50 protein-coding genes (2 of these 50 running past the window's edge) are annotated in these 57,295 nt (G+C 64.7%); 27 read left to right on the top strand and 23 right to left on the bottom strand.

Features of this window, described 5'->3' with window-relative positions; translation table 11 throughout:
• Positions 1-80, bottom strand: the 5' portion of a protein-coding gene (locus B5X78_RS10475) for a helix-turn-helix domain-containing protein (protein WP_176140822.1). 382 nt of this gene lie to the left of the window's left edge; 80 of the gene's 462 nt are visible here — the first part of the coding sequence; it begins with the start codon at positions 78-80; the stop codon falls past the left edge of the window.
• Between the two features lie 100 nt (positions 81-180).
• On the bottom strand, positions 181-1,800 hold the full coding sequence (locus B5X78_RS10470) for an arylsulfatase (RefSeq protein WP_079724323.1): 1,620 nt from the start codon (positions 1,798-1,800) through the stop codon (positions 181-183).
• Between the two features lie 469 nt (positions 1,801-2,269).
• On the opposite strand from B5X78_RS10470, the gene B5X78_RS10460 reads away from it, so the two are divergent.
• The gene (locus B5X78_RS10460) at positions 2,270-3,322 is read left to right on the top strand and encodes a helix-turn-helix transcriptional regulator (protein WP_079724321.1); all 1,053 of its coding nucleotides are present in this window, start codon (positions 2,270-2,272) and stop codon (positions 3,320-3,322) included.
• Here B5X78_RS10460 and B5X78_RS10455 read toward each other — a convergent pair.
• Positions 3,316-4,680: a glutamate--cysteine ligase gene (locus B5X78_RS10455; protein WP_079724320.1), complete on the bottom strand. Its 1,365-nt coding sequence runs from the start codon at positions 4,678-4,680 to the stop codon at positions 3,316-3,318. The genes B5X78_RS10460 and B5X78_RS10455 overlap by 7 nt on opposite strands.
• A 166-nt stretch (positions 4,681-4,846) precedes the next feature.
• On the opposite strand from B5X78_RS10455, the gene B5X78_RS10450 reads away from it, so the two are divergent.
• Positions 4,847-5,563, top strand: coding sequence for a VIT1/CCC1 transporter family protein (locus tag B5X78_RS10450; protein ID WP_079724319.1), 717 nt, complete (start codon positions 4,847-4,849; stop codon positions 5,561-5,563).
• Here the strand turns inward: B5X78_RS10450 and yihA are convergent.
• Complete coding sequence (gene yihA, locus B5X78_RS10445) at positions 5,547-6,167, bottom strand: ribosome biogenesis GTP-binding protein YihA/YsxC (RefSeq protein ID WP_079724318.1); 621 nt, start codon at positions 6,165-6,167, stop codon at positions 5,547-5,549. The two genes, B5X78_RS10450 and yihA, sit on opposite strands and share 17 nt — an antisense overlap.
• A 151-nt stretch (positions 6,168-6,318) precedes the next feature.
• On the opposite strand from yihA, the gene B5X78_RS10440 reads away from it, so the two are divergent.
• The 4 genes from B5X78_RS10440 to B5X78_RS10425 all read left to right on the top strand — a co-directional run bounded on the left by B5X78_RS10440 (position 6,319) and on the right by B5X78_RS10425 (position 9,542).
• Positions 6,319-7,107 carry a c-type cytochrome gene (locus B5X78_RS10440; protein ID WP_079724317.1) on the top strand — a complete coding sequence of 263 codons (789 nt, stop codon included), beginning with the start codon at positions 6,319-6,321 and terminating at the stop codon, positions 7,105-7,107.
• A gap of 93 nt (positions 7,108-7,200) precedes the next feature.
• A complete protein-coding gene (locus tag B5X78_RS10435; RefSeq protein WP_079724316.1) occupies positions 7,201-7,875 on the top strand; it encodes a thiol:disulfide interchange protein DsbA/DsbL in 675 nt (224 codons plus the stop codon).
• 30 nt (positions 7,876-7,905) lie between these two features.
• Positions 7,906-8,739: a thiol:disulfide interchange protein DsbA/DsbL gene (locus tag B5X78_RS10430; protein ID WP_079724315.1), complete on the top strand. Its 834-nt coding sequence runs from the start codon at positions 7,906-7,908 to the stop codon at positions 8,737-8,739.
• 32 nt (positions 8,740-8,771) lie between these two features.
• Complete coding sequence (locus B5X78_RS10425; protein ID WP_079724314.1) at positions 8,772-9,542, top strand: endonuclease/exonuclease/phosphatase family protein; 771 nt, start codon at positions 8,772-8,774, stop codon at positions 9,540-9,542.
• A gap of 42 nt (positions 9,543-9,584) precedes the next feature.
• Here B5X78_RS10425 and B5X78_RS10420 read toward each other — a convergent pair whose 3' ends face one another.
• Entirely contained in the window at positions 9,585-10,385 is an 801-nt protein-coding gene (locus B5X78_RS10420; RefSeq protein ID WP_229730923.1) for a sulfite exporter TauE/SafE family protein, read from the bottom strand.
• A 157-nt stretch (positions 10,386-10,542) separates the two neighbouring features.
• On the opposite strand from B5X78_RS10420, the gene B5X78_RS10415 reads away from it, so the two are divergent.
• From B5X78_RS10415 to B5X78_RS10405, 3 genes are read left to right on the top strand one after another with little or no spacing between them, the layout of a single operon-like run.
• Positions 10,543-12,549, top strand: coding sequence for a transglycosylase SLT domain-containing protein (locus B5X78_RS10415; protein WP_079724313.1), 2,007 nt, complete (start codon positions 10,543-10,545; stop codon positions 12,547-12,549).
• A 33-nt stretch (positions 12,550-12,582) separates the two neighbouring features.
• Complete coding sequence (locus B5X78_RS10410; RefSeq protein WP_079724312.1) at positions 12,583-13,812, top strand: multifunctional CCA addition/repair protein; 1,230 nt, start codon at positions 12,583-12,585, stop codon at positions 13,810-13,812.
• Positions 13,813-13,858: 46 nt separating this feature from the next.
• Positions 13,859-14,260, top strand: coding sequence for a DUF3224 domain-containing protein (locus tag B5X78_RS10405; protein WP_079724515.1), 402 nt, complete (start codon positions 13,859-13,861; stop codon positions 14,258-14,260).
• Between the two features lie 15 nt (positions 14,261-14,275).
• On the opposite strand, the gene B5X78_RS10400 is transcribed toward B5X78_RS10405, so the two are convergent.
• The 6 genes from B5X78_RS10400 to B5X78_RS10375 all read right to left on the bottom strand — a co-directional run bounded on the left by B5X78_RS10400 (position 14,276) and on the right by B5X78_RS10375 (position 21,271).
• A complete protein-coding gene (locus B5X78_RS10400; RefSeq protein WP_079724514.1) occupies positions 14,276-15,340 on the bottom strand; it encodes a PQQ-dependent sugar dehydrogenase in 1,065 nt (354 codons plus the stop codon).
• A gap of 268 nt (positions 15,341-15,608) precedes the next feature.
• Entirely contained in the window at positions 15,609-16,688 is a 1,080-nt protein-coding gene (locus B5X78_RS10395; RefSeq protein WP_217698659.1) for an acyltransferase family protein, read from the bottom strand.
• Positions 16,685-17,824 (bottom strand): N-acetylglucosamine-6-phosphate deacetylase, encoded by a 1,140-nt coding sequence (gene nagA, locus B5X78_RS10390; protein ID WP_079724311.1) that lies wholly within the window; start codon positions 17,822-17,824, stop codon positions 16,685-16,687. The genes B5X78_RS10395 and nagA overlap by 4 nt, the downstream gene beginning before the upstream one ends.
• A complete protein-coding gene (locus B5X78_RS10385; RefSeq protein WP_079724310.1) occupies positions 17,821-18,885 on the bottom strand; it encodes an SIS domain-containing protein in 1,065 nt (354 codons plus the stop codon). Before B5X78_RS10385 ends, nagA begins: the two co-directional genes overlap by 4 nt.
• Positions 18,882-19,946, bottom strand: coding sequence for a LacI family DNA-binding transcriptional regulator (locus B5X78_RS10380; protein ID WP_079724512.1), 1,065 nt, complete (start codon positions 19,944-19,946; stop codon positions 18,882-18,884). Before B5X78_RS10380 ends, B5X78_RS10385 begins: the two co-directional genes overlap by 4 nt.
• 41 nt (positions 19,947-19,987) lie before the next feature.
• The gene (locus tag B5X78_RS10375) at positions 19,988-21,271 is read right to left on the bottom strand and encodes a sugar MFS transporter (RefSeq protein ID WP_079724309.1); all 1,284 of its coding nucleotides are present in this window, start codon (positions 21,269-21,271) and stop codon (positions 19,988-19,990) included.
• A gap of 443 nt (positions 21,272-21,714) precedes the next feature.
• Here B5X78_RS10375 and B5X78_RS10370 point away from each other — a divergent pair, with 443 nt between their 5' ends.
• The 6 genes from B5X78_RS10370 (at position 21,715) to B5X78_RS10345 (ending at position 34,684) form a co-directional block, all read left to right on the top strand.
• Positions 21,715-22,698, top strand: coding sequence for a glucokinase (locus B5X78_RS10370; protein WP_079724511.1), 984 nt, complete (start codon positions 21,715-21,717; stop codon positions 22,696-22,698).
• Positions 22,699-22,841: 143 nt separating this feature from the next.
• Entirely contained in the window at positions 22,842-25,475 is a 2,634-nt protein-coding gene (locus B5X78_RS10365; protein ID WP_079724308.1) for a TonB-dependent receptor, read from the top strand.
• 114 nt (positions 25,476-25,589) lie between these two features.
• Positions 25,590-27,956, top strand: a complete 2,367-nt coding sequence (locus B5X78_RS10360; protein ID WP_079724307.1) for a beta-N-acetylhexosaminidase — start codon at positions 25,590-25,592, stop codon at positions 27,954-27,956.
• A 317-nt stretch (positions 27,957-28,273) separates the two neighbouring features.
• Positions 28,274-29,314, top strand: a complete 1,041-nt coding sequence (locus B5X78_RS10355) for a glucokinase family protein (protein ID WP_425478705.1) — start codon at positions 28,274-28,276, stop codon at positions 29,312-29,314.
• 87 nt (positions 29,315-29,401) lie between these two features.
• On the top strand, positions 29,402-32,191 hold the full coding sequence (locus B5X78_RS10350; RefSeq protein ID WP_079724306.1) for a TonB-dependent receptor: 2,790 nt from the start codon (positions 29,402-29,404) through the stop codon (positions 32,189-32,191).
• Between the two features lie 171 nt (positions 32,192-32,362).
• On the top strand, positions 32,363-34,684 hold the full coding sequence (locus B5X78_RS10345) for a beta-N-acetylhexosaminidase (RefSeq protein WP_079724305.1): 2,322 nt from the start codon (positions 32,363-32,365) through the stop codon (positions 34,682-34,684).
• A 185-nt stretch (positions 34,685-34,869) separates the two neighbouring features.
• Here the strand turns inward: B5X78_RS10345 and B5X78_RS10340 are convergent, their stop codons facing one another.
• The gene (locus B5X78_RS10340) at positions 34,870-35,262 is read right to left on the bottom strand and encodes a VanZ family protein (protein ID WP_079724304.1); all 393 of its coding nucleotides are present in this window, start codon (positions 35,260-35,262) and stop codon (positions 34,870-34,872) included.
• Positions 35,262-36,446: a class I SAM-dependent methyltransferase gene (locus B5X78_RS10335; RefSeq protein ID WP_079724303.1), complete on the bottom strand. Its 1,185-nt coding sequence runs from the start codon at positions 36,444-36,446 to the stop codon at positions 35,262-35,264. Before B5X78_RS10335 ends, B5X78_RS10340 begins: the two co-directional genes overlap by 1 nt.
• A 121-nt stretch (positions 36,447-36,567) precedes the next feature.
• Here B5X78_RS10335 and B5X78_RS10330 point away from each other — a divergent pair, with 121 nt between their 5' ends.
• Entirely contained in the window at positions 36,568-37,398 is an 831-nt protein-coding gene (locus tag B5X78_RS10330) for a proteasome-type protease (RefSeq protein ID WP_079724509.1), read from the top strand.
• A 216-nt stretch (positions 37,399-37,614) separates the two neighbouring features.
• Here the strand turns inward: B5X78_RS10330 and B5X78_RS10325 are convergent, their stop codons facing one another.
• The 4 genes from B5X78_RS10325 to B5X78_RS10310 form a co-directional block, all read right to left on the bottom strand.
• Positions 37,615-37,926, bottom strand: coding sequence for a type II toxin-antitoxin system RelE/ParE family toxin (locus B5X78_RS10325; protein WP_079724302.1), 312 nt, complete (start codon positions 37,924-37,926; stop codon positions 37,615-37,617).
• Positions 37,927-37,932: 6 nt separating this feature from the next.
• Positions 37,933-38,202, bottom strand: coding sequence for a ribbon-helix-helix domain-containing protein (locus B5X78_RS10320; RefSeq protein WP_079724301.1), 270 nt, complete (start codon positions 38,200-38,202; stop codon positions 37,933-37,935).
• Positions 38,203-38,265: 63 nt separating this feature from the next.
• Positions 38,266-39,204, bottom strand: coding sequence for an alpha-E domain-containing protein (locus B5X78_RS10315; protein ID WP_079724300.1), 939 nt, complete (start codon positions 39,202-39,204; stop codon positions 38,266-38,268).
• Positions 39,204-40,652: a circularly permuted type 2 ATP-grasp protein gene (locus tag B5X78_RS10310; protein WP_079724508.1), complete on the bottom strand. Its 1,449-nt coding sequence runs from the start codon at positions 40,650-40,652 to the stop codon at positions 39,204-39,206. The genes B5X78_RS10315 and B5X78_RS10310 overlap by 1 nt, the downstream gene beginning before the upstream one ends.
• A gap of 125 nt (positions 40,653-40,777) precedes the next feature.
• Here B5X78_RS10310 and B5X78_RS10305 point away from each other — a divergent pair, with 125 nt between their 5' ends.
• On the top strand, positions 40,778-41,518 hold the full coding sequence (locus tag B5X78_RS10305) for a pteridine reductase (protein WP_079724299.1): 741 nt from the start codon (positions 40,778-40,780) through the stop codon (positions 41,516-41,518).
• Here B5X78_RS10305 and B5X78_RS10300 read toward each other — a convergent pair.
• From B5X78_RS10300 to tsaD, 3 genes are read right to left on the bottom strand one after another with little or no spacing between them, the layout of a single operon-like run.
• Entirely contained in the window at positions 41,515-41,919 is a 405-nt protein-coding gene (locus B5X78_RS10300) for a 2-amino-4-hydroxy-6-hydroxymethyldihydropteridine diphosphokinase (protein WP_079724298.1), read from the bottom strand. The two genes, B5X78_RS10305 and B5X78_RS10300, sit on opposite strands and share 4 nt — an antisense overlap.
• Positions 41,916-42,269, bottom strand: coding sequence for a dihydroneopterin aldolase (folB, locus tag B5X78_RS10295; protein WP_079724297.1), 354 nt, complete (start codon positions 42,267-42,269; stop codon positions 41,916-41,918). Before folB ends, B5X78_RS10300 begins: the two co-directional genes overlap by 4 nt.
• Positions 42,270-42,314: 45 nt before the next feature.
• Positions 42,315-43,367: a tRNA (adenosine(37)-N6)-threonylcarbamoyltransferase complex transferase subunit TsaD gene (tsaD, locus tag B5X78_RS10290; protein WP_079724296.1), complete on the bottom strand. Its 1,053-nt coding sequence runs from the start codon at positions 43,365-43,367 to the stop codon at positions 42,315-42,317.
• An 88-nt stretch (positions 43,368-43,455) separates the two neighbouring features.
• Between tsaD and rpsU the strand changes: the two genes are divergently transcribed.
• The 9 genes from rpsU to B5X78_RS10240 all read left to right on the top strand — a co-directional run bounded on the left by rpsU (position 43,456) and on the right by B5X78_RS10240 (position 54,240).
• Positions 43,456-43,671 (top strand): 30S ribosomal protein S21, encoded by a 216-nt coding sequence (gene rpsU / locus B5X78_RS10285; RefSeq protein WP_002808376.1) that lies wholly within the window; start codon positions 43,456-43,458, stop codon positions 43,669-43,671.
• A 134-nt stretch (positions 43,672-43,805) separates the two neighbouring features.
• Positions 43,806-44,252, top strand: a complete 447-nt coding sequence (locus B5X78_RS10280) for a GatB/YqeY domain-containing protein (protein ID WP_079724295.1) — start codon at positions 43,806-43,808, stop codon at positions 44,250-44,252.
• A gap of 7 nt (positions 44,253-44,259) precedes the next feature.
• Complete coding sequence (locus B5X78_RS10275) at positions 44,260-44,760, top strand: GNAT family N-acetyltransferase (RefSeq protein ID WP_079724294.1); 501 nt, start codon at positions 44,260-44,262, stop codon at positions 44,758-44,760.
• Positions 44,761-44,856: 96 nt separating this feature from the next.
• Positions 44,857-45,750: a YihY/virulence factor BrkB family protein gene (locus B5X78_RS10270; protein ID WP_079724293.1), complete on the top strand. Its 894-nt coding sequence runs from the start codon at positions 44,857-44,859 to the stop codon at positions 45,748-45,750.
• Between the two features lie 33 nt (positions 45,751-45,783).
• Positions 45,784-47,520, top strand: a complete 1,737-nt coding sequence (dnaG, locus tag B5X78_RS10265; RefSeq protein ID WP_079724292.1) for a DNA primase — start codon at positions 45,784-45,786, stop codon at positions 47,518-47,520.
• Positions 47,521-47,531: 11 nt separating this feature from the next.
• Entirely contained in the window at positions 47,532-48,017 is a 486-nt protein-coding gene (locus B5X78_RS10260) for a protein tyrosine phosphatase family protein (protein ID WP_079724291.1), read from the top strand.
• A 697-nt stretch (positions 48,018-48,714) separates the two neighbouring features.
• Entirely contained in the window at positions 48,715-50,826 is a 2,112-nt protein-coding gene (locus B5X78_RS10250; RefSeq protein WP_079724289.1) for a peptidase domain-containing ABC transporter, read from the top strand.
• Positions 50,827-50,954: 128 nt separating this feature from the next.
• Positions 50,955-52,082, top strand: coding sequence for an HlyD family secretion protein (locus B5X78_RS10245; protein ID WP_229730919.1), 1,128 nt, complete (start codon positions 50,955-50,957; stop codon positions 52,080-52,082).
• Positions 52,083-52,251: 169 nt separating this feature from the next.
• Entirely contained in the window at positions 52,252-54,240 is a 1,989-nt protein-coding gene (locus B5X78_RS10240) for an alpha/beta hydrolase family protein (RefSeq protein WP_217698658.1), read from the top strand.
• A 182-nt stretch (positions 54,241-54,422) separates the two neighbouring features.
• On the opposite strand, the gene B5X78_RS18445 is transcribed toward B5X78_RS10240, so the two are convergent.
• Both B5X78_RS18445 and B5X78_RS10235 read right to left on the bottom strand, forming a co-directional pair.
• Complete coding sequence (locus tag B5X78_RS18445) at positions 54,423-54,902, bottom strand: hypothetical protein (RefSeq protein ID WP_139381489.1); 480 nt, start codon at positions 54,900-54,902, stop codon at positions 54,423-54,425.
• Positions 54,903-55,258: 356 nt separating this feature from the next.
• Positions 55,259-55,690 carry a hypothetical protein gene (locus B5X78_RS10235; protein ID WP_079724287.1) on the bottom strand — a complete coding sequence of 144 codons (432 nt, stop codon included), beginning with the start codon at positions 55,688-55,690 and terminating at the stop codon, positions 55,259-55,261.
• A gap of 373 nt (positions 55,691-56,063) precedes the next feature.
• Here B5X78_RS10235 and B5X78_RS18440 point away from each other — a divergent pair, with 373 nt between their 5' ends.
• Positions 56,064-56,366 (top strand): hypothetical protein, encoded by a 303-nt coding sequence (locus tag B5X78_RS18440; RefSeq protein ID WP_139381488.1) that lies wholly within the window; start codon positions 56,064-56,066, stop codon positions 56,364-56,366.
• Between the two features lie 54 nt (positions 56,367-56,420).
• Here B5X78_RS18440 and B5X78_RS10230 read toward each other — a convergent pair whose 3' ends face one another.
• On the bottom strand, positions 56,421-57,295 hold the 3' portion of the coding sequence (locus B5X78_RS10230) for a heme o synthase (protein WP_079724286.1). The gene runs 7 nt beyond the window's last position; 875 of the gene's 882 nt are visible here — the last part of the coding sequence; its start codon lies beyond the right edge, outside the window — the gene reads right to left on this strand; it ends in the stop codon at positions 56,421-56,423.

Below are 57,295 nucleotides of genomic sequence, written 5' to 3'. Positions count from 1 at the left end.
GGCAGTTCGGGGGCGACGACAAGCAGGGGATTGAAAGGGCCCGTCATGGTCAGACCAGTCAAGCTGTTGGTGTGATTCATCGTGGACATCCTTGCTGGGGTGGGCTACGTAATTACCGGAAACAAAAACGCTTGCGACCGTGCATGGACGCGGCATTCGGCCACGCCCACGCATGGCTCATCAGTTGCTGCTGCCGTGCGGCGTCTCCAGCTTGCGCTGGGCAGCTTCCAGCGCCTTGTGCAGGCTCAACGTGTCGGCGCCCTGCGAAGGCGGATAGTCCATGAGGCTCTTGAGATGAGCAGCAATGAACGGACCGCCCGCCGTGGGCGCCCACAATTTGGCGGCGAGGAACTTGCGGCCGATGTAACCCCACTCGTGCGACTCGGGGTCCATCTTTTCCATCGGGTCCATGCGCAGGTTGAACAGGTACGGCACGCTGGGGTACGACTTGGGATTGAACCAGCTGCCTTCCTTCTTGACGCCGATGTGCATCTTCCAGTTGTCCACGCGCAGCGCCATCAGATCGGTTTCGTCGTAGTAGAAGATCTCGCGGCGCGCCGACTTCTCGGATCGGCCGGTCCAGTGCTCCAGGTTGTTGTAGCCATCCAGATGCACCTTGTACTTGGTGCCATTCATCGTATGGCCCTTGAGCAATTGCGCCTTCAGATCCGGCAAGCCGGCGGCCGCTGCCAGGGTGGCGAACAGGTCTTCGTGGTTCTGTATACCGTTGGACACGCTGCCGGCCGGGATGCGATCCGGCCACTTGACCAGGCAGGGCACGCGCACGCCGCCTTCCCAGGTCGTGCCCTTCTCGCCGCGGAATGGCGCGTAGCCGCCATCGGGCCACATCATCAACTCGTTGCCGTTGTCGGTGCTGTAGATGACGATGGTATTGTCGGCCACGCCGAGTTGCCGGAGCTTCTTCAGCAACACGCCCACCTGTTCGTCATGCTCGATCATCTTGGCGCGGTAGACGTCTTCCTCGGCGCGCCCTTCGTCCACTGCCTTCTGGATGTACTTCTTCGGCGAGTGCGACCAGATGTGACAGGCCGTGGTGTTGTGCCAGCAGAAGAACGGCTGACCTGAGTCCACTGCCCTGTCCAGCCAGTCCAGCGTGTGCTCCAGCACTTCGCCGTCAAAAGTTTCCATCCGCTTGCGGGTCAGTGCGCCGGTGTCCTCGATCTTCTGCTTGCCTACCCGGCCGAATTTCTTGTCGGTGGTGGCGTCGTCCTTGCTGGTTGCCCAGGCATGCAGCACGCCGCGCGGGCCGAACTGACTCTTGTAGTTGGGATTCTTCTGGCCCGGATAGTCGAGCTCTTCGGGTTCTTCCTCGGCATTGAGGTGGTACAGGTTGCCGAACCACTCGTCGAAACCGTGCACGGTGGGCAGGAACTCGTTGCGATCCCCCAGGTGGTTCTTGCCGAATTGGGCCGTGGCATAGCCCTGCGACTTGAGCACTTCGGCCAGGGTGGGATCGGACTTCTGGATGCCGCGCGCCGAGCCGGGAATGCCGATGGTGGTCATGCCGGTGCGGATCGGCATCTGGCCCATGATGAAGGCGGCGCGTCCGGCGGTGCAGCTGGGTTGCCCGTAGTGATCGGTGAACAACATGCCGTCACGGGCGATGCTGTCGATGTTGGGCGTGTGTCCCATCATGCCGTGGGTGTAGGCGCCGACATTCCACAAACCGATGTCGTCACCCCAGATCACCAGAATGTTGGGCCGATCCCTGGCACCGGCCTTGGCGCCGCTGGCCTTGGCGGGGACGGATTTGGAACTGGTCTTCTTGGCAGTCGCCATGCTGTTGCCTCCACTAGGGGGGTGGTGGGGGGATCAGGGAAGGAAGCCGGTTCGCGCCTCTGCGCAGGTGTCTTATCGCGCGTCTGCGCGAAGAATGGCCCGATGATCTTGAGCGGGCCAAGCATCAGGAACAGCACGGCAAAGATCGCCGTGGCCGACAGCGTATGGCCAGCGTGCGCCATGGGGGCAACGACGAGCAGCAACGGATCCATGGCATGCCTGCATCAGGGTCAGCCTGCGGTGAACGGCCAGCAATTTCATGTCCAGGCGCCGGCGCGAAGGGGCCGGACCAGCATCAGCGCTTTTATCCGTATTCCGACTCACGATGCGTATCTGGAAAAACGCACGCTGGCGAATGGGATGAACGGTCGAACGATCGGTGGATCGTCCCGGTTTTCGGACGCTATATTCGCTGCGCTTTCGACGACTGCCACGTAAAACCGGAAAAATCTATGGCCAGGAGGGTGCGATGGCCCGGGTGTCCTGTCGCGATTTCGGAGAGATCAACTACGCCTTGCCTGCCGCGCGTGGCCGCACCCTGCACACGCGACGAAGTGAACGTGCCTGGCAGCTGCGCGTGTTGCCTTTGGGTGACGTAACCGTGCTGATGGTGCTCGGCGGCGCCAGCAACCTGTTGCACGGCATCAGCCTGGATGATCAGTATTCGATCTACATTCCCTTGTCGGATGCCGCCGTGGTCATGCTGTACGGTGACGGCGCGGCGCAGGCGATGTTGGAATCCCGGCATCCGGGCCAGGGCCATCAGCTGCGCATGGCGACTTCCACCCGCTGGATACGCCTGCATTTCAGGCGCGGCGTGATGCGCCACCGGCTGGAACACGACTTCGTCGAATCTGACGTTCTGCCACCCTCACAGATATTCCAGTCCGGCGAGCCGGCGCTGATGGCGCTGGTGCGACTGGTACGTCGGCTGTATGAGCGGGACGACGATGATGCCGAAGCGCTCCATGGCAACGCCCGCATCATGGCGGCGCATCAGTTGCTGGAAGCGATCTTCAACTTGCGCGCGAGCCATGCCGAAAGTCCGCGCGCGGCGCGTGGCCGTCCCCCGCTGCAACGCCACCTGGTCATCAGCCGCTGCCTGGAACTGATCGACGCGGAACTGGCCCGACCCTTGAGCGTGGACGATCTCTGCGCTGCCGCCGGTGTATCCGACCGCACATTGCGCACGGTGTTCCTGGAGCAGTTCGGGGTCAGCCCGCATCGCTACCTGATGATCCGGCGCCTGCATGCGATCCACCAGGCGTTGTGCAGCGCGCACGATGGCGAAACCATCACCTCGTTGTGCAGCGACTACGGGGTCTGGGATTTCGGACGCTTCGCCCGCCAGTACCGGCAGGTGTACGGCGTGCTGCCCTCGCAGGATCTGCGCGCCGCGACCCGCCCGGCGTCAAACCTGGCCGCCCTGGCGCAGGCATCGAATGCCGCCCAGGCCGATGCAGGTTGCCGCCGGCGTCGCAAGGGCGGCGAGCCGGTCGCCGCGGCCGACCGGCTTCAGTAGGCGAATTCGCGGAAGACCTGATCCACGTCCCCCTTCCAGGCACCGTGGAAGAGTTCGAGCTTGCGTTCGGCTGGCGTCTGGTTGGATTCGACGATCTCCACCAGCGCATCCAGGAAGCCGCTTTCGTCCACGCCCCGGCCGTTGAATCGGGCACGTCGGCGCAAGCCGGCAACCGCGATGCGCACGGCCTGCGCGGCGATATCGCGCACCGTGCCACCGCGGAACGGCAGCTTGAGCGCATGCTTGGGCACCCCGTCGCGCAGCGCGTGGCGTTCTTCCAGGCTGAAGTCCTTGACCAGGTCCCAGGCAGCATCGAGCGCGGCATCGTCGTACAACAGGCCCACCCAGAAAGCCGGCAGCGCGCACAGCCGATTCCATGGCCCCCCGTCGGCGCCGCGCATCTCCAGGAATTTCTTCATCCGCACTTCCGGGAACGCGGTGGTCATGTGATCTGACCAGTCGCGCAACGTCGGCAAGGCACCCGGCAAGACCGGCAAGCGCCCCTGCAGGAAGTCGCGGAAGCTCTGGCCGCTGGCGTCGTGGTAGATGCCGTCGCGGTAGCTGAAGTACATCGGCACGTCGAGCAGGTAGTCGACATAGCGCTCGTAGCCGAAGCCGTCTTCGAAGACGAAATCGAGCATGCCGGTGCGATCACCATCGGTGTCGGTCCAGATATGCGAGCGATAACTCTGGTAGCCGTTGGGCTTGCCTTCGGTGAACGGCGAATCGGCGAACAGCGCAGTGGCGATCGGCTGCAACGCCAGCGACACGCGGAACTTCTTGATCATGTCCGCTTCGCTGGCGTAGTCCAGGTTGACCTGCACGGTGCAGGTGCGGGTCATCATGTCCAGGCCCAGCGATCCGACCTTGGGCATGTACGACTTCATGATCTGGTAGCGGCCCTTGGGCATCCAGGGCATCTCTTCGCGCGTCCACTTGGGCTGGAAGCCCATGCCGAGGAAGCCGAGCTGCAATGCATCGGCTACTTGCTTGACCTCATGCAGGTGGGTGCCCACTTCGGTGCAGGTCTGGTGGATGGTTTCCAGCGCGGCGCCGGACAGTTCCAACTGGCCGGCCGGCTCCAGGGTGACCGAGGCGCCGTCGCGGGTGAGGGCAATCACGCGGCCCTTTTCCTCGATCGGTTCCCAGCCGAACGGCACCAGGCCCTTGAGCAGGGCTTCGATGCCGCGGTCACCGTCGAAGGTGGGTGGGCGCAGATCGTCCAGGCGGAAGCCGAATTTCTCGTGCTCGGTGCCGATGCGCCACTCGCCGATCGGCTTTTCGCCGCTGGCGATGTACTCCACGAGTTGCGCACGATCGGTGATCAGCGTGTCGGCGACATGGCTGGGACTGGACAAAGGCGGACTCGCTGGCAGGTGTGGGGGTGCGGACAGGCCGCCAAGGTGCGCACTATAGCGGTTGGAACGGGACGCCAATCACGTCACGCCGGCACTGCAGTGTTCCGCCATCGCCGTGCCCCGGAGGGGGTCGACCGCAAGTACAGGGCGCGCCTAAGCTTGCGGCATGCCACGCCATATCTCCCATGCCGTCAGCCGCCATCCGGAACGCCACCGCAGCCAGCGGGTAGGTTGGCTGCGTGCGGCCGTGCTCGGTGCGAATGACGGCATCGTATCGGTGGCTGGGATCGTGGTGGGCGTGGCGGCCAGCGGCGCGAGCGTGCAGACCATCCTGGTCACCGGTATCGCCGGTGTGGTGGCCGGCGCCATGTCGATGGCCGCGGGCGAGTATGTCTCCGTGCAATCGCAGGCCGATGCCGAAGCCGCCGACCTGGCGATGGAACGCCACGAACTGCACACCGAACCCGGGCCGGAACTGGCCGAGCTCACCCACATCTACGTGCAACGCGGGCTGGAGCCTGCGCTGGCACGGCAGGTGGCCGAACAACTGACGGCGCACGATGCGCTCGGCGCCCATGCGCGTGACGAACTGGGCATCACCGAGGCCTTGCGTGCCCGTCCGCTGCAGGCGGCGTTGGCGTCGGCCGCGGCCTTCTGCGTGGGTTCCACCTTGCCCATCGTGGCCGCGCTGGCATCGCCGGAGGGGCGCGTGGCCAGCATCACCACGCTGGCCACGATCGTGGGATTGCTGTTGTCGGGCGCCTTGGCCGCCCGCGTGGGCGGCGCACCGGTGCTGCGCGGCGCGTTGCGGGTCGGCTTCTGGGGGGCGCTGGCGATGGCCGCGGCAACCGCCGTCGGCCGCTTGTTCAACGTGGCGATGTAGCCGGCGTCAGTTCCAGCCAGTTGGACACCACGGCACGGGCTTCTTCCACGCCTTGTTTGGACTCGGCCGAGAACGCCTGCACGCTGACGCTGTCGGCGAAATCGGCGAACAGCGACTTCTTCACCGCCTGCAGGGTCTGCATCTGCTGGCCACGGCCGAGCTTGTCGGCCTTGGTCAGCAGCGCATGCGCCGGAATGCCGCGCTGCACCGCGTAGCCGAGCATCTGGCGGTCGTAATCCTTGAGTGGATGTCGGATATCCATCACCACCACCAGGCCCTTGAGCGCCTGGCGGGTATTGAAATAGCCCTGGATGAAGGCCTGCCAGTGCGCCTGCAGGTCGTGCGGCACCTTGGCGTAGCCATAGCCGGGCAGGTCCACCAAGTTGCGCGCCGGACGCACTTCGAAGAACACCAGTTGCTGGGTCCGGCCGGGGGTCTTGGAGACCCGCGCCAGCGCGTTGTGACCGGCCAAGGCGTTGAGCGCGCTGGATTTGCCGGCGTTGGAGCGGCCGGCGAACGCGACCTCATGGCCCTCGTCGATCGGCAACTGGCGGGAGTTGTGCGCCGACAGCAGGTAGTGGGCGGCATTGAGCAGATTGGACATGCCACTAGGATGGCATGTCCGGCCCTTCCCACGGCCCAACTAACGCATGAATTGACCGGAGCAGGCCCGCGAAGGGATAATTCGGAGGTTTCGCGGTGGCCCATGGCGCCGTTTCCTTGGGCCGCTTTCGTAATAATTTCGGAGCTTTAGCATGCGCCACGCTCGCGTTTGGGGACTGACTGGACTGGCCGTACTGGCCGTCGCCGCAGCCGCCTATGCACAGACCACCGTCGTGCCGGTACCGGACAACGCGCCGGTGGAAACCGCCTCGTTGGACATCGACCTGACCAAGACCACCTGGGGCGACGCCGCCGCCGGACAGACCAAGGCTGCTGCATGCGCCGCCTGCCATGGCGCCGACGGCAACCCCAGCGACCCGCAGTACCCGCGCATTGCAGGCCAGAGCGAGCGCTACATGGCGCGCCAGCTGGCTCTGTTCGCCAGCGGCCAGCGCACCAGCGGCATGGCCCCGGTGATGGTGCCGTTCGCCCAGAGCCTGAGCGCGCAGGACATGCGCGACGTCGGCGCGTACTTCGCCACCCAGAAGTCGGGCGCCAGCCTGGCCGACGACGGCGCGGTCAGTGGCGGCGTGTACGACGGCAAGAAGTTCTACGAAATCGGCCAGCAGCTGTACCGTTCCGGTGACGCCGCGCGCGGCATTCCGGCGTGCATGGCCTGCCATGGCCCGACCGGCGCCGGCAATCCGGGTCCGGCGTATCCGCATGTGGGTGGTCAGCAGCAGGCCTATGTGGTCCGTCGCCTGCAGGAATACCAGGCCGGCACAACCACCGAAAAGGACGCCAGCCACTTCAACATCATGGCGCAGGTCGCGCATCCGCTGACCGAGCAGGAAATCCAGGCGCTGGGCAGCTATCTGCAAGGCCTGCATGACCGCGCCGACGATCAAGCGGCCAGCACCAAGCCAGCCAAGAAGTCGTGAGTGTGATGGCTGCCCGGCAGCCCTGATTCACAGCTCCTGTTCATTGCGCCGGCCACACCATGGCCGGCGTTTCTTTTTGTCACGGAGGGATGGATGAGGAAACACGCGCTGACCCGATCGACCGCGCTGCTGGCCCTGTTGGCGTCGATCCTGCTGTCCTGCATGCCATTGCTGGCCTTGGCGCAAGCCAAGCCCGCGCCCGTGGCCGGCCAGGACTACGAGGTGATCGCCGACGGCAAGCCGTTCGCCGCTGCCAAAGGCAAGATCGAAGTCGCCGAAGTGTTCTCCTACGCCTGCGTGCATTGCGCCCATTTCGAACCGGCGCTGCAGACCTGGAAGCGTCGCCAGCCCAAGGACGTGCAACTGACCCAGGTGCCGGCCGCGCTGTCCAGCAGCTGGCTGCCGTTTGCCCGCGCCTACTACGCGGCCGAGTCGGCCGGCGTGCTGGGCGCCAGCCACACCGCGGTGTTCAAGGCACTGCACGAAACCGGCGCATTGCCCATGCACAATCCGTCGGTCGACGAGCTGGCTGATTTCTATGCCAACTACGGCGCCGACCGCGAGAAATTCGCCGCCCTGTTGCGCAGCGATGCGGTTGGCGAGAAAGTCGAACGCGCCAAGCGCTTTGCCATGGATGCCGGTGTCAGCGGCACGCCCACGCTAATCGTGGCCGGCAAGTATCGCGTCACCGGTGGCAGCAACTACGACCAGGTGCTGGCCATCGTCGACTGGCTGGTCGCGCGCGAGCGCGCCGGCGCGCGCAAGTAGAATCCTCTTTCCCTGCTGGAGCCCTCGCTCATGAAGCTTCGTCACTATCTGCTCGCGTTCGCCCTGCTGCCGCTGCTCGCGGCATGTGGTCCCAAGGAAGAATCCACCGTGACGCCGGCCGCTGATGCGCCTGCCAGCGCACCGGCCGAAACGCCCGCCCCCGCCGCCGATGCAGCAGCTCCGGCTGCCGATGGCACCGCCGCTCCTGCCGCTGATGCTGCAGCGCCGGCCGCCCCCGATGCGGGCGCCGCAGCGGCTGCTCCTGCTCCCGCGCCCATCGTTCCGGCCGGCCCGGCGCCGGTCCCCGGCGTGGACTACGTGCTGATCCCCAATGGCCAGCCCTTCCTGCCGTTGAACGGCAAGATCGAAGTGGTCGAAGTGTTCGGCTATGTCTGCCCGGCCTGCGCCAGCTTCCAGGGCCAGATCATGCCGTGGCGCAAGACGCTGCCGGCCGATGTCCGCCTGACCTATGTGCCGGTGGCCTTCGGTCCGGAATGGCAGCCCTATGCGCAGGCGTTCTATGCCGCCGAAAGCAAGGGCCTGGTCGAGCGCACGCATGACGCGGTGTTCACCCAGATCCACGCCAATCGCAGCCTGCCGGGCGAAGGCCAGAAGCCGGATCCGGCCAAGGTTGCCGCCTTCTACGCCGGCTACGGCGTGGATGCCAAGGAATTCCTGGGTCTGATGAACAGCTTTGGCACCTCGGCCAAGATCAACCGCGCCAAGCAGTTCGCCATGGCCGCGGGCGTCAGCGGCACGCCGTCGCTGGTCGTCAATGGCAAGTATCTGGTGAAGGGCCGTAGCTTCCCGGACATGTTGCGCATCACCGACGCCTTGATCGCGCAGGAACGCGCCGCCAAGTAAGGTGCAGTTCCATCCGTGTTGATGTCCCCCCCATGACAACACCTACCGGCAAGCGCCGGCTGCGGGTGCTCAGCGCCAACATCCAGGCAGGCTCGAGCACCCGCCGCTACAGCGACTACGTCACCCGCAGCTGGTCGCATGCCTTGCCCGCCGGCAACAAGCGCGGCAGCCTGGACGTCATCGCGCAGCTGGCCGGCGAACACGACATCGTCGGCCTGCAGGAAGCCGATCCCGGCAGCCTGCGCTCGGGGTTCACCAACCAGACGCACTATCTGGCCGAACGTGCCGGCTTCGATTACTGGACCCACCAGCCCAACCGCAATGTCGGGCGGGTGGCTTCCAGCGCCAACGGCCTGCTGAGTCGGCTCGAACCCCGGGAAGTCTCCGATCACGCCCTGCCCGGCCGCATCGCCGGGCGCGGCGTGCTGGTCGCGCGCTTTGGCGAAGGTGACGAGGGCTTGACCGTGGCAGTGGCGCACCTGTCGCTGGGCGCCAACTCGCGCAAGTCGCAACTCTCGTTCATTGCCGAACTGTTGGCCGATCATCCGCACGCGGTGCTGATGGGCGATTTCAACTGCATGTGCGACATGCCGGAAATGGACGTGCTGTACAAGAACACGCGGCTGCGTCCGCCGGAACACCGCATCGCCACGTTTCCGAGCTGGAAGCCACAGCGCGCGATCGACCACATCCTGATCAGCGAAGACCTGGTGGCCGACGATGCACGCGCAGTGCCCGCGGCCAATTCCGATCACCTGGCGCTGGCAATGAACATCGACGTGCCGGACAGCGCCCTGCGCTGATTCCACGCGACGCCACGCCGCACCGCGCCGTGCACGCCGCGATCAGCCGGCGACGATGATGCTGATCCCCATCACCACCATGAAGATGGCGAACACCCGCTTGAGCGCCACACCGCTGATGCGGTGCGCCAGGCGCGTGCCATACGGCGCGGCCAGGACCGACGCGATGGCGACGCCAATCGCAGCAGGCAGATAGACGTAACCCACCGCATGCTGCGGCAAGGCGCCGGCCGGCGCATGCAGCGCGTAGCCCAGCGCACTGCCGATGGCGATGGCCACGCCGCAAGCGCTGGACGTGCCGACCGCACGCACCGGCGCCACACCGCGATGCACCAGCAGGGGCACGGTCATGCTGCCACCGCCGATGCCCACCACCGCCGATACCGCACCAATCGCGGAGCCGGCCACGGTCATCGGCCAGCCGCGCGGTGCAGGCACGGCCTGCCCATCGGGCGCGCCGCGGGTCTTGCCGAACGCCATCTGCGCGCCGGCAATCAGGCAGTAGATCGCCACCACCCAACGCAGCACCGCATCATCCAGATACACCGCCACGCCGCTGCCCAGCCAACCGCCCAGCAGCAGGCCCGGCACCATCCAGGCCACGGTGGGCCACATCACGCTGCCGCGGCGGTGATGCGCGGTCGCAGAGGACGTTGCGGTCAGCACGATGCTGGCCAACGAACTGGCCAGGGCCGCATGCATCGCGGCTTCCTGCGGTATGCCGAACCACGGCAACAGCCACACCAGCGCCGCCACCAGCACCAGCCCGCCGCCAATGCCCAACAAGCCCGCCAGTACGCCGGCAATGATGCCGAGCAGCGGAAAAATCCAGAAATGCTGCAAACCCTGCTCCTGGTAAGGATGCTGCTACTGAAAACACGCGCCGATGAAGAGCGTCGACGATGAAGGACTTCCCTGGCAAGGATAGTCGCTGCTCGCGATCGTCGCTGATCATCCTTGTCCACGAATCCGTTCATCGCTGTCCGGTATATTCCGGCGCATGAGCCCCCGACTGTCCCTCATCGTACTCGCCGCCACGCTGGCACTGCTTGCCGCGCCTGCCGTGCAGGCCCAGAACAACACCGGCAATGCAGCGCCGCCCGGCGCAGGCAATGCCGGCGCCACGCAGGCGTCGCTGGCCAACGTGCGCGCTGCGCTGGAAGCCGCCGAACGCGGCCAGTTCAACACCGCGCAGTTTCCCGGACTGTCCACGCATCCGTTGTATGGCTGGATAGAACTGGCCAGCCTGCGGCGCGATATCGATGCCGTGTCCACGGCGCAGGCGCAGGCGTTTCTCAAACGCTACGAAGGCCAGGCAGTGGCCGACAATTTCCGCGCCGTCTGGCTGGCGTCGCTGTCGCGCCGGCAGGACTGGCCGACTTTCCTGTCGGCCTACACCGGCAGTGAAAACACCACCCTGCGCTGCGCCGAATTGAATGCGCGCCAGGCCACCGGTCGTGCCGACGCGCAATGGACCCGGGATGCGCAGGCGCTGTGGCGCGGCGCGGACAAATCGCTGCCGGATGTCTGCGATCCGGTGTTCGCCGTGCTCGCCAATCGCGGCGGATTGCCGCCCGCACTGCGCTGGGAACGCATCGATGCCGCCGCTGCCGCCGGGCAAGCGGCCGTGATGCGCAGCGCCGCGCGCGGTCTGCCCGCCGATGAAACGGCACTGGCCGCCGACTACGCGGCCTTCATAGACGCGCCGCATGCGCGCGCGCTCAACTGGCCGCGCACGGATCGCAGCCGACGCATGGCCAGTTATGGCCTGGCGCGACTGGCCGGCAAGAACCCATCCGCCGCCGAAACCGAGCTGGCGCAATACACCAGCGCGCTGGGCCTGACCGACGCCGATCGCGGCCGCGTGCTCTACCAGATCGCGCTGTGGAGCGTGGCTTCCTACGAACCCGATTCCGCCCGCCGTCTCAACGAAGTACCCGAGGGCGCCTACGACGAACGCCTGCACGAGTGGCGCGTGCGCGAGGCGATGGCGCGTGGCGACTGGCGCAATGCGCTGGTGGCCCTGCGCAGGATGCCGGCCAAGCAGCGCGGCGATGATCGCTGGAAGTATTTCGAAGCCCGACTCTCGGAGAAGACCGGGGACCAGGCTGCTGCGCAGCGTCTGTTCGCCGAGGTGGCGCGCTCGCCCACCTTCCACGGCTTCCTTGCCGCCGATCGACTCAACCAGCCCTACGCGCTGTGTCCGTGGATTTCCAACGACAGCGACGCCGACAAGGCCCGGATCGCGCGCGATCCCGCCATCGTCCGCGCGATGCTGCTGTGGCAACTGGATCGCCCGGGCTGGGCCACCGCCGAATGGAACAGCGCGCTGTCGCGTTTCGACGACGTCCAGCGCCGGCTGGCGGTGGAGGTGGCGCAGGACAACGGCTGGTTCGATCGCGCGGTTTTCTCGCTCGGCAAGAATCCGGAGGAACAGCGGCTGTACCAGTTGCGCTTCCCGCTGCACCATGGCGAGACCATCAAACGCGAGGCGGCGAAGAACGCCATCGACCCGGCCTGGGTGGCCGCGGAAATCCGTGCCGAATCCGTGTTCAACCCCAGGGCGCGATCGGCCGCCAATGCGATGGGGCTGATGCAGGTGGTGCCCGCCACCGGCGCCGCCACCGCCAAGAAGATTGGCCTGCCCTGGACCGGCGCAGCCAGCCTGTACGACTCCGACACCAACATCCAGATCGGCACGGCCTATCTGCGCGAGATGGAAAACAAGTACGGCATGCCCTACATCGCCATCGCCGCCTACAACGCCGGCCCCACGCCCACTGCGCGCTGGCAGTCGCAGCGGCCGGGCTTTGATCCGGACATCTGGATCGAGACCATCAGCTACAAGGAAACGCGCGATTACGTGGCGCGCGTGCTGGCCTTCAGCGTGATCTACGACTGGCGCCTCAACGGCAACGCCCTGCCGATCACCGACCGCATGCTGGGCAAGCTCGATGGCAAGCGCCGCAGTTTTGTCTGCCCGGAAGCGCGCCTGCCGCGCAGTTGAGCCAGGCCGGCGCGCATCAGGCATCATGCGCGCATGAAGATCTTCCTTGTCGGCGGTGCGGTGCGTGATCGTCTGCTGGGCTTGCCGCCCGGCGACCGCGACCATGTGGTGGTCGGCGCCACCCCGCAGCAGATGCTGGCGCTGGGCTACAAGACGGTGGGCCGCGACTTTCCGGTGTTCCTGCATCCGGACAGCGGCGAGGAGTACGCCCTGGCCCGCACCGAGCGCAAGAGTGGCCGCGGCTATCGCGGCTTCGTGGTGGATACCGATCCGGCGGTGACGCTGGAAGAAGATCTGCAGCGACGCGACTTCACCATCAATGCGCTGGCCGAAGACGCGGATGGCCGCGTGATCGATCCCTACGGTGGCCAGGCGGATCTGCAGGCACGCGTGCTGCGCCATGTCGGCCCCGCCTTTGTCGAAGATCCCGTGCGCGTCTTGCGAGCCGCGCGCTTCATGGCGCGGCTGGCGCCGCTGGGTTTCCGGATTGCACCGGAGACCTTGGCCTTGATGCGCGAGATGGCGGCCAGCGGCGAGCTCGATGCGCTGGTGCCGGAACGGGTCTGGCAGGAATTGCGGCGGGCGCTGGCGTCCGAGCGCCCCTCGGCCTTCCTGGCGACCTTGCGCGAGGCCAATGCCCTGGCCAGCGTATTGCCGGAAGTGGACGCGCTGTACGGCGTGCCGCAGCGCGCCGAGTTCCATCCCGAAGTGGATACCGGCGTGCACCAGCAGATGGTCAGCGACATGGCCGCGCGTCTGGCGCGCGGCGATGATCGCATCGGCTATGCCGCGCTCTGCCATGATCTGGGCAAGGCGATGACGCCGGAAGCGGAACTGCCGCGCCACGTGATGCACGAGCAACGCGGCATCGCGCCGGCCATCCAGCTCAGCGAGCGCCTCAAGGTGCCGGTGGAGCATCGCGATCTGGCGGTGCTCGCCTGCCGCGAACACCTCAACGTGCATCGCCTGGACGAGCTGCGCGACGCTACCGTGTACGAGGTGCTGGCGCGCTGCGATGCGTTCCGCAAACCCGAGCGTATCGCCCAGCTGGCGCTGGTCTGCGAAGCCGACAAGCGCGGTCGCCTGGGCAGCGAGGAGGCGAGCTATCCGCAAGGCGCGGAACTGCAGCGACTGCACGCCGCCGCCTGTGCGGTAAGCGCGCGCGATGTGGCGCTGCCCGGCCTGAGCGGCCCGGAGATCGGCGAGGCCCTGAAACATGCGCGCATCGGCGCCATCCAGCGCGCGCGCAAACCGGTGGCATGAAGCCAGCGCGCAGGTTCCCACCTTCATCCATCCGCAGGAGTCGTCCATGCTCGCGCAGGCAAAGGGTCAGTTCGAGGTCAAGCTGCAGTTGCAGCAAGCCAGCCCCGGCATCGAGGCCGCGCGCCTGGGTCGGCAGACCATCGACAAGCAGTTCCGCGGCGACCTGGACGCCGCCAGCCTGGGCGAGATGCTGGCGGTCATGACCGAAGTGAAAGGCTCGGCTGCCTACGTGGCGCTCGAGCGCGTCGACGGCACCCTGCACGGCAAGCGTGGCAGCTTTGTGTTGTTGCACAGCGCCGTGATGGATCGCGGCGCGCCCAGCTTGAGCGTGCAGGTGGTAGCCGATTCGGCCAGCGGCGAACTGAGCGGATTGCGCGGCAGCATGCGCATCGAAATCAGCGAGGGCCAGCACCACTACGTGTTCGATTACAGCCTGCCACCGGAGTAATCGCGCGTGCCAGGCTCACAGCCGATTGGGCGTGAGCTTGAGCAGGCGCGCGTCGGCGCCATCCTCCAGCACCCACAGGGCGCCATCCGGGCCCTGCTCCACTTCGCGGATGCGCCGGCCCATCGGGTAACGGCGGTATTCGCGCGGTGACTCGCCCATCTCCACCTGGACAAGCGCCTGCGATGCCAACCCGCCAATGAAGCCGTAATTCTGGAAGTACGGAAACAATTCGCCGCTGTAGATCACGAAACCGGCCGGCGCGATCACCGGCGTCCAGGAAATCTCCGGCGCGTTGAATTCGGGTCGGGTCGGGTGATCCGGGATGGGGCTGCCGTCGTAATTGTCGCCATTGGACACAATCGGCCAGCCATAGTTGGAGCCGCGTTCAATCAGATTGAGCTCGTCGCCGCCGGCCGGCCCCATCTCGTGCGCCCAGAGCCGGCCGGTGGCGTCCAGCGCCAGCCCCAGCACGTTGCGATGACCATACGACCACACCTGTGCAGCGCGGCCGCCCTGCGCGGCGAAGGGATTGCCGGCCGCAGGCGTGCCGTCATCATTGAGCCGCAGAATCTTGCCGAGGTTGCTCTGCAGATCCTGGGCCGGTGAACCCTTCTGCCGCTCGCCGGAACTGACCCAGAGCTTGCCTTCGCGATCGAACAACAGCCGATGGCTGTAATGGGCGTCGCCACTGACCTTGGGAGTCTGCCGCCAGATCACCTGCAGGTTCTGCAGTGTGCCGCCGTTGCCGCTGGCGTCCAGCTGCAGGCGCGCGCGCGCCACCGCCGCGCCGCGCCCACCCGTGCCCTCTTCGGCATAGCTCAGATACACCAGGCCATTGCTGGCGTACTGCGGATGCAGGATCACATCGCCCAGTCCACCCTGGCCACCGTAGGCGACCGTGGGTACGCCGAGGATTTCGCCGGTCTGCCGCGTGGCCACGTTGATCAGGCGCAGATGTCCCGGCTTCTCGGTGACCAGCAGGCGGCCGTCAGGCAGGAACGTCATCGCCCACGGTTGATCGAAGCGCGCCACCTCGGCGCTGACGAAGGGCGGATCCGGAATCCGCCGCGGCGGCGACATGCCCTCGGCGCGTTGTGCGCTGGCCTGTTGCGCCAGCAGCACGCGCGGGGAGACGTGCACGGCCAACGGCAACGTCGGTGACGTCGCCGGGTTCTCTTCGCTGGCCTCGGTCACCGGACTGGCATCGCAGGCCAGCAGGCTCAGGCTCATGACCACGGGGGCAACGCAGGCAACACTCAACCGGGACGTGCGCATGGTGGACTCGCATCGGAGTACGTGGCGGCGTTGTACCGCACCGGCGCGTAGGAAAGCGTGACCGGGCGCCGGTTCAGACCTTCAGGTGCAGGCCGCGGGCATCCATGACCCGCACAATCAGCCACCACAGCGCCACGAAGGCCAGCGCGAAGGCCAGCGAGGGCAGGGTCGGCCCGAAGCGCGGCGTCATCCAGCCGGCAAAGCCGTGCTGGTAGATCGGCCCCCACCAGCCCAGGCCCGCGAACGCATAGACCATGATCGCCGAACCGGCGTAGGCGGCGATGGCGTTGACGCCAAAACTGCGCCCCAGCGCCGGCAAGCCGCGCTGATCGATCAGTCGATGCGCAAGCCAGAGCGCCAGCGTCGCCCAACCGGCCGTCCACAGCACGTAGGAAGACGTCCACAGATTCTTGTTGAACGGCATCAGCAACGACCATGCCGCGCCGGCCAGCAGCAACGCGATCGCCGCCAACGGCAGCCAGCGCGCCTGATCACGTCGCAGGGCATCGCCTGCCATCACGCCAAGCAGGGTGGTGGCGATGGCCGGCAGGGTACTGAGCAGGCCTTCCGGATCATGGCCACGGCCGCTGGCGGCATCGTGCGCATAGGCGAGCGCGCCGACCAAAGCCGTATCGATGCGACTGGCCAGGTTGCTCCAGGGCGCATAGCCGCCGTTGCAGGCCAGCAGTGCCCAGTAGCCCAGCAGGATCGCCAGCAACACCAACACGCGTGCACGCGGGCGCAGATACAAGGCCAGCCAGGCGGCGGCGATGAAGCACAGGCCAATCCGTTGCAGCACGCCCCAGGGTCGATAGTGCGGCGTGTCGAGCCACCACCATGCCAACAGGTGCAGCAACAATCCGATGCCGATGATCTTCGCGCCACGCCACAGCGCCGCGCGCATCAACGGAGCGGCAGCGGCGCCGGCTTCCCGGCGTGGCGAAATGCCCAGCGCAATCGACACGCCGACAATGAAAAGGAAGAACGGGAAGATCAGATCGGTCGGCGTGCAGCCATGCCACGGCGCATGCAGCAAGGGCGCGTAGACATGGCCCCAGTCACCCGGATTGTTGACCAGCAACATCGCCGCCACGGTCAGGCCGCGCAGCGCATCCACCGATGCGAATCGAACGGGGGCCGGGCTCGCCGTCACGCTGCGTGTTGACCGTCAATCCAGCTGCCCACCACGTTCAAGTCCGCATCCACCGCGACCAGATCGGCGCGGTAGCCCGGCGCGATCCGGCCATGGCTGGCCGACAGTCCCAGGAAGTCGGCCGGATACGTCGATGCCATGCGCGCGGCTTCTGCCAAGGGCAGCCCCAACATCTGCACCGCGTTGCGCACGGCCGTGGCCATGTCCAGCGCCGATCCGGCCAGCGAGCCGGCGGCGTTGCGGACCACGCCGTCCTGCACGGTGATGGTTTCGCCATACAGCACGTAGCTGGGATCGTCCGAGCCCACCGGCGGCATGGCGTCGGTCACCAGGAATACCTTGCCGACCGGCTTGGCCGCCAGCGCCACGCGCAAGCTGCCGGCGTGTACATGATGGCCATCGGCGATGATGCCGCACCAGCTGTTGCGGTCTTCCAGCGCCGCGCCCACCGCGCCGGGTTCGCGGCCCTGCAGCGGCGACATGGCGTTGTACAGATGGGTGAAACCGCTGATGCCGGCGTCCAGCCCGGCGCGGATTTCTTCGTAACTGCCGGCGGTATGGCCGGCGGCGACAATCACCCCGCGCGCGACCAGATCGCGGATGCTGTCAACGGGAATACGTTCCGGCGCCAGCGTCAGCAGGGTCACGCCGTTGTCGAGCGAAGCGGCCATGGCGATTTCCGCTGCGTCGGGCACGCGGAACTTGCCTGCGTCATGCGTGCCCTTGCGCGCCGGCGCCAGGTACGGGCCTTCCAGATGGATGCCGAGCACGCCGGGCACGCCGGCTTCGATGGCCGCGCGGGTAGCGGCAATGGCTTCGCGCATCACCTCGGCGTCATCACTGATGAGCGTGGGCAGGAAACCGGTGGTGCCGAACTGGCGATGCGCCTCACCGATGCGACGCAAGGTGTCCACGGTCGGCGCGTTGTTGAACAGCATACCGCCGCCGCCGTTGACCTGCGCATCGATGTAGCCCGGCAGCAGGGTGGCGCCCTGCAGATCATGGCGTGCAGTGGACGCCGGCACTTCGCTCAGCGGCAGCAGCGACTGGATGTCGCGGCCATCGAGGATCACCGCCAGGTCATCGCGGAACCCCTGCGTGGTCAGCACGCGCGCATTGATCAGGGCGATGCTCATACCGTCTCCGTCACCTTGTTCAGATGCGGCGGCACATCCGGGTTGAAGCCACGCCGCAGCGCCAAGGCATTGATGGCGCGGTAGTAACTCTGGATGGTCAACAGCGGTGAGCAGGCCGGATGCGGCGCCTTGGCCAACGCCAGCGATTGGCCCGGGCCGGCGGACGGATCGGCATGTTCGGCCGCCACCCACACCTGTGCGCCGCGCGCGCGGAATTCCTTGGCCAACGCCAACGTGCCGGCTTCGGTTTCATCCGGCTGGGCAAAGCACAGCACCGGAAAGCCCGGACCGACCAGCGCCATCGGCCCATGCTTCACTTCGGCCGAGCTGTAGGCTTCGGCATGCAGGCCGCAGGTTTCCTTGAACTTGAGCGCGGCTTCCTGTGCAGCCGCCAGGCCCAGGCCGCGTCCGAGCACGAACAGATTGTGCGCATCGACCAGCCCATCGGTGAGCGCCGACCAGTCGGCCTGCCAGGCGGCGCGCAGGCTGTCGGGCAACTTGCCCAGGGCCTCGCGCAGCGGCCCCTCGTCTTTCCAGTGCGCGCCCAGTTGCAGGATCGCGGCCAGCGAGGCCAGGTAGCTCTTGGTCGCCGCGACACTGCGCTCGGGGCCGGCATGCAGCGGAATGACGGTCTGCGCCAGTTCGGCCAGCGGCGAATCCTCGACGTTGACGAAGGCCACGACCCGCGCGCCGGCAGCGGCGGCGGCACGCGCGTTGTGCAGCAGGTCCGGACTCTTGCCGGACTGCGAGATGACGATGTACAGCGCATCCTTGAGCTGCTGGCGCGCTTCGTAGACCGAACCCACCGACGGCGACGCCGACGCGGTGACGAAGCCCAGCTGGGTCTCGAACAGGTACTTGGCGTAGGTGGCCGCATGATCCGAACTGCCGCGTGCACAGGTCACCACGAACGGCGGCGGGTTGGCGCGCAGATCCGCAGCCAGCCGGGCGATGGTGGCCTCGTTGCGCGCGTACTGCGCGGTCACCACATCGGCAGTCTGCTGCGCCTCCTGGAACATCAGCGTGGCGTTGGCGGCGGGAAGGCTTGCAGAGTCGTTCATGGCGATGAGTCGTTGCGTTCGGTGCGCAGGCGGACCGGCGCGGTGGAGCCACGCACCACCAGCTGCGGCACGAAGCCCTGGTTGTGCACGGGGGCGGGGGTGTCGTCGTAGGCGTCCTGGCGCAGCGTGGCGATCAGCAGGCGCGCGGCCTGCTTGGCGATGTCCTCGGTGGCCTGTTTGGCGGTGGTCAACGGTGGCCAGGACTGGCGCGAGAACGGGCTGTCCTCGAAGCCGGCAATGGACAACTCGTACGGCACGTTCATGCCGGCCGACTTGGCCGCGGCCAGCACGCCGGCGGCGATTTCGTCATTGGAGCCGAAGATGGCGGTGGGCGGTTCACGCAGCGCCAGCAGGCGGCGCGCACCACGGAAGCCGTCGTCGAAGGTGTAGTCGCCCGGCACCACCAGATGCTTGTCCAGGGTGATGCCGTAATCCTTCAGCGCCTTCTCGTAGCCGTTGTAGCGCTCGATGCTGGAGCGATGCGCCAGGCCACCCCAGAGAAAACCGATGCGCTGGTGGCCGAGCTGGATCAGGTGCTCGGTAATCTCGTAGGCGGCATCGTGATCATCCACGTAGACGCAGGGATGGCCGTCCTGCGGGTCTTCCATGGCCGCGATGATCCGCACCAGCTTGACCCCGCGTGCGGCCAGCGCATTGACCAGATCCATGCGCTCGGACATCGGCGCGGTCAGCACCAGCCCGGCCAGGCGCGAGCGTTGCACGAACTCGGCCAGTTCCTCGGCCAGCAGCGGCGAGGTGGAATCGCAGGGATGGATCTGCAGGCCGAAGCCGGTTTCCCTGCACGCCGCCAGCACGCCGTTCTGCACACCGATGATGTGGTACGGGTTGGGATTGTCGTAGACCAGGCCGATCACGAACGGCGTGCCGCTGCGCAGGTTGCGCGCGGACTGATCCGGTTCGTAGTCCAGCTCGGCGATCGCATGCAGGACGCGCGCACGCGTGCCCTGCATGACCGATGGCTCGTTGTTGATCACGCGCGAGACGGTCTTCAACGAGACCTTCGCGCGCTCGGCCACGTCCTTGATGGTGGGTCTGCGCATGCCTTCAGCCATGGAGGTTGTCCCCGCCAATCATGCCGCGATCACGCCGACTGCGTCTTGCCGGCGCGGTGGCCGCGCAAGGCGAAGTAGAGGATGTAGAGGTAGCAGGGCACCGCCAACGCGGTGAACACCAGCTGGAAATCGTGCGCCTGCTTGAGTACCGCGAACAGCTGCGGAATCACCGCGCCGCCGGCGATGCCCATGATCAGCAGGGCCGACCCGGTTTCGGTGAAGCGGCCCAGGCCCTTGATCGCCAGCGGGAAGATCGCCGGCCACATCATGGCGTTGGCAAACCCGAGCGCGGCCACGAACAGCACCGACACGTAGCCATGGGTGAGGAACGCGCCAATGGCGAAGGCGATGCCCAGCACTGCTGAAACACTCAGGTAGCGTTCCTGCGAAATGAAGCGCGGGATCGCGATCAGGCCGACCACATACCCCACCAACATCGCGCCAAGCGTGTAGGAGGTGAACATCTTGGTTTCATCCAGCGGCAGGCCAAAGCCCTTGCCGTAGGCGCCAATCGCATCACCGGCCAGCACTTCCACGCCCACGTAAACGAACAGGCAGATCACGCCCAGCATCAGGTGCGGGAACTGGAACGCGCTGCGCTTGCCGGCCGCCCCGCTGGCGTCGACGCTGGCATTGGCCTCGGCGGTTTTCACTTCCGGCAGCGGCGAGAACAGGATGCCGATGGCCAGCAACACCAGCAACGCGGCCATGCCCATATAGGGCAGGTAGATGCGCGCGGCAAATTCGTTGAGCAGCGCTTCCTTGGCCTCAGGCGTGGCCGCGGCGACCTGGCCGGCGAGATCGCCCATGCCATGCAATACATAAGTGGCCAGCACCAGCGGCGCCAGGATGCCGGCAATCTTGTTGCAGATGCCCATCACCGCGATGCGCTGCGCCGCGCCTTCGATCGGACCCAGGATGCTGATGTAGGGATTGGCTGCGGTCTGCAGGATGGCCAGGCCGGCGCCGATGGTGAAGATGCCGGCCAGCGCGCCGGGATACCAGCGGTGCGTGGTGTATTGGCCGAACACCACCGCGCCCACGGCCATGGCGAACAGGCCCAACGCCATGCCCTTCTTCATGCCGGTGCGCTTGAGGATCACCGACGACGGCAAGGCCAGGCAGAAATAGGAAATGTAGAACGCGCTCGGAATCAGGAAGGCGTAGGCCTCGCTGACATCGAACGCCAGTTCGGCAAAGCCGATCAGCGGGCCATTGAGCCAGGTGACAAAGCCGAAGATGAAAAACAGCAGGCCGATGATCGCAATCGACGTGAACTGGCGTGTGCCGGGTACGGCTTGGACGGCGGACATGTGTGGCGAACTCCCCTCTCGATGATTGGCGGCCCGAGCCGCTGCTGCTTGCCATGGACAGGCCATGGGCAACTCCCGGGACAAACGTTGTCACAGAATCGCCGATCACACCACCCGCCCTGGCGCGGCGAGCCACTCCCTTGGTGCGTTGCATCAGCCATTCCGATCTTGCAGTGCAGCAGCCGTGACCCACGTTGTCGGCCGCAATTTCACGAAATCTGAACCGTATTTGGTGCTTTTGGAACTGAATAGGGTTGTCTATGACGGATCCTTTGCAAAAGTGATCCGACTGATGCCAGCCCTGCCCCTATTTCATGACAGAGTGTTGACAACGTTGTCAAACCACTCCCACACTCCGGCGCCATCAGGGTGCACTTCGCCCTCGCGAACATGTGGGGAAACGTGTGGTCGCAATTGCCAATCCAGTGCCGGTGGACGTGCGCATGAATGCAGGCGAAGCCTTTCTGGCTGCCGATGTCGGCGGTACGCATGTCCGCGTGGGCCTGGTCCAGCCGGGCGCCGATGGGCATCCGGAAGTGCTGCAGTACCAGAAGTATGCCTGCGCCCAGCACGCCGGCCTGGCCGAGATCCTGGGCGATTTCCTGCGTTCGCTGCCGGGCGTGCCGGTACGGCGCGGCGTGATCGCCAGCGCCGGCTATCCGCTGGCCGATGGCAGCGTGATCACCGCCAACCTGCCGTGGCCGCTGGCGCCGCGGCGCATCGCCGAACAACTGGGCCTGGCCGAACTGCGCCTGGTCAATGATTTCGAAGCCGTCGCCCACGCCGCCGCCCATGTCGATGCCAGTGAAGTACTGCAACTGACCGGGCCCGAGCAGGCGCCGACCGGGCCGGTGCTGATCCTGGGTCCGGGTACCGGCCTGGGTGCGGCGGTCTGGATTCCTGCCCATCCGCGCCCGGTCGTGCTGCCGACCGAAGCCGGCCAGGCCGCGTTGGCGGCCGGCAATGAAGAGGAACTCGCGCTGCTTGGGCACATGCTCAAGCAGCGCTCGCACGTTTCCATCGAGCACGCGTTGTCAGGGCCGGGCCTGTTGAACCTCTACCAGGCCCATTGCGCGATCGCCGGCTACCCGCCGCGCTTCACCGCGCCCGGCGAAGTCACCGCCGCCGCGCTGGCCGACACCGATGTGCTGGCACTGCGCGCACTGCGCAGTTTCTGCGCATTGTTGGGCAGCGTGGTCGGCGACATGGCGCTGCTCTACGGCATCCAGGGTGGCGTGTATCTGGCCGGCGGCATCCTGCCGCAGCTCAAGCAATTTCTGCCGCACAGCGACTTCGTCCATCGGTTCCTCAACAAGGGACCGATGCGGCAGGCGCTGGAAGGCGTCCCCGTGAAGCTGGTCGAGCACGGGCAACTGGGCGTCATCGGCGCCGCCAGTTGGTATCTGGACCAGGTCGCGAGTGATTGAAGCAGTCCAAGAAAAGAGTAGGCGCCGGGACAGGCGCACGCGGTAACCAGGTCGGAGCGGTCGGCCGGCTTTTTGCAAAGGCAAGTGAGCAACACGGCCAGGAAGCTGGACCGACAACCAAAAATCATGATGGGAGAGACACCATGAATCACCGTAAATCGCTACTTTCCGTCGCCGTCGCGACGGGTCTTGCGTTCTCGCTGCAACTGCACGCGCAGGAAGCGGCACCGGCGCCCGCGCCGGAACAGGCCACCGAGCTGGATGCGGTGACCGTCACCGGCATCCGCCTGAGTCTGCAGAAATCGCTGGAAACCAAGCGCAACGCCGACGCCATCGTCGATGCCATCACCGCCGAAGACATCGGCAAGTTCCCCGACACCAACGTCGCCGAGTCGCTGTCGCACCTGCCGGGCGTGACCGTGGATCGCCTGTTTGGCCAGGGCGAGCGCGTCAGCATCCTGGGTACCGACCCGGCCTTGAACCGCACCCTGCTCAATGGCCAGACCGTGGCCTCGGCGGACTGGTTCATCCTTGATCAGCCGGGTCGCACCTTCAACTACACGCTGCTGGCTCCGCAGGTCATCGGTCGCGCCGAGGTCTACAAGACCCCGGAAGCGCGCATCGACGAAGGCTCCATCGGCGGCACCGTGATCCTGCATACGGTCCGGCCGCTGGACGTGGAAGCCAACACCGTCAGCGGTTCGGTCGGCTACCTGTACAACGATCGCGCCAGTGAAGGCGACCCGAACATCTCGGGCATGTTCAGCTGGCGCAACGACGCCAAGACCTTCGGCTTCACCCTCGGCGTGCAGCAGTCCACCGAGAACATCCAGCGCGAAGGCGTGGAAAGCTACGGCACCATGGCCGCTTCGGCGTTCCAGCCGGCGATCGACAACGGCACCTGCGTGGACGAATGCGCCGCCGCGATTGCCGCCAACCCGAATGCCCGCGGCCCCAACGCCATCGGCACCTCGTTCTTCCAGCAGGAGCGCAAGCGCCTGGGCTATTCGCTCGGCGTGCAGTGGAAGCCGGTGGACAAGCTGGAGCTGGAATTCAACGCCCTGGACGTGAGCGCCGACTACGACAACGTCAACCAGTCGATGTACACCTTCCCGGCCAACGAATGGAACTCACTGGGTCGCCTGGACAGCATCAACATCCAGAACGGCATCATCAAGCAGGCCCACTTCACCAACGCGCTGAGCGTGCTGGACGTGCAGAACCGCGAGTCGGAAGTGAACACCGATTCCTACCACCTCAAGGGTGCATGGCGTGACGAAGCCTGGTCGCTGTCGGCCGAAGTCGGCCGCACCAAGGCCGATGGCGGTACCGGTCGCCAGCTGTTCGGCGAGTTCCTCAACTGGGCCGACTACTCGTTCGACATCACCGGTGCGCGCGGTACGCCGGTGCAGATCAACTATGACGATCCGACCGTCACCCAGAACGGCGCCAACTGGGTCACCGACCCGGGTTGGGGCGGCAACCTGGTCACCAAGCCGACCACCGACGAAGAAAAGTACGGCCAGATCGATTTCGGCCTGAACTTCAACAGCGCCATCAGCCGCGTGCAGTTCGGCTACAAGCGTCGCGAGCACGAAACCAGCCAGTATCAGGACGGCTGGACGCTCAATGGCGTGGCCTGGGCGGCATCACAGTTCGGCGCCCATCGTGCTCCGGATAGCTACCTCGACGGCTTTGGCCAGGTCAGCGATGAAATGCGCAACCGCATCATCATCGACGGCTGGGCGCTGGCCGACGCCATCGCCGATCGTGGCCTGACCAGCGCACCGGTCTACCACTTCTACGAAGAAACCTGGAAGGTCACCGAAGACATCGATGCGTACTACGCGCAGGCGGATTTCTCGGCCGGCGGCTTCCGCGGCAACTTCGGCGCCCGTTACGTGCGCACGGATCAGACCAGCACCGGTTACAACCGCGACCCCAACGACGCCACCGGCGCCACCTACATCCCGGTCTCGTACAGCAAGAGCTACAACGATGTTCTTCCGAACATCAACGTGGCCTACGACCTGGGTGAAGACGTGGTCCTGCGTGCATCGGCGGCCAAGGTCATCGCGCGCGCCAACTACGCCAGCCTGACCCCGTTCCTGTCGCTGTCCGACACCGTGCATACCGGCTGGGGCGGCAACCCGAACCTGGATCCGTACGAGTCGACCAACATCGATGCTTCGGCCGAGTGGTACTACGCCGAGAATTCGATCCTGGCCGCCAACGTGTTCTACAAGGACATCAGCAACTACATCCTGGACACCACGTTCACCGAGCAGCACTTCAACATGACCACCGGCACCGTGGATACCTACTCGGTGTCGCGTCCGGGCAACGGCGGCACCGCCACGGTCAAGGGCGTCTCGCTGTCGTACCAGCAGCTGTTGGGTGACGGCTTCGGCCTGACCGCCAACTACACCTACTCCGATGCCGGTACGGATTCGGGTCGTGACCTGCCGTACAACTCCAAGAACCAGCTCAACATCAGCCCGTTCTACGAGAACGACAAGTGGAGCGCGCGCGTCACCTACGCCTGGCGTTCGTCCTACTTCACCGGGGTGGACCGCGGTGACCAGATGTACTCCGATGACTACACCTCGGTGGACGCCTCGGTGGGCTACCAGATCAGCGACCACTGGCGCGTGTCGTTCGACGCGATGAACCTGCTGGACGAGAAGTACTTCAACTACGCCAACACCACCGAACTGCCCCGCGGCATCTACCGCAGCGGCCGTCGTTACCAGGCGCAGGTGCAGTTCAAGTTCTGATTTCTGCTTTACCGCGTGTTTTTCCCTCTGCGGGCTCGGACTTGTCCGGGCCCGCTTTTTTTTGCGTACAGTTCTGCCCCTGCGGAAGCCTCTTTCCACTTCGAGCGAGATCCAATGACCCAGAAGAAGATGCCGCGCGCCATCGCGCCCGTGTTGATTGCCCTGGCCCTGACCGGGCTGACGGCCTGCAAGCCGCAGGAACCGCCCGCCGCCGCCAGCGAGGCCGGCACGTCGGCACAGCCGGTGACGGCCACCAGCCTGGGCCTGATCCCCGTGCCCGCTTCGCTGCAGGCGCAGGCCGGCGAGTTCCGCGTCGATGCCGGCACCGCCCTGTTGGCCGACGGCGCTGAAGCGCAACAGGTGGCCGCACAATTCGCGGCCTTCCTGGCCAGCAGCCATGGCGTGGCGCTCAAACCGGCCGCTGCTGCCGCCGGCAAGAATGATCGCGGCATCCATTTCGTGATCGACCCGGCCGCCAAGGGCGAATCGGTCGAGTCCTATACGCTGGACGTGGGCCCCAGCGGCGTGCGCGTCAGCGCGCGTGATGCGCGTGGCTTGTACTACGGCGCGGTGACACTGTGGCAGTTGCTGGTGCCCGCACAAGGCAATGCGATCTCGCTGCCCGCGCTGCACATCGAAGACAGCCCTCGGTTTGCCTGGCGCGGCCTGATGCTGGACTCGGCGCGCCACTTCTGGAGCGTGGAGCAGGTCAAGCAGACGCTCGATGCGATGGCGCTGCACAAGCTCAACACCTTCCACTGGCATCTGACCGATGACCAGGGCTGGCGCATCGAGATCAAGAAGTATCCCAAGCTCACCGAAGTCGGTGGTTGCCGCATTCCGGCCGGCGATGGCGGCAAGGATCCCGCCACCGGTGCGCCGGTGCCTTATTGCGGCTTCTACACGCAGGATCAGATTCGCGACGTGGTGAAGTACGCGGCCGAACGCCACATCACCATCGTTCCGGAGATCAACGTACCCGGCCATTCGCAGGCAGCGGTCGCGGCGTATCCGGAGCTGGGCGTGCTGGGTGACAAGCCGGCCGTGTCGAACGAATGGGGCGTCAACACCTATCTGATCAACACCGAAGACAGCACGCTCAAGTTCTACGAGGACGTGCTGGCCGAAGTGGTGGATCTGTTCCCGGGCGAGTACATCCACATCGGTGGCGACGAAGCGGTCAAGGACCAATGGGAAGGCTCGGCGCGCGTGCAGGCGCATATGCGCGAGCTGGGCGTGAAGACCGAGATGGGCATGCAGAGCATGATGGTCGAGCGGCTGGAGAAATTCCTGGAGTCGCGCCAGCGCCGTTTGATCGGCTGGGATGAAATCCTCGAAGGCCACCTGCCGCCCTCGGCCACGGTCATGTCCTGGCGCGGTATCGAAGGCGGCATCCAGGCGGCCGAGCAGGGCCACGATGTGGTGATGGCGCCCTCCAGCGATCTGTACCTGGACTACCTGCAGACCAGTTCGCCGAACGAACCGCCGGGCCGTCCGGCCACCATTCCGCTGAAGCAGGCCTATGCGTTCGATCCGGTGCCGGAGAAGCTGGCGGCCGACAAACACCAGCACATCCTGGGCGTGCAGGCCAATGTGTGGACCGAGCACATGCGTTTCTTCGACCGCGTGCAGCATGCGATCTATCCGCGCATCGCGGCCGTGGCCGAAACCGGCTGGTCGCCGAAGTCCAGCAAGAACTACGACGACTTCCTGGTCCGCCTGCCGAAGCAATTGCAACGTTACCAGGCGCTGGGCATCGCCTACGCGCAGACGCCGTTTGAAGTGACCTATGACGTGGCCGACGATGCCGCCGGCGGCGTGCGCATCACCCTGGCCAATGCCCTGGGCTACACCGACATCCGCTACACCACCGATGGCAGCGAACCGACCTTGCTGGCATCGCCGTATCGCGAGCCCTTGCAGCTGAACCTGCCGGTGCAGGTGCGCGCGGCGGTGTTTGCCGATGGCCATGCGCTGGTGGCGCCGAGCAGCCTGAGTGTCGACGCGGCGTCACGCCTGAGCCGTACCGACGAACAACTGGCGATGTGCACGCAGAGCCTGATGCTGCGCCTGGAAGATGACGGCCCGCTCAAGGGCGAGCGTGCGATCTTCAATGTCGACATCTTCAATCCGTGCTGGTCGTGGAAAGCGGCGCCGTTGCAGGGCATCTCCAAGCTGCAGGTACGTGCTGGCCAGATTCCGTACTACTTCCAGTTGGCGCATGACGAATCGCACCGCAAGTTCGTGCCTGCCAAGACCGCGCATGGCGAACTTGAAATCAGCGCCGGTTGCGAAGGCAAGACGCTGGCCAGCGTGCCGCTGCCGGCCAAGCCGGATGCCGATGGCTTTGTCAGCCTGAGCGCGGACCTGCCGGCGCAGAACGAAGCGGCGGATCTGTGCATCCGCTTTACCGGCGACACCCGCCCGACCATGTGGGTGTTGGATCGCGTCACGCTGGTGCCGGCGTCGACCACGCCCTGATTCGTCGCTTCCCACGGTTGCACCGGAAAGGCCGCCCTTGGGCGGCCTTTCTTTTGACCGATAGACGCAAATTTTTTTTGCCAAGGACACGAAAGATGCCGTTCCTCTCCCTGGCAATTACGCTTTGTCCGCTGCGCCCCCCTGCCTGTTAGCCATAACAAGCATGAATTTCAATGGTTTACATTGAGTCGGCGTGAGGTAGTGAGATCTGAAAATCTTTTCCAAATCGCTTGACAACGTTGTCAGCTCTCTCACACACTCGGTTCCAGCGCTATCGGGGGATAGCGCATCGCGAATCGAGACATGTGGGGAGACGTGTGGTCGCAATCGCCAATCCATCGCCCGTAGACCTGCAGCCGAATGCCGATGAGGCGTTCCTGGCCGCTGACGTTGGTGGCACCCATGTCCGCATTGCGCGTGTCACCGCCACCGGGCTGGCGCGGCAGCCGGTCGCGATCTTCGATTACCGCAAATACGCCTGCGCCGATTACCCCGGCCTGGGCGAGATCGTGCAGGACTTCCTGCGATCGCTGCCGGCGCCGGTATCGCGCGGCGTGATCGCCAGCGCCGGTTTTCCGCTCGACGACGGCACGGTCATCACCGCCAACCTGCCCTGGTCGCTGCATCCGGAGCGCATCCGCCAGCAGGCGGGCTTGCTTGAACTGCGTCTGGTCAACGATTTCCAGGCCGTGGCTTACGCCGCCGCGCAGGTCGATGCCAGCCAGGTGCTGCAGCTTACCGGCCCCGAGCAGGGTCCGGCCGGTCCGCAACTCGTGCTGGGCCCGGGCACCGGCCTGGGCGCGGCAGTGTGGATTCCGGCGCAGCCGCGTCCGATCGTGCTGCCGACCGAAGCCGGCCAGGCCGCGCTGGCCGGCGGCAATGAACTCGAGATCACGCTGATTCGCCATCTGCTGCGCGAGCGTGGGCATGTGTCGATCGAACATGCGCTGTCGGGTCCCGGCCTGCTCAATCTCTACCGGGCGCTGTGCGCTTTGCGCCAGGTCCAGCCCACGCTTGTCGCGCCCGGCGATATCACCGCTGCCGCGCTGGCCAACAGCGACGAGCACGCCTATGACGAGCATGCGCACGACGCCCTGCAGGTGTTCTGCGCGCTGCTCGGCAGCGTGGTCGGTGATCTGGCACTGCTCTACGGCATCCAGGGCGGCATCTACCTGGCCGGCGGCATCCTGCCGCAGATCCGCGACTTCCTACCCACCAGCGACTTCGTGCCGCGCTTCCTCAACAAGGGGCCGATGCGACAGGCGCTGGAACGTATTCCCGTGAAGCTGGTCGAGCACGGGCAACTCGGCGTGATTGGCGCCGCCAGCTGGTACCTCGATCAAACAGGCAGTCGGTAGCAAGGCGAGCGGTGGCCCGCCGGGGAATCAGGCCACCACACGACCTGCAGCGCAGGGCGACACCACCATCATGTTGGGAGAGACACCATGAGTTACCGCAAGACCACACTATCCGCTGCGATCGTGATGTGTCTGGGCGTGGCCGCACAGGCCCACGCGCAGGACAGCGGCGCCGCGGCACCGGCCGCCTCGGGGGAGCAGGCCCAGGAACTGGATCGCGTCGTCGTCACCGGCATCCGCGGCAGCTTGCAGCAGGCGCTGGATACCAAGCGCAATGCCGATGCCATCGTCGACGTGATTACCGCTGAGGACGTCGGCAAGTTCCCGGCCACCAACGTGGCCGAAGCCATGACCATCATCCCGGGCGTGACCATCGACCGGCTGTTCGGCCAGGGCGAAAAGGTCAGCATCCTGGGTACCGATCCGGCGCTCAACCGCACCCTGCTCAATGGCCAGACCGTGGCCTCGGCCGACTGGTTCATCGTCGACCAGCCAGGCCGCACCTTCAACTACTCGCTGCTGGCGCCGCAGATCGTCGGCAAGGTCGAGGTCTACAAGTCGCCGGAAGCCTACATCGACGAAGGTTCGATCGGCGGCACGGTGATCGTCAGCACGCGCAAGCCGCTGGACCAGCAGGAGAACTTCCTGGTGTCCGGGCAGATCAGCTCGCTCTACAACGATCGCGTGCAGGAATTCGATCCGCAAGGATCGGTGATGCTCGGCTGGAAAAACGCCTCCGATACCTTCGGCGTGATCGTCTCGGCGCAGACGTCCACAGAGAACATCCGCCGTGACGGCATCGAGGCTTACGGCACCGTGGCTGCCCGCGATTACCGCGACGGCCAGGGCGGCGGTGGCTCGGTCAACAACGTGCCGATCGACTGGTCGGTCGGGTATCCGGTCCGCAACTGCCTGGAAGCCTGCGCCGCCGAACTGGAAACGGATCTGGACGCACGCGGCCCCAACTCGCTCAGCGCCTCCTACTTCGAGCAGGAACGCAAGCGCGACACCTACTCGGTGGCCCTGCAGTTCAAGCCGACCGAGCACTTCGACATCGAGTTCAACGCCCTGCGCGTGGACGCCAGCTACGACAACATGAACCAGTCGATGTTCGCCTTCATGGGCAACGCCTGGAACAGCCTGATGAAGCTGACCGACGTGACCATCGACGATGGCGTGATCACCAAGGCCTCCTTCAACAACGCGCTGCTGGTGTATGACCTGCAGAATCGCCTGGCCGAAGTGGACACCGACTCCTACGACCTGAAGGCCAAGTTCGACAACGACAAATTCTTCGTCTCCGGCACCCTCGGCACCACCAAGGCCACGGGCGGCACCAGCAAGCAGGTGTTCGGCGAGTTCCTGGCCCGCGCCAACTACTCCTACGACATCAGCGGCGCGCCGCATTTCCCGGGCAAGGTGACTTTCCCCGGCGCCAATCCGTTCACCAATCCCGATGCGTTCCGCATGGACGGCGGCTGGGGTTCGGATCCCAGCAGCCCCTCCACCTGGAACACCGGCTGGGGCGGCAACGTGGTGTTCAAGCCCAATCACGATGAAGAGAAGTACGGCCAGCTCGATTTCGGCATCCGCTTCGATTCGCCGCTCTACCAGCTGCGCTTCGGCGTGAAGCGCCGCGAACACGAGACCGGCCAGGAAATGGGCGGCGTGTCGTTGGCCTCGGTGCAGGGTTACGGCGACGCACCGACTTCGATGTTCAATCCGCGCCAGGTGCCCAGCAACTACCTCAATGGCTTCACCAACGTGGGTGATCTGGGCAACCGCTTCACCATTGACGGCTGGGCGTTGGCCGACTACATCATGAGCGGCGATTGGCTGGCCCCCTGGCAGACCATGCCGGTGCCCAGCACGTTCAACGATCCGTCGTTCGCGGCCAACACCTGGACCATCACCGAAGACGTAAACGCCGCTTACGTGCAGGGCGACTTCAGCTGGGATCGGCTGCGCGGCAACATCGGCGTCCGCTACGTGGAAACCGAGTCCGAAAGCGCCAGCTTCGCCTGCGTCGCCACCGACGTGCCGCCGCCGTGCCCGGCCGACGGCTATGCACCGGTCAGCGTGAAGAAGAAGTACGACAACCTGCTGCCGAACGTGAACCTGGTCTATGACCTGACCGATGAGTGGGTGCTGCGCTTCTCGGCCGCCAAGGTGATGGCGCGTCCGAACTTCGGGCAGATGTCCAGCTACCTGTGGCTGGGTGATCAGACCCTGACCGGCGGCGGCGGCAATCCGGATCTGGATCCGTATCGTTCGACCAACCTGGACTTCTCGGCAGAGTGGTACTTCTCCGAGAACGCGATCCTGGCCGGTACGCTGTTCTACAAGGACATCTCCGACTACGTGCTGGAGACCACCCGCGCCGAAAGCCACTTCAACCAGAGCCAAGGTGCCGAGACGATCTACCAGATCTCGCGTCCGGACAACGCCGGCAACGCCAAGATCAAGGGCTTGTCGCTGGCCTGGCAGTACAACTTCACCGACGCGTTCGGCATGGTGACCAACTACACCTACTCCGACGGCAAGTCCGATACCGGTGATCCGCTGCCGTACAACTCGCAGACCCAGTTCAACGTCAGCCCGTTCTTCGAAACCGACGACTGGACCGCGCGCATCACCTACTCGCACCGCAGCAAGTACTTCACCAACGTGGATCGCGGCGACAACCTCTGGACCCGCGCCTACGACTCGGTGGACGCCTCGGTGGCCTACAACTTCACCGACAACTTCAGCATCGGTCTGGAAGCCATGAACTTGCTGGATGAGGCTTACCACAGCTACGCCACCACCGAGCGTCTGACCCGCGGCGTGTATCGCAGCGGCCGTCGCTATATGGCTTCGCTGCGCTTCCAGTTCTAAGCACTGTTGCACTGGATCGGGAGTCGGCCCGCGCCGGCTCCCGCGTCGCGGCTCCGGCCGTGGCGAGGAGCAGGGAGTGCTCCCCCCGTTCCACTTGCCGCTTTACCGTCAGGTAATGTCTCTCCTCGGGCCCAGGCCTTCTGGGCCCGTATTTTTTTTTGGGGAATGCCGATGTCGTTCGTGTCGCCGCGTGGTTGCCGTCGCCTGCTGATTCTGGTCGCGTCCCTGTTTGCCTTGCCAGCGTTTGCTGCCACGTCCACCCGTCCCGCGGACTCGGCTGCAACTCCTTCACTCATTCCCGCTCCGGCGCAGCTGCAGACGCAGCCGGGGCAGTTCGTGATCACCACCGCCACCGGCCTTCATGCCAAAGGTGACGAGGCACGTGCCGTTGCGCTGCACTTCCAAGCATGGATGCGCGACGCGCTACCGACCCCGTTGGCATTGACCGATAGCGCGGACGCCGGCATCACGTTCGAGATCACGCCGCAGGCCAGCGAAAATCCCGAAGGCTATCGACTGGAAGTCGCCGAGCGCGGCATCCGCGTTGCCGCCAGCGATGCACGCGGCCTGTTCTACGGTGCGGTGACGCTGTGGCAGCTGGCGACCCCTGCCGCCGATGGCGCGCTGCGTATCGGCGCCGTTCGCATCGACGATGCACCACGCTTTGGCTGGCGCGGCTTCATGCTCGATTCGGCCCGGCATTTCTGGAGCGTGGACGAGATCAAGCGCCTGCTCGACGCCATGGCCCTGCATAAGCTCAACACCTTCCACTGGCATCTGACCGATGACCAGGGCTGGCGCATCGAGATCAGGAAGTATCCCAAGCTCACCGACATCGGCAGCTGCCGCACGCCGGCCGGCGATGCAGGGCGCGATGCCTCGGGCAAGCCGGTGAAATACTGCGGCTACTACAGCCAGCAACAGATTCGCGAGGTAGTGGCGTATGCCGCCGAACGCCATATCACCGTAATGCCGGAAATCGATGTCCCCGGTCACGCGCAGGCGGCGATTGCGGCCTATCCGGAACTCGGCGTGCTGGGCACGCGTCCGGAGATTTCCAATCAATGGGGCGTGCACAGCTATCTGTTCAACACCGAGGAAGGCACCTTGCGTTTCCTCGAGGATGTGCTTACCGAGGTGATCGATCTGTTCCCCGGCCGCTACGTGCATGTCGGCGCGGACGAGGCGGTGAAGGACCAATGGCAGGCGTCGGCGCACGTGCAGGCGCGCATGCGCGAGCTCGGCGTGCCTGACGAATTCCACATGCAGAGCCACATCATCAAGCGCCTGGAGAAGTTCCTGGAAGCGCATGACCGCCGTTTGATCGGCTGGGATGAAATCCTCGAAGGCGGCCTGCCGCCGGAAGCCACGGTGATGTCATGGCGCGGCACCGAAGGCGGACTGGAAGCGGCGAAGCAAGGCCACGACGTGGTGATGACGCCCAAGTCGCATCTCTACCTGGATTACCTGCAGACGGGTTCGACCGATGAGCCGCCCGGTCGTCCCGCACAGGTGACCCTTGCGCAGGTGTACGGCTTCGAGCCGGTACCCGCAGCGCTGGATGCGTCCCTGCGCCACCACATCCTCGGCTTGCAGGCCAACCTGTGGACCGAACACACGCGCACCGTCGAGCGCCTGTACCACCATCTCTTCCCGCGCCTGGCGGCGCTGGCCGAAGTGGGCTGGTCGCCGGCGGAGCGCAGGGATTACGCCGATTTCCTGCAGCGCCTGCCCGCGCAGCTGCGGCGTTATCAGGCCCATGGCATCGGCTACGCGCAGACGCCGTTCCAGGTGATCATCGGCGCGCCGAAGTCCGTGGATGGCAAGTCGGCACGGCTTGAGTTGCAGAATCCGCTGGGCTACGCCGTCCACTACTCCATCGATGGCAGCGAGCCCACCGCAAGCTCGCCGCTCTACCAGCAACCCCTGTCGCTGCCGTTGCCCACCACCGTGCGTGCCGCTGCCTTCTTTGATGGCGAGCCGCTGGCTCCGTCCAGCTCGCGCCTGATCGATGCGGCCTCACTGCTGACGCGCCACGATGACGAGCTGGACACCTGCCCGGATGCGGGACGTCTGCTGCTGCGGCTGGAAGATGACGGCCCTCGCGAGGGCGCGCGCGCCCTGTTCAACGTCACCATCTTCAATCCCTGCTGGCGTTGGGCCGATGCGCCGTTGCAGGAAGCGGCAAGCGTGCAGGTCCGCGCTGGCCAGATCCCGTACTACTTCCAGTTGGCTCATGACGAGAAGAATCGCAAGTTCGAAGCCGCTGCCACCGCGCACGGCGAACTGCTGGTTCGCACCGGCGATTGCAAAGGCGAGCCGGTCGCGCGCGTGTCGCTGCCAGCTACACCGGATGCAGACGGATTCATCACCCTGCAGGCCTCGCTGCCCGCCAGCGCGCGCGCTGCGCAGGGGCTGTGCCTGAACTTCAGCGGTGACACCCGGCCGACGATGTGGGTGCTGGATGAGGTGAAGTTGATGCGTGCCGAGTGACGGATTCCGCCTGCTCCACGCACCATGCCGTCGCGTTTCTGTAGGAGGGGCTGACCAGACATGCGTCTGTTGGAAGCCAGCCCCGAAGCTCGTACTGGGTCAGATGGCGGGAATACCCGCGATCTTAAGATTCATCAGGTTCGGGGCTAAAGCCCCTCCTACAGAAACGCGACGGTGGGCGTGGCTCAGCGCTTTGCCTCGGCTCTCAACAGCCAGTCGCGCATCGGGGTGAACCCGGTGGCCAACCCCAACAGCACGCCCACGCTGTTGGCGATCGCATCGGCGGGATCCTGCATGCGATCAGTGGTGAACGCGCCCTGCGCGAACTCCAGTCCCACGCCCATCGCCACCAGGCCCAGGCCCGCCAGCCACTGGCTGCTGCGGCGCAGGAACAGCTGCACCGCGCCACACGCCAGCAGGCCGTAAGACAAGGCATGTTCGAGCTTGTCGGTACCCGACGGCAGATCCGGAAACGGTGGCGGCGGCGTCAGCGACAGGATCACCACGATGGCAATGGACAGCAGCCACAGCCCCAACCACAGCGCCGGGCGCCGGAATGGCTTCAGTCCCGCCAGCATCACAGCCGCCAGGTCAGATCATTGGCCAGGAACGCCGTGCCGAACTCGACATCGCGCGAGAATCCCATCACCTGGAAGCGCTCGCCCATCTCGCTGGGCAGGGTCAGCTTCTTGGCCTCGTTGCGGAAACGCAGTTTGGCTGCTTCATCGGCGCGCTCCTCGATTTCCTGCAGGCGGTCCGGCAGACCGTTGCCCAGCAGGAAGCTGGCCTGATCGCTGTAACCAGCCAGATCAAAGCCCGCGTTGGTGCCGGCTTCGGCCAGTGCGGTGAAGTCGACCGACGCGGTCAGATCCTGCAGACCCGGATGCAGGTACGCGTCGGCATGCAGGTGCTGGCGATAGAAGGCGCGCAAGGTTCCCTGGTCGCGATCCGGCAGGTAGAACTCGCGACGCGGGTAGCCATAGTCGGCAAACAGCATGGCGCCGGACTGCAGGCCACCCATCACCGCCTGGATCCAGTACGGCAGCTGCGGCAGCAACTCGGAACGGTAGCCGTCCGCGAACGGCTGCTCCAGGTAGCGTTCGACATGCCGCACCGCCGCCGCCAGCAAGGCGTCGGCCGGGCGATCCTCGCGGATGAAACTCCCCTGCTCGTCCAGCGCGACGTATTCCTCGAACACCTCGCCATCGCGCAGGGTGAAGCGCGGCGTGGGCAGTGCATCGATCACCTCGTTGGCGAACAGCACGCCATTCCACGGTTCGCCGGGCGGACCATCCAGCCATTCCACCAATTCGAACACCGGCGGCACCAGTCGCCGCGCCAGGCGTTCGCGCTGGCGCTCGCGCAGATCCGCACTCGGCTCCAGGATGGCGTAGCGCGTGGGCAAGGCATCCAGCTCGAGCATCCGCTTGAGCATGATCTCGGCGAAGGCGCCGCTGCCACCGCCAATCTCGAAGAACTCCGCCTGCGGGCCCAACTGCTGCATCACCGGCGCGACCGCCGTGGCCACGCAGGTGGCGAACAGCGGCCCGAGCTCCGGCGCGGTGATGAAATCGCCGGCCTCGCCGAACTTGGTGCTGCCGGCGCTGTAGTAACCGAGCCCGGGCGCGTACAGGCAGCGCTCCATGAAGCGCGAGAACGGCATGCGCCCGCCCTCGGCGCGCATCTCCTGGCGGATCAGGTCGCTCAGGTGCTGGCTATGCGCCAGCGCGTCGTCATCGGGCAAAGGAAGCGGGGCAGCCATGGGGCGGGCAACGTCGGGTGGGGAAGGCCATTGTACGGATCGTCGCCGGAAACCCCGTTCCCGACTGGCACGCCCGGCAAAACTGCCTACAATCGTGGTGCACAGCAGCAACGGACGGATCATGACTTATTGCGTCGGCATCGAAGTGGATCAGGGCCTGGTGTTTGCCGCCGACACGCGCACCAGCGCCTCGTTCGATGATGTGCGGGTGCACCGCAAGATGCACACCTTCGAGTTTCCCGGCGAGCGCGTGTTCGTGTTGCTGTCGGCGGGCAACCTGGCCACCACCCAGCTCACCATCTCCAAGTTGCAGAGCGACGTGGATGACGGCGCGCCACGCAACCTGCGCAGCTTCCGCCACCTCTACCAGGTGGCCGAGTACGTCGGCGAGGTGCTTGTCTCCAGCCAGGCCAGGATCGGCAACGATCCGCAGCACAGCGGCGTGAGCGTGCAGTCCACCTTGATCCTCGGTGGCCAGATCGCCGGCGAGCGACCGGGGCTGTACATGATCTATCCGCTCGGCAACTGCATCGCCGCCTCGCCGGAAACGCCGTACCTGCAGATCGGCGAATCCAAGTACGGCAAGCCGATCCTGGATCGCATCCTGCGCCCGGAGACCTCGCTGGAGAATGCCGCCCGCTGTGCGCTGGTCTCGCTGGACTCGACCATCCGCTCCAACCTGTCGGTGGGCATGCCGATTGATCTGGCGCTGCTGCGCAATGGCGATCTCAAGCTGACCCAGCAGATGCGCCTGGAAGGCGATACACCGCTCTACGCGGAAATCCACGACAGCTGGTCGCAGAAGCTGGAAGCGGCCGTGCACAGCCTGCCGCGTTTTCCGTGGGAACCGGCACGCGCCGAGGACGCCGAGCCGTCGAGCGCGCCACGGCATGCACCACCTCGCAACACCGCGACCCGCCGCGACCCCGGGGATATGCAAGGCCAGCAGTAGTCTGGTTCCATGAAAACAGCAATGAGACCGTGTTCACCACGACGATGCGGCTGACCCGCTCGATAGTCGACAGGCCGCTGGCCCGCGACGCGGCGCGCATTGACTACTACAGCCGCCTGGACAAGCTGCCGGAGGGCAGATTTGCCATCGTCGAGTTTGATTCGCGGCAGGGCAAGGCGCAGGTGACCCGCCTTCAATACCGTAGCCGCAGCCTTGCTACGCGCCAACGATCACTGCGTCGTAGTCACGGCCACCGTAGTACACCCCCAGGATGGACACGACGCTGGCCGGTGTGTCGACCGTGAAGGCGATGATGGTGCGGCCCCGATAGTGGCTGATGCGCAGTCCGGGCAGCAGGTCATCGCGGCGGATGCCACGCAGCGGGAATGTCGCCAAGTTTTCGCAATGGCTGACGATGGCGTCGACGAACGCCGCTGCCGTCGTGGTGGCCTGAGTCCGTGAAATGAAGTCTTCAATGGCCTGCAACTGCGCCGCCACTTCTGGCGCAAACCGAACGGTGAAGCTCACTCGTGCTCATTCCTTGGCGCGGCGCCGAGCTGCCAGTTGCTGTTTGACTTGGGACGCTGAAACACCACGCGTGGGATCCGCTGCCAGCGCCTTGGCGGCCGGTGCAACTTCCTGCTTCAGCCAGGCCTCCACGGCACGATCCCGTGCCAGCAGGGCGCGCAGACCATCGCGTATGACCTCGCTTTCGGTCGCGTATTCGCCGGATGCCACTTTTGCGCGCACGGTATCTGCCATCTCATTCGGTAGGGTGATGCTGAACTGTTGAGTGCTGCGCATGGCCGCGCCCCCAGGGAACAGGATTGAATCCTACTCGTTGGGTGCGGGGTCGGCAACGCCAGCTCAGTCGGCGAAATACCCCGCCGCGATCGCATCGTGCATCGCCCCCAGGTGGACCTGGATTTCATCCATGAAGCTGGCCGGGTCGTGGCTGGCCAACCAGTACGCATCGGCATTGCGGGTCTGGCCGATCACGCGGTTGAGGTGACGATCCACGGCCGGACGCGGTGGCATGGTCGGCAGCACGTTCTGGATGCGGGTCAGGCAGAACTGCACGCTGCGCGGAAACTCGGCGTTCTGCAGCAGGAAGCGCAACGCCAGCTCGGCGGTGACACGCTGGCGCACGTGGCGGCGGTACATCTGGTAGGCCGCCAGTGAACGCAGCACCGCCATCCATTGCAGGTTGCGGAAGGTCTCGCGATCTTCCTCGCTGCGCGGGGTGACCAGCCCGGAAGCGCCGGCATCGATGATGCGGGTGGTCATGTCGGCCTGCTCCAGCGCGGTGCCCAGGCGCAGGAACTGGAAGCCGATGTCGCGGCTGACGTTGGCGCTGAGCAGGCCGGACACCTTCAGGCAGCCATCGACGATGCGGGTGAGGAAGTCGACCCGATAGCGCCGGGTCAGTCCGCGCTCGCCGCTGCTGCCGATGTGCTGGTGCAGATCGTTGATGGCTTCCCACACTTCCGAAGGCAGGGTGTCGCGGATGCCGCGCAGGATCTCGCGCGCCGATTCCACCGAACTGTGCAGCGAGGACGGATTGCGCGGATCCAGCAACAGGAAGCCGACCACCTGGCCATCATCTGCTTCGCCATCATCGGGGTAGTGCTCGGCGAAGCATTCGCTGGCGCCGACGGTATCGATCATCGGCCGCCAGGTGAAGCGCACGCTGCGCGGCAGATCCAGTTGCAGCTGGCTGCCGACGCCGATGAGGCGCGCGGTGTTTTCCGCGCGGCGAAGGTAGCGGCTGAACCAGTAGAGGTTTTCGGCGACGCGCGAAAGCATCAGGCGTCTTCCTCTTCGAGATCGACCACCCAGGTGTCCTTGGCCCCGCCGCCCTGCGAGGAGTTCACCACCAGCGAGCCTTCCGTCATCGCCACCCGCGTCAATCCACCGGTGGTGACGTAGATATCCTCGCGCGACAGCACGAACGGACGCAGATCCAGATGGCGTGGCGACGGACCCTGTGGCGTCACGATCGGCGCGGTGGACAGGGACAGTGTCGGCTGGGCCATGTAGTTGCGCGGATTGGCCAGGATCAGTTCGCGGAACTTTGCGCGTTCCTGCTGGCTGGCGCGCGGTCCGATCAGCATGCCGTAGCCGCCGGATTCGTTGGCGGGCTTGACCACCAGTTGGTCCAGGTGTTCCAGCACGTACTTGCGATCGCGCTTGTCGTGGCAGAGGTAGCTGGGCACGTTGGGCAGGATCGGATCCTGATCCAGGTAGTACTTGATCATCTGCGGCACGTAGGCAAACACCACCTTGTCATCGGCCACGCCGGCGCCCGGTGCATTGGCCAGGGCGACCTTGCCGGCACGCCAGCTGCGCAGCAGTCCGGGCACGCCCAGCATGGAGTCGGGATGGAAGGCTTCCGGATCCAGGTACAGATCATCGATGCGCCGGTAGATCACGTCCACGCGCTGCGGGCCGTACACCGTGCGCATGTAGGTGCAGTCGTCGTCGGACACGAACAGGTCGCTGCCTTCCACCAGTTCGATGCCCATCGCCTGCGCCAGATAGGCATGCTCGAAGTAGGCGCTGTTGAACACGCCCGGCGTGAGCAGCGCGATTACCGGTGAGTCGCCCGGCCGCGGCGACAACGCGGCGAGTGTGTCGTACAGCTGCGCGGGATAGTCATCCACCGGCAGGATCGCGCTGGTCTCGAACAGTTCGGGAAAAACGCGCTTGGCGACCATGCGGTTTTCCAGCATGTACGACACGCCGCTGGGAATGCGCAGGTTGTCTTCCAGCGCATAGAGCGTGCCGTCGCCGTCGCGCACCAGGTCCGAACCGCAGATATGCGCCCACACGCCCAAGGGTGGCTTGATGCCCACGCACTGCGGGCGGAAGTTCACCGACTCTTTCAGCAGCATGGCCGGGAACACCTTGTCCTGCACGATGCGCTGCTCGCCGTAGATGTCGCCGATGAACTGGTTCAGGGCCTGCATGCGTTGTTTCAGCCCGGCCTCGGTGCGCTGCCATTCGCGGCGATCGATGACGCGGGGGATCAAGTCGAACGGCAGCGTGCGGTCAACGTTGCGCCCGTCCGAGTACACGGTGAAGGTGATGCCCTGCGCCTGCGCGATCACATCGGCGGCCAGTTGCCGTTCGGCCAGTTCGCGCGGGTTCAAGCCGGTCAGGCTGTCGATCAGGCGGCGCGCGGCCGGACGCGGTCGACCGTCCGGCTGGATCAGTTCGTCAAAGGTGGTGGTACGGTACTTGGCCCAGTCCATCCGATCCTTCCGCTGGCCCCGCCGCGGCAGGCGACAGGACGTGATGCAATGCAACATGCGCCATGCCGCCGCCGCCCGTCAAGCGTCGACAGCGATCATGACGCCCGCCCTGCCAGGAGATCCGCATGCCCGAGTCCAACCGCGTCGCCTTGATCACCGGCAGCGCCAAACGCGTGGGTGCGGCGATAGCCCGGGCGCTGCATGCGGACGGCTATCGGCTGGCGCTGCACTATCGCCACTCCGGTGAGCAGATGCAGGCCTTGGCCGAAGAACTGGAACAGCAGCGCAAAGGCAGCGTGCTGACCCTGCATGCGGACCTGGCCGAGTTCGATCGCCTGCCCGAGCTGGTCGCGCGCACGGTCGGCCACTACGGCCGGCTCGATGCGCTGGTCAACAACGCCTCGGCCTACTACGCCACGCCGATTGGCCAGGCCACGCCGCAGCAATGGGACGAGTTGTTCGCCTCCAATGCGCGCGCGCCGTTCTTCCTGGCACAGGCGGCGGCGCCGCACCTGAAAGCCAGCCATGGCGCCATCGTCAACATCGCCGACATCTACGCACAGCGCCCGCTCGCCGGCCACACGATCTACTGCATGGCCAAGGCGGCGCTGGTGATGATGACCCAGTCGCTGGCGCGCGAACTGGGGCCGGAAGTTCGAGTCAACGCGATCGCGCCAGGCAACGTGCTGTGGTCGGAGAATCCGATCAAGGCCGAAACCCTGGAGCTGGTGCATTCGCGCACCGCGCTCAAGCGCCAGGGTTCACCGGAAGACATCGTGTCGGCGGTGCGCTGGCTGCTGGATGGCAATGGCTACGTGACCGGGCAGCTGATAGCGGTGGACGGCGGCCGCAGCCTCTTCATCTAGGCGCGTTCGGGCTGCACCTGCGCGGCCAGATCCAGGAACAGGCGATGGGCCAGCTTGGCCGGGTTTTCCCAGCGCAGCGCGCCGGCATCGTCGTACTCGCGGGCCAGATCGATATCGATGGCGCAGGATGCATCGCCCGGCCGGCGACCGAGCTGGTACTCCAGCTGCTTGAGCGCCAGGTTCAAGTCATCGCGCGCCAGCGGCGAGGCCAGCCGCAGGGCCTGGTTGGCATAGACATGCGGATCACCCGGGCTGACGCTGGGTCCGCTGACCACCTCGGAAACCGCGACGATCTGGCCCAGGCTCGACAGGCCGTCACGCGCCTGCGCGACACGCAACGCAGCATCTTCGCGCGCACTGCCCAGCAGCAGCAGGTAATGCGCTGCCTCGCGTTCGCTCATGCGCGGCCGCGCTCGATAATCACGCCCACCGCCACCGCGTTGCGCACCGCGCCCGGCTTGGCCAGGCGCAGGCGCAACCAGGCCACGCCGAATTCTTCCTGCAGGATCGCCGCGCAGCGCTCGGCCAGGGTTTCCACCAGGCCGAACGAGGAGCCTTCGATATAGGCGGTCAGCCGGCGGCTGATGGCGTCGTAGTCCAGCGTATCGGTCACCGCGTCGGTCGCTGCCGGCACGCGGTTGTCGAAGCCCAGTTCCAGATCCAGCCGAAGCGTCTGGCGGATGCGCTTCTCCCAGTCATGGATGCCGATGACGGCATCGGCCTGCAATCCTTCAATGAACACCTTGTCCATGCGCGACGCCGGGGGGAAAGCGTAAAGAGTAATCCAGCGCGCGGCTCAGGCGGCGGCGACGGCGGGCGCCTGCACCTGCGGCAGGGTGGCCATGTCCCAGCGCGGCGTGACCTTGACCTGCGCATCTTCGTGTTGGCCGGCTTCCAGCCGCAGCGCGCCGGCGAAGGCGATCATCGCGCCATTGTCGGTGCACAGCTCCAGCCGCGGGAAACAGACGCGACCGCCGATCCGGCGCTCGGTCATCTCATGCAGGCGTTGGCGCAGGCGTTTGTTGGCGCCCACGCCGCCGGCCACGATCAGGGTGTCGCAACCGGCCGCATCCAGCGCACGCTGGCATTTGATCGCGAGGGTCTCCACCACCGCGTCCTCGAAGCCCCGCGCGATGTCGGCCTTGGTCTGATCGCTCTGGTCGCTGTCGCGCCAGGCCAGCAGCACCTGGGTCTTCAGGCCCGAGAAGCTGAAATCCAGGCCGGGCCGATCGGTCATGGGCCGGGCGAACTTGTAGCGGCCGGGCGTGCCCGCCTCGGCCAGCCGGGCCAGTTGCGGGCCCCCCGGGTATGGCAGGCCCATCAATTTGGCGGTCTTGTCGAAAGCCTCGCCCGCGGCGTCGTCCAGGGTCTCGCCCAGCAGGCGATAGCGGCCGATGGCGTCGACCGCCACCAGCTGGGTGTGCCCGCCGGAGACCAGCAGGGCCACGAACGGCGGCTCCGGCGGGTCGTTTTCAATCAGCGGAGCCAGCAGGTGGCCTTCCATGTGGTGGACGGCCACGGCGGGCACTTCCAGCGCCCACGCCAGCGAGCGGGCCACGCCCGCGCCCACCAGCAGGGCCCCGACCAGGCCCGGGCCGGCCGTATAGGCCACCCCGTCCAGGTCGCGGATGTCCAGCCCGGCCTCGGCCAAGGTCTGGCGAATCAGCGGCAGCAGCTTGCGCACGTGGTCGCGGCTGGCCAGTTCCGGCACCACCCCGCCATACTGGGCGTGCAGGTCGATCTGGCTGTACACCGCATGGGCCAGCAACCCGTCGGCACCCGCCCGGGCCGTGTCATAGACGGCTACGCCGGTCTCGTCGCAGCTGGTTTCGATACCAAGAACCTTCATGCCGGCTATGTTGCACCTTTCCGCCGCTCATCGCTATAATGCGCGGCTCACCCGGTAGGCCGGGCCGTTTACCCTATAGAGATTACGTATGCCCAGCGTCAAAGTCCGCGAAAACGAGCCGTTTGAGTTTGCGTTGCGTCGCTTCAAGCGCACCTGCGAAAAGGCCGGCGTGCTGGCTGAAACCCGCAAGCGCGAGTTCTACGAAAAGCCGACCCAGGAACGCAAGCGCAAGGCCGCTGCTGCGGTGAAGCGTCAGCTGCGTCGTTCGTCGCGCGACGTCACCAAGCGCCAGCGCCTGTACTGAGCGACGGCGCTTCGCCAAAAGCCGGCACGCGCGAGCGTGGCCGGCTTTTTGTGTTTCTAGATCCCCCGTTTTCACGCATCTGATTCCGGCCGCCGCGCCTCCCTGCGGTCGCCGCCACTGAAAGGAATGAAGCTATGTCCCTGAAGCAGCAGCTCACCGACGACATGAAAGCGGCCATGAAGGCCGGCGACAAGGATTCCCTGGGCGTCATCCGCCTCATCAACGCCGCCATCAAGCAGCGCGAAGTGGACGAGCGCGTCGAGCTGGACGACGCCGCCGTGCTGGCCGTGCTGGAAAAGATGGTCAAGCAGCGCAAGGACTCGGTCACCCAGTTCGAAGCCGCCGGCCGTGAAGACCTGGCCGTGATCGAGCGTGCCGAAATCGTGGTCATCGAGCGCTACCTGCCGGCCAAGTTGGGCGAGGCCGAAGTGCTGGCCGCCATCGACGCGGCCATTGCCGAGACCGGCGCCGCCGGCCCGGCCGACATGGGCAAGCTGATGGCCGTGCTCAAGCCGCGCCTGGCCGGCCAGGCCGACATGGGCCAGGTCTCGGCGCTGGTGAAGCAGCGCTTCGCCAAGTAAGGCCGGCATGACCGCCGCCGCTCCCTCGCTGCAGCTGCGTCCGGCCACCCGCGCGGATGTGCCGCAGATCCTGGCCTTCATCCGCGAACTGGCCGACTACGAGCGGTTGAGCCACGAGGCGGTGGCCACCGAAGCCGGCCTGGCGGCGCAGCTGTTCGGCGAGCGGCCACCGGCCGAGGTGGTGATGGCCGAAGTGGAGGGTGAACCCGCCGGGTTCGCCCTGTTCTTCGTCAACTTCTCCACCTTCCTCGGCCTGCCCGGGCTGTACCTGGAAGATCTGTTCGTGCGCCCGGCCTTTCGCGGGCTGGGCCTGGGCCGTGCGCTGATGGTGCATCTGGCGCAGCTGGCGGTGGCGCGCGGCTATGGTCGTTTTGAATGGTCGGTGCTGGACTGGAACGCACCGGCCATTGGCTTCTACCGCACGCTCGGCGCGGTGGGCCAGGACGAATGGACCGTGCAGCGCCTCACCGGCGATGCCTTGCAGGCATTGGCGCAAAGCGGGCGCTGATCGCCACGGCGCGTATCGCGCGCGCGCCCGCACCCTCACGGCACGACGACAGCCCTCTGGCAAGCTGGTCCCGTCTCGGTCCGAGTCGATGTCCGGATGAAGCCGCACAGCGTGCGCGATCGCCTGCTCCATTGGTCCCAACACCTGCAGCGCAGTCTGCCGGCGGCGCTGATCCAGCGCTTCATCGAAATCGACGTGATGGCGCAGGCCGCGGCGCTGGCCTTCTACGCCCTGCTGTCGCTGGCGCCCTTGCTGGTGTTGCTGCTGTGGCTGACCACCTCGCTGTATCCCAGCGCGCAGGACGCGCTGATGCGGCAGGTAGCCGAACTGGCCGGCCGCGAAGCCGCGACGATTGCCGAAACCATCGTGCAGAACGCCAAGAACCGCCCGAGCATCGGTTCGATTGCCGGGATCTGGAGCACCTTGCTGTTGTTCATCGGCGCCACCGCCGTCTTCAGCCAGCTGCAGGCCGCGCTCAACATGATCTTCCGTACCGAAGTCGAACGCCTGGACGGCATCGGCGCCTGGCTGCGCAAGCGTATTTTCTCCTTCGGCGTGGTGCTGGCGCTGGGCTTCCTGCTGCTGGTCTCGATGACCCTCAATACCGCCTTGCAGGTGGTGTTCGCGCGCGTGCCCTCGCTGTTGCCGGCGTTGGGCAACACGGCCTCGCTGACCCTCTACATCTTCGCCTTCGCCCTGCTCTACCACTACCTGCCCGACCGGCGCGTGGTCTGGCGGCAGGCGTTCCTGGGGGCGTTGTTGACCTCGGCGATGTTCGTCGCCGGCCGTTGGCTGATTGGCCTGTACATCGCCCAGGCTGCTCCCGGCAGCGCCTACGGCTCGATGGGCACGCTGGTGATCCTGCTGGTGTGGATGTACTACGCCACCGTGGTGTTTTTCACCGGCGCACTGCTGACCGCGGTCATCGACGAACGCTGGCAGGCCCGGCGCAAGCTTCGCCACGGCACGCCCACACCGCCTGCCGCCTGACCCCGGCGCGCGGGCGTGGCATCCTAGTCGGCCATGGCCCGCATCCCTGACGCCTTCATCGACGAACTGCTCGCCCGGACGGATATCGTCGAGGTGGTGGGCGCGCGCGTGCCGCTGAAACGGCAGGGCAAGGAATACTCGGCCTGCTGTCCGTTCCATGACGAACGCTCGCCCTCGTTCACGGTCTCGCCGACCAAGCAGTTCTACCACTGCTTCGGCTGCGGCGCGCACGGCACCGCGCTGTCGTTCCTGATGAATTACGACCGCCTGGAATTCCTCGACGCGGTCGAGGAACTGGCGCGCCGCAACGGCATGGACGTGCCGCGCGAAACCCAGCAGCGCAACGAGAACAACGACACCCGCGATCTGTTCAGTGCGCTGGAAGCCTCCGCGCGATTCTTCCAGCGCCAGCTCGAAGGTAGCGAGAAGGCGCGCACCTACCTGGACGGCCGCGGCGTGGATGCGGAGACCCGTTCGCAGTTCCTGATCGGCTATGCGCCCGATGGCTTTTCCGCACTCAAGGATGCGCTGGGCACGGACGAGCGCCGACTCAAGCTGCTCGATCGCGCCGGCATGCTGTCCAAGAATGATCGCGGCCACACCTACGACAAGTTCCGCGACCGGGTGATGTTCCCGATCCACGATCGGCGTGGCCGGGTGATCGCCTTTGGCGGCCGCGTGCTGCAGAAGGACGACGGCCCCAAGTACCTCAACTCGCCCGAGACCGCGCTGTTCCACAAGGGCCGCGAACTGTACGGGCTGTGGCAGGTACGCCAGGCCAACCAGAAGATCACGCGCCTGATCGTGGTCGAGGGCTACATGGACGTGGTCTCGCTGTTCCAGTTCGGGGTCAAGCAGGCGGTGGCCACGCTGGGCACGGCGACCACGCCCGAACATGCCGAGCTGCTGTTCCGCAACGCGCCGGACGTGTACTTCTGCTTCGATGGCGACGCCGCTGGCCAGCGTGCCGGCTGGCGTGCGCTGGAGTCGGTGCTGCCGCGCATGAAGGATGGTCGCCAGGCCTACTTCCTGTTCCTGCCCGATGGCGAGGATCCGGACACCATCGTGCGCCAGGAAGGCGCGGCCGGCGTCGATGCCCGCCTGCAGCAGGCCACGCCGCTGTCGGAATTCTTCTTCAACGAACTGGGCAAGGACATCAAGCTCAGCACGCTGGATGGCAAGGCGCGGCTGGCCGAACGTGCCAAGCCGCTGCTGGCGCAGATTCCCGATGGCGCCTTTGCCGATCTGATGCGCCAGCGTCTGGTCGAGATTACCGGCGTGGGTGCGAGCCAGGCCCCACCGCCGCCCGCGCCCATGCGGGCCAGTACCAGCGCGCGGCGTCCGGCCGCAGCCGGCCATGCCAAGCCCAGCCTGGTGCGCAGCGCCATCGTGCGCCTGCTGCACCAACCGGCGATGGCGTTGGCGGTGGAGCCGCCGTATGTGTTCGCCGGCCTGCGCCAACCTGGCGTGGAGTTGCTGGAAGAACTGATCGACATCGTGCACGCGCGCCCGGACATCACCACCGGCGCCCTGCTGGAACATTTCGCCGAGCGCGAAGAGCAGGCGGCGCTGCAGAAACTGGCCATGCAGGATCTGCCGGGCGAGGAAGCGACCTGGCGTACCGAGTTGTTGGATGCCGTGCAGCAGATGGAGAAGCAACTGCTGCAGCAACGCATCGAGGGGCTGCAGGCCAAGCAGCGCGAGACGGGCCTGGACGAAGCCGACAAGTACGAACTGCGCGCCCTGTTGCAGGCGCGCGTCACCCGCTGAAGGAGGTCGCCATGAAGCTGCACCGAGCCATTTGCACGTTCTCCCTGTTCCTGTTGCTACTGGCAGCGCCCGCGTGGGCCGGTGATTTCAGCGAACCGCGCCCGGGCCTGCATACCGGTGGCCAGCCGAGCGAGGCACGCCTGGAAGATTTCGCCGGGCAAGGCGTCAAGACCGTGATCGATCTGCGCGGCGAAGGCGAGGATCGCGGTTACGACGAAGTCGCCGCGACGAAGCGCCTGGGCCTGCGCTACGAGCGCCTGCCAATCGAGGGCGCCGAGGATCTGACCCCGGCCAATGCGGCACGCCTCAAGCAGTTGCTGGAAAGCGGTGGCAACCAGGTACTGCTCCACTGCGCCTCCGGCAATCGCGTCGGCGCCCTGCTGGCGCTGATGGCCCAGCAGGAAGAAGGCGCGACCCGCGAGCAGGCACTGGAACTGGGCAGGCAGGCGGGCATGAAGTCGCTGACGCCGGTGGTGGAAGAAAAGCTGCAACCCTGAGCCTGAAGCCATCCGGTTTGACTTCGACCTTCCAACATTGTCACAAGATGACCGGAGTGAAATCTGGCGTCAACTTCTGGATCACGCGGGAATATCGGCGCACTCGGTGAACTTCGCATAGGCGCTCTTGTATTTGAAGGTGCATTCGTTTGAATAGGACACTTCTTATTCATCATGGATGCTCCAGACGCTCATCTACCGCGTGCCGCGTACTGCGGCGCAGCTGGAAGATGAAGACATGATCGAATTGAACGAAGACGAATTGGCATTAGTCTCAGGCGGAGGTCTCTTGGGGGTGTCGGGAGAGACATGGGGGTGTGCAATCGGCGGCGCGATCGGCGCTCGTGGGGGGCCTTGGGGCAGTGCAGCAGGATGCATTGCCGGTGCCGCTATCGCGAACTGGGCCTCATCGCCCTACGATGGAGGCATGTCTATCCGCAGCCCTGCAGGCAGTCGCTCGATTGTCCGGTACCTGTATCAGTAACCTTAGAGGGGCCGGGTGACCGGCCCCTCGGCGCGCATGACCTACTTTCTACGCTCTCTTACCATCATCGCTTTCGTACTGCTCGCATCCGTTGCGTTCCCAAGGGCGCTGCTTGGCAGCCTGTACATCCCAATGCTGGCCACTGTCTCACTACTTGCCTATTTGCTGGCGAACTACATTTTTCGTCACAAAGAATAGGCGGTCTTCCGGAACATGGACGTATACCTGCAATCAGAAGCTTCTGAGTGCGGCCTCGCTTGCTTGGCCATGATTGCTTCGTACCATGGCGACTCCCGTGGCCTGCGGGCTCTGCGCGGTAGCCATTCGGTCTCCCAAAAGGGCGCAACACTATTACGGCTTATCGAGATCGCGGGAGATCTTGGATTGCGTGCCCGTGCTCTGCGAGTGGAGTTGAACGACGTGGGCAAGTTGGAGCTGCCCTGCCTTCTCCATTGGGAGCTCAACCACTTTGTGGTACTCAAGGCCGTACGACGTAATCGCTTGACGATTGTGGACCCTGCCGTCGGAACCATGCAGTTCACGTGGGCAGAATTCTCGCGCAAGTTCAGTGGAATTGCGTTAGAGCTAGCGCCACAAGGCAACTTCCAGCCTACTGCCAAGCCACCTACCATTTCGCTCCGTCAACTTGGCGGAGATATCCACAACCTCAAGCGTTCCCTCGGTTTTGTGCTGGCCCTATCGATGGCACTGCAAGTGTTTGTGATGCTCGCGCCGTTTCACTTGCAATGGATTGTTGACCATGCGCTTATTCTAGCTGACCGAGACCTAGTGACCCTCCTTGGCCTGGGCTTCCTGGCCATCTTCATCCTTCAGGTTGGCATTGGTTTCCTGCGCGCCTGGACAGTTATGCACCTATCCAGCCAAGTTGGAATGCAATGGCTGTGCAACCTGAGTAGTCACCTGTTTCGATTGCCGCTTGCATTCTTTGAGAAGCGGCATCTCGGAGACGTCGCCTCACGATTCTCGTCAGTCCAGAGCATCCAACGCGCCGTAACCACTTCCTTGGTCGAAGCCATCGTCGACGGGGCGATGGCAATCCTGACCATTGCGCTGATGCTGCTGTACTCGTGGAAGTTGGCATTGGTTTCACTTGTCGCCACGACTGGTTACATGGCGCTACGAGCATTGAGCTTCCACCCATTACGCCATGGAACGGAAGCGCAACTGATGATGAGGGCAAGACAAGATAGCCATCTGTTGGAGACTCTTCGAGGGATGCAATCCATCAAGGTGTCTGGCTCGGAGCCTCTTCGACTAGCGGCGTTCCAGAATCTCATCGTGCGCACAGTCGATCGGGATGTTTCTCTGGCACGACTTGGCCTGCTCTTCTCATGCAGTAGCCAGATAATATTTGGTCTGGAACGGCTTACCGTCATATGGCTTGGTGCCATACTGACACTTGAGAATATCTTCTCGGTAGGGATGTTGATCGCCTACATGGCATACCGCGACCAGTTCTCAAGCCGCATCTCCAGCCTGATTGACAAGGGCGTTGAATTTCGCATGCTGGGTTTACATGGCGAGCGCCTGGCCGACATCGCGCTCACCGCTCCCCAGCCGGTCGTCGGCGAAGCCAAGATTCTGACGGCGGGGAATGCATCCCTCAGCGTAGCCAACCTGTCCTTTCGATATGCACCGCATGAGCCGTGGATTCTGCACGACTGCAGCTTTGAAGTGGCTGATGGCGAGTCAATAGCAATTGTAGGTCCGTCTGGGTGTGGCAAGAGCACCTTGCTGAAATTGCTCCTGGGCCTTTTGGATCCGGACAAAGGCGTCATTCGAATTGGTGGTCAGGGCTTAGACGCCAAGCATCATCGTTCCTATCGACAACAAGTGGGTGCGGTCATGCAGGATGACGTACTCTTCGCCGGGAGCGTGGCCGAGAACATTGCCCTGGGCCATGAGGTCGTCGACCCTGTGCGTGTTGAACGCGCGGCTAGGCTTGCCGCAATCCATGACGATGTGCTGGCCATGCCCATGGGCTATCGGACTTTGGCTGGTGACATGGGCTCGGCCTTTTCGGGTGGACAGAAGCAACGGATTCTCTTAGCGCGTGCTCTGTACTGTGAACCACACATTCTGTTCCTGGACGAAGCTTCCAGTCATCTGGATGTGACCTGCGAACGTAAGGTCAATCTGGCCATTGGTCGCCTGCCGTTGACTCGAATTGTTGTTGCGCATCGCCCGGAGACTATTGCCAGCGCTGACCGAATACTGGTCATGGAAGCTGGGCGTATTGTTCGAGAGCACAAACGAGAATGCGCAGAAGTAGATCTACCGTCCTTCGGTGAAGCATGCTCGTAGCGCGCGGTCTCTTTCGACAAGAAGCCATTGACGCACGCGAAAATCACCACCTTGGCTCGATAACGCTGGTCCAGCCAATACGGCTTTGGGTGCTGGGTGCTGCCTCCTTGGTGCTGACAGGAACCGTGATGGTTCTGCTGTACTTCGGAGAGTACTCCTATCACTCGCGCGTGCGTGGTCAACTTGTACCCGATCTAGGCGTTTCGTCGCTTTTTGCACCCGCGGCGGGAGTTGTAGCTCGCCTTTACGTACCGGAGGGGCGCGTAGTGGAAGCCGGTGAACCTCTAGTCCGCATCGAAGTTCCAAACGCGCTGTCAGACGGACAGGGTGTGGAGAAGGCCTCCAGGCAAGCTTTGGACGCTCAAGCTGCAAGCGTGAGAATGGCTGATGCTGCGAGTGCTGTGCAATGGTCCTTGGATCGCGAGAGCCTGACTGAGCAACTGCAACAGGTAGAACTCGAACTTCGGCAGACCGAGCAATCCATCGCCACACGCCAGCAGCAAGTCGTGCTCGCGCGCGCAACTCTTGACCGCTTTCTGGGAATCTCCGACACGCAGGTGGTCAGTAAGATTCAGGTCGACCAGCAGGAGCAGGCCTGGCTGGAATGGGTTAACCAGCTCCAGACCATGGAACGGCAAGCAACTAATTTGTCTCGTACCATTTTGCAAATGCGTAAGGACCTTCACAAGTTGCCGGCCAAGCGACAGGCTCAATCGGCTGCCACAATAAACTCGCTGGCGCAGTTGCAGCACCAGCGCATCGTAGAGCAGGCGAGTAGCGAGGTGCTGTTGAAGGCACCAGTGGATGGCTTGCTGGCCACGCACCTGGTCGAGTCCGGCCAGAATGTACTGGCGGGTCAACATTTGGTTTCCCTCGTGCCGAAAGGCTCCAACTTGCAGGCGCATCTCTGGATTCCCAGCCGGGCCATTGGTTTCGTTCAGCCGGGCGACACCGTGCTACTTCGCTATGCCGCATATCCCTACCAGAAATTCGGACACGCTCGCGGACGGGTGGCACGGATCTCGCGAATTGCAGTGAAACCGCATGAACTGGAAAGCTCTGGTGCTTACGGCAGTCTTTCCGAGCCCTACTACCGCGCCGTCGTCCTGTTGGAGTCGCAGAGCATGCTCGCCTATGGCAATGAAGAGCCTTTGCGGCCAGGCATGGCGCTTGAGGCCGACATCATGGGCGAGCGCCGCAAGTTGTACGAATGGCTGCTTGAACCGCTTTACGCTCTTTCTGGCAGTTTGAATTGAGCATCGACTGATGCCCTTCTCCTAGCCGTGGGCGTCGACATCTTATCCGTCGCTCTTGACCTTGGCCGAACCTGGTACCTCTCTTTCTGGTTGAGCTATATCGCACTGGCACATCCCCTCCTGTCTCGCTTACGGTACGCTCGCCGTTCATCCGCTTGGGGAAGCCAGAATGATGCATCGTTCAGCCCTGCTCGCCCTGGCCTGTGGCCTGGGCGTCTTCGCCTCTTCCGCACACGCGCAGTCGAGCACCACCGGCGCGACAGCATCCCAACGCGAACAGGTGGGCAATCGCACCACCGAGAACGTGCCGGCCATTCCCGAAGCGCTGATCGATCAGCTCAACCGCTACCAGAACACCCGCGGCGCGCTGTTCTCCGGCTGGACGCAGGAAGGCTGCGTGCTCATTGGCACCCGCTTCGCCGAGACCGCGCAGGCGCACCGGGTCTGCGCGCCGCTGGGCATGCGCGAGCAGCTGACCTTCTATCCCGAGCCGCTCAGCAGCTTGCAGAGCGCGCCGGCCGGCAACGATGGCTTCGTGTTCGGCAAGGACAAGGGCGGCAACGAGTTCTGGCAGCTGTACTGGTTCGACTTGAAGTCGCGCCAGACCACGCTGCTCACCGACGGCAAGTCGCGCAATGACAGCCCGCTGTTCTCGCATGACGGCCGCCAGCTCGCTTTCACCAGCACCGCGCGCAACGGCCAGGACAGCGACATCTGGTTACTGGATCTGGCCACGCGCAAGTCGCGCCCGCTGGTGACCGAGGGTGGCCATTGGAACGCGCTGGACTTCTCGCCGGATGGCAAAAAGCTGCTGGTGATCCAATACGTTTCGGTCAATGAGTCCTACCCGGGTGAAGTGGATCTGGCCACCGGCACGTTGAAGCGCTTCCCGGTCGATGGCGGCAAGGCCGCGTTCGGCGAGTTCCGCTATGTCGACGGCGGCAAGAGCGCGCTGTTCGTGTCCGACGAGCCGGTGGACGGCAAGCCGCAGGAATTCCGCACGCTGCGTTACCACAACCCCGCCACCGGCGAGCTGAAGTTGATCAGCGGGCATATCCCCTGGGATGTGGATGCGCTGGAAGTCTCACGCGACGGCAAGCGCATCGCCTACGTCAGCAATGAAGACGGCATCGACAAGCTGCATGTGCTGGCCTGGCCTTCGCTGCAGGAACTGCCGGTGCCGGCGCTGCCTGTCGGCGTGGTCGGTGGCCTGGGCTTCTCGCCCGATGGCAAGCAGCTGGCGCTGAGCCTCAACACCGCGACCTCGCCGAGTGATGTGCAGGTGATCGATCTGCAGGCCAACACGCTCACCCGCTGGACGCGCAGTGAAGTCGGCGGGCTGGATTCCTCCACCTTCGTCGCGCCGACGCTGGTGCGCTTTCCCACCTTTGATCAGGTCGATGGCAAGCCGCGCACGATTCCCGCGTTCTACTACCAGCCGCGCAAGCCGGCGGCCGGCGGCAAGGTGCCGGTGATCATCAGCATCCACGGCGGACCGGAAGGCCAGTCGCTGCCCACCTTCAACGCCACCACGCAGTTCCTGCTCAACGAACTGGGTGTGGCGGTGCTGGTGCCCAACGTGCGCGGCTCCACCGGTTACGGCAAAAGCTTTGTGCAGATGGACAATGGCTTCAAGCGCGAGGATTCGGTCAAGGACATCGGCGCGCTGCTGGACTGGATTGCGCAACAACCGGAACTGGATGCCAACCGCGTCGGCGTGATGGGTGGCAGCTATGGCGGCTACATGGTGCTGGCGTCGCTGATGCATTACAGCGATCGCATCCGCGCCGGCATCGACATCGTCGGCATCTCGCACTTCGGTACCTTCCTGAAGAACACCGAGAGCTACCGCCGCGACCTGCGCCGTGCCGAATACGGTGACGAGCGGGATCCGGCGATGGCCGCGCACTTCGAGAAGATCTCCCCGCTTAATGGCGCCAAGCGCATTACCTCCCCGTTGTTCGTTGCCCAGGGCCGCAATGACCCGCGCGTGCCGTACACCGAGGCAGAGCAGATCGTGAAGGCCGTGCGCGGCAATGGGCAGCCGGTGTGGTATCTGGAGTTCTCGGACGAGGGCCATGGGTTCCAGAAGAAATCCAACAGTGATTACTTTGGTGCAGCATCGATGGTGTTTTGGCAGCAGCACTTGTTGAAGTAGGTCGATGCGGTCGCAATGACGCAGCGTGCGGCCCAAGACATTTTTCGTTGAGCATCTTGTTCATTAGCAAACTTTGGCCCTTGTTAAGAACGCGACTGCCAGGGAGAGCTACGTTTCCGTCACAAGCCTCTCCGAGCCTGCTACTACGCTAGTTGGAGTTCTAATCCATGGAGTTCAAACTATTACTCGGGTCCTGAAACGTTGAAGTCTATTTTGCAGTCCGAACTTCTCACGCTTTCGATAATTGCATCCAGTGATTCCGAGGTTCCAAAGTCGAGAAAATTCAGAACCTCCCCATCCTTCACCCTAAGCACACTGAATTGACCATTAGTTGGCGCGTACATTTCTGATTTTGCTTCTTGCGCAAATACCAAATATGAGTCGCCCTTCTCGCAGCAATCGACATCGAGTTCAATGAACTGACCTGAGGTGATCAAGTCAAAGATGGATTTCGGCTCACCTTTCACCGCTGTTTTAACCTCAAGACGACTCACTTCATTGAGAGAACTTGACAGGCCTTTCTTCTTGCGGCCCGTCCCTGTTGCCACAACGATGACATCGGACCGTTCGATCAGTTCTTTGAACGGATATCGACGTAGTTCATTACCCGATGCGTTACAAGATGTAAGGAGCAAGAGAACCGAGATGACTACTCTGCGCATGTTCGTCTACCTGACTTCGGGATGAGCAATTTCGCGCCTAAGGGGCAGGCCAATTTCCTTTCGAATTATGTTTTCGTTTTGAATCCCGTTCCCTGTTCCTGGAAATCCAATCTCTGGCAAAGCATGTGCGACAATTTCGTGCATCAACGTATCGGCACCCGTTGAAGGAATCGTCCCACCATCCATTCCTAAAACGCCATTCGTATTTCCAGAAATTGCTATCTCCGCACCGATTGAAGTGCGCCCTGTAGCACCTCCAGCCAGATCTCGATCAAGATCGAAGGAAACAGGGGTCAGAGCACGTTTTCATCTTGGCTCCGGCAGCATCCATAAGACCTGCCCTGACCCCTGTTTTCCTACGGCGTTATGGGGATCAGTTCACCATCCACGAAGATAGTGTCTGGCAAGTCTTCCGACCGAAATTCAACGACATCAACGCTGCCGCCGTCAGATTGAATACGAAGTGTGTTTCCGGAGACGTCTATGCTCTCGGGTAGGGTGATTCCATAAGAACCCATGTACTTGCCACCCCTACGCAGGATGACCAACCTGTCGATTCCATGCTTGCCAGTTCCGACGACTGCCGAGTAGTGGTATGCACAAAGTTCGCCGATCGGAGGTCTGATCGTCCCAACCATCTTCCAGTACCCTCCTGGCACCAGCTCCCAGTTGGCCGATCTGGACACCTCTTTCTCAAGCTCAGCTTTCGAGAAGTCGCACTCCTTCTTCTCGCCTGCAAAGCAGTCCTGCACGTTGGCAACCAAAAGTAGAAGCAACAGGCTCTTCATTCCCTACGCTCCCTAGTGTTCCGCCTTTTCCCAGGTTGAGCATCTGACGCCTCAGACTTACCCTTCGCTGACGAGCGTTCTCTTCTGAAACAGGGGTCAGAGCATGTTTTCATCTTTGCTGCGGCAGCGTCCAGAAAACCTGCTCTGGCCCCCGCTTCCTGTCAGCCGTTTCCGACGCTCACACGCGGACTTCCCCGACAAAATTTCTTTCGCGATATAGGTGCAGTTCGTCGCTACAGGTCTTAGGTTTTGCTACAGGGCATCCCCCTCCCGCAGCGCCCCGCTTCACCCCAGCTGCGAGACAAAAGCGCGGACCGTCTGAGCAGCAACTCAGCCGGCCCGCTAACCAAAACCAGTAAAGGAGTTACTGACCATGGCTAGCTTCAATCCTACAAGCACCCTCCTCCGCCCGGCTACCGAAGGCGCCTTCAGCCCGCCTCCCGCACCGCCTTCGCCCCCGTCACCGCCGGCCCCTCCCACCCCCGCCCCGTTCTCCGACGACGCCCGCCAGCAACTCTGGACCGTGCAGGAAACCCTGCACCTGCTCCACCTGCTGACGCTCTCGCGCAATGACGATCCCATCATCACACCCGAGCAGTGGAGCGGCTGCCTGGGCCTGCTCAGCACCCAACTGGCGCAAGCCCTGGAGGAAACGGAAGACCCGCTGGCTGCCTGATGCCGGCAAACCGAAAGGCCGGGGCCTGTCTTGCACAGGGCCCGGCCACTGGATTCAGATCCAGTGATCCACCAGCAGGAAGGCGAACATCGCCATCAGATAGACGATGGAGTAGTTGAATACCTTCATCGGGAACAACTCGTCCGGCGGATCCAGCAGGCGCCAGGCGTACCACAGGAACACCAGGCCCAGCACCAGAGCGCCGCCCAGGTAGAACAGACCGCTCATGCCGAAGATCACCGGCAGCACGCTCACTTCCACCAGCAACACCGTGTAGAACAGGATCTGCCAGCGCGTGTAGGTCACGCCGTGGGTCACCGGCAGCATCGGCACCAGTGCGCGCGCGTAATCCTCGCGGCGGAAAATCGCCAGCGCCCAGAAATGCGGCGGCGTCCAGACGAAGATGATCAGCACCAGCAGCAGCGCATGCGCCCAGTCCCAGTCGCCCTGCATGCCGGTCATGGTCGACCAGCCCAGCAACGGCGGCGCGGCGCCGGCAATGCCGCCAATCACGATGTTCTGCGGCGTGGCGCGCTTGAGATACACCGTGTAGACCACCGCGTAACCGATCAGCGAAGCGAAGGTCAGCAGCGCGGTCATCACGTTGACCCACACCACCAGGATGGTCATCGACAACACCGCCAGCGACAGCGCGAACACCAGCGCCTGCCAGGGTTTGACCTCGCCCACCACCAGCGGGCGCCAGGAGGTGCGCGCCATCTTGGCGTCGATGCGCGCATCCAGCAGCTGGTTGATGGCCGCCGCACTGGCCGCGGCCAGCCAGATGCCGAGGAAGCCCAGGCCACCGCGCAGGGTTTCCTGCCCCGTTGGCAGGCCGTCGATGGCCAGGAACATGCCGACGATCGCGGTGAACACGATCAGCGCGACCACGCGTGGCTTGGTCAGCGACCAGTACTGGCGCATGGGGA

Source organism: Pseudoxanthomonas indica, assembly GCF_900167565.1.
In the GTDB taxonomy this organism is placed as follows: domain Bacteria; phylum Pseudomonadota; class Gammaproteobacteria; order Xanthomonadales; family Xanthomonadaceae; genus Pseudoxanthomonas_A; species Pseudoxanthomonas_A indica.
Note: the sequence above shows the minus strand (reverse complement) of the source record. Positions and strands in the feature narration are given on the sequence as shown.

What these genes read in the sequence shown, in the direction of transcription:
- B5X78_RS10425 (WP_079724314.1), top strand. Translation starts at nt 8,772, where the DNA reads ATGACAACACCTACCGGCAAGCGCCGGCTGCGGGTGCTCAGCGCCAAC.
- B5X78_RS10235 (WP_079724287.1), bottom strand. Translation starts at nt 55,690, where the DNA reads ATGAAGAGCCTGTTGCTTCTACTTTTGGTTGCCAACGTGCAGGACTGC.
- B5X78_RS10330 (WP_079724509.1), top strand. Translation starts at nt 36,568, where the DNA reads ATGACTTATTGCGTCGGCATCGAAGTGGATCAGGGCCTGGTGTTTGCC.
- B5X78_RS18445 (WP_139381489.1), bottom strand. Translation starts at nt 54,902, where the DNA reads ATGCGCAGAGTAGTCATCTCGGTTCTCTTGCTCCTTACATCTTGTAAC.
- B5X78_RS10310 (WP_079724508.1), bottom strand. Translation starts at nt 40,652, where the DNA reads ATGGACTGGGCCAAGTACCGTACCACCACCTTTGACGAACTGATCCAG.
- B5X78_RS10400 (WP_079724514.1), bottom strand. Translation starts at nt 15,340, where the DNA reads ATGTCGCCGCCGCGGCGGATTCCGGATCCGCCCTTCGTCAGCGCCGAG.
- B5X78_RS10440 (WP_079724317.1), top strand. Translation starts at nt 6,319, where the DNA reads ATGCGCCACGCTCGCGTTTGGGGACTGACTGGACTGGCCGTACTGGCC.
- B5X78_RS10250 (WP_079724289.1), top strand. Translation starts at nt 48,715, where the DNA reads ATGGACGTATACCTGCAATCAGAAGCTTCTGAGTGCGGCCTCGCTTGC.
- B5X78_RS10320 (WP_079724301.1), bottom strand. Translation starts at nt 38,202, where the DNA reads ATGCGCAGCACTCAACAGTTCAGCATCACCCTACCGAATGAGATGGCA.
- B5X78_RS10365 (WP_079724308.1), top strand. Translation starts at nt 22,842, where the DNA reads ATGAATCACCGTAAATCGCTACTTTCCGTCGCCGTCGCGACGGGTCTT.
- B5X78_RS10280 (WP_079724295.1), top strand. Translation starts at nt 43,806, where the DNA reads ATGTCCCTGAAGCAGCAGCTCACCGACGACATGAAAGCGGCCATGAAG.
- B5X78_RS10375 (WP_079724309.1), bottom strand. Translation starts at nt 21,271, where the DNA reads ATGTCCGCCGTCCAAGCCGTACCCGGCACACGCCAGTTCACGTCGATT.
- B5X78_RS10380 (WP_079724512.1), bottom strand. Translation starts at nt 19,946, where the DNA reads ATGCGCAGACCCACCATCAAGGACGTGGCCGAGCGCGCGAAGGTCTCG.
- B5X78_RS10385 (WP_079724310.1), bottom strand. Translation starts at nt 18,885, where the DNA reads ATGAACGACTCTGCAAGCCTTCCCGCCGCCAACGCCACGCTGATGTTC.
- folB (WP_079724297.1), bottom strand. Translation starts at nt 42,269, where the DNA reads ATGGACAAGGTGTTCATTGAAGGATTGCAGGCCGATGCCGTCATCGGC.
- B5X78_RS10460 (WP_079724321.1), top strand. Translation starts at nt 2,270, where the DNA reads ATGGCCCGGGTGTCCTGTCGCGATTTCGGAGAGATCAACTACGCCTTG.
- B5X78_RS10405 (WP_079724515.1), top strand. Translation starts at nt 13,859, where the DNA reads ATGCTCGCGCAGGCAAAGGGTCAGTTCGAGGTCAAGCTGCAGTTGCAG.
- yihA (WP_079724318.1), bottom strand. Translation starts at nt 6,167, where the DNA reads ATGTCCAATCTGCTCAATGCCGCCCACTACCTGCTGTCGGCGCACAAC.
- B5X78_RS10370 (WP_079724511.1), top strand. Translation starts at nt 21,715, where the DNA reads ATGAATGCAGGCGAAGCCTTTCTGGCTGCCGATGTCGGCGGTACGCAT.
- B5X78_RS10340 (WP_079724304.1), bottom strand. Translation starts at nt 35,262, where the DNA reads ATGCTGGCGGGACTGAAGCCATTCCGGCGCCCGGCGCTGTGGTTGGGG.
- B5X78_RS10305 (WP_079724299.1), top strand. Translation starts at nt 40,778, where the DNA reads ATGCCCGAGTCCAACCGCGTCGCCTTGATCACCGGCAGCGCCAAACGC.
- B5X78_RS18440 (WP_139381488.1), top strand. Translation starts at nt 56,064, where the DNA reads ATGGCTAGCTTCAATCCTACAAGCACCCTCCTCCGCCCGGCTACCGAA.
- B5X78_RS10270 (WP_079724293.1), top strand. Translation starts at nt 44,857, where the DNA reads ATGAAGCCGCACAGCGTGCGCGATCGCCTGCTCCATTGGTCCCAACAC.
- B5X78_RS10415 (WP_079724313.1), top strand. Translation starts at nt 10,543, where the DNA reads ATGAGCCCCCGACTGTCCCTCATCGTACTCGCCGCCACGCTGGCACTG.
- B5X78_RS10430 (WP_079724315.1), top strand. Translation starts at nt 7,906, where the DNA reads ATGAAGCTTCGTCACTATCTGCTCGCGTTCGCCCTGCTGCCGCTGCTC.
- B5X78_RS10335 (WP_079724303.1), bottom strand. Translation starts at nt 36,446, where the DNA reads ATGGCTGCCCCGCTTCCTTTGCCCGATGACGACGCGCTGGCGCATAGC.
- B5X78_RS10245 (WP_229730919.1), top strand. Translation starts at nt 50,955, where the DNA reads ATGGTTCTGCTGTACTTCGGAGAGTACTCCTATCACTCGCGCGTGCGT.
- rpsU (WP_002808376.1), top strand. Translation starts at nt 43,456, where the DNA reads ATGCCCAGCGTCAAAGTCCGCGAAAACGAGCCGTTTGAGTTTGCGTTG.
- B5X78_RS10345 (WP_079724305.1), top strand. Translation starts at nt 32,363, where the DNA reads ATGTCGTTCGTGTCGCCGCGTGGTTGCCGTCGCCTGCTGATTCTGGTC.
- nagA (WP_079724311.1), bottom strand. Translation starts at nt 17,824, where the DNA reads ATGAGCATCGCCCTGATCAATGCGCGCGTGCTGACCACGCAGGGGTTC.
- B5X78_RS10275 (WP_079724294.1), top strand. Translation starts at nt 44,260, where the DNA reads ATGACCGCCGCCGCTCCCTCGCTGCAGCTGCGTCCGGCCACCCGCGCG.
- B5X78_RS10435 (WP_079724316.1), top strand. Translation starts at nt 7,201, where the DNA reads ATGAGGAAACACGCGCTGACCCGATCGACCGCGCTGCTGGCCCTGTTG.
- B5X78_RS10350 (WP_079724306.1), top strand. Translation starts at nt 29,402, where the DNA reads ATGAGTTACCGCAAGACCACACTATCCGCTGCGATCGTGATGTGTCTG.
- B5X78_RS10470 (WP_079724323.1), bottom strand. Translation starts at nt 1,800, where the DNA reads ATGGCGACTGCCAAGAAGACCAGTTCCAAATCCGTCCCCGCCAAGGCC.
- B5X78_RS10300 (WP_079724298.1), bottom strand. Translation starts at nt 41,919, where the DNA reads ATGAGCGAACGCGAGGCAGCGCATTACCTGCTGCTGCTGGGCAGTGCG.
- B5X78_RS10360 (WP_079724307.1), top strand. Translation starts at nt 25,590, where the DNA reads ATGACCCAGAAGAAGATGCCGCGCGCCATCGCGCCCGTGTTGATTGCC.
- B5X78_RS10410 (WP_079724312.1), top strand. Translation starts at nt 12,583, where the DNA reads ATGAAGATCTTCCTTGTCGGCGGTGCGGTGCGTGATCGTCTGCTGGGC.
- B5X78_RS10450 (WP_079724319.1), top strand. Translation starts at nt 4,847, where the DNA reads ATGCCACGCCATATCTCCCATGCCGTCAGCCGCCATCCGGAACGCCAC.
- B5X78_RS10260 (WP_079724291.1), top strand. Translation starts at nt 47,532, where the DNA reads ATGAAGCTGCACCGAGCCATTTGCACGTTCTCCCTGTTCCTGTTGCTA.
- B5X78_RS10315 (WP_079724300.1), bottom strand. Translation starts at nt 39,204, where the DNA reads ATGCTTTCGCGCGTCGCCGAAAACCTCTACTGGTTCAGCCGCTACCTT.
- B5X78_RS10240 (WP_217698658.1), top strand. Translation starts at nt 52,252, where the DNA reads ATGATGCATCGTTCAGCCCTGCTCGCCCTGGCCTGTGGCCTGGGCGTC.
- dnaG (WP_079724292.1), top strand. Translation starts at nt 45,784, where the DNA reads ATGGCCCGCATCCCTGACGCCTTCATCGACGAACTGCTCGCCCGGACG.
- tsaD (WP_079724296.1), bottom strand. Translation starts at nt 43,367, where the DNA reads ATGAAGGTTCTTGGTATCGAAACCAGCTGCGACGAGACCGGCGTAGCC.